General features: G+C 60.1%; 54 protein-coding genes and 2 tRNA genes (1 of these 56 running past the window's edge). 33 read left to right on the top strand and 23 right to left on the bottom strand.

Features of this window, described 5'->3' with window-relative positions:
* The 6 genes in view from BP38_RS0117075 to BP38_RS0117050 are tightly spaced (at most 52 nt apart) and all read left to right on the top strand, a layout consistent with a single transcriptional unit that may run on beyond the window.
* Nucleotides 1-764, top strand: partial view of a nitrilase-related carbon-nitrogen hydrolase gene (locus BP38_RS0117075; RefSeq protein ID WP_035725740.1) — the 3' portion only. Its footprint begins 85 nt before the window's first position; only the last 764 of its 849 coding nucleotides appear in the window; the start codon falls outside the window, past its left edge; its stop codon occupies nt 762-764.
* Nucleotides 765-816: 52 nt separating this feature from the next.
* Nucleotides 817-1,854: a phosphotriesterase family protein gene (locus tag BP38_RS0117070; RefSeq protein WP_026988725.1), complete on the top strand. Its 1,038-nt coding sequence runs from the start codon at nt 817-819 to the stop codon at nt 1,852-1,854.
* 30 nt (nt 1,855-1,884) lie between these two features.
* Nucleotides 1,885-2,826, top strand: coding sequence for an ABC transporter permease (locus tag BP38_RS0117065; protein ID WP_026988724.1), 942 nt, complete (start codon nt 1,885-1,887; stop codon nt 2,824-2,826).
* Nucleotide 2,827: 1 nt separating this feature from the next.
* The gene (locus tag BP38_RS0117060) at nt 2,828-3,709 is read left to right on the top strand and encodes an ABC transporter permease (protein WP_026988723.1); all 882 of its coding nucleotides are present in this window, start codon (nt 2,828-2,830) and stop codon (nt 3,707-3,709) included.
* 7 nt (nt 3,710-3,716) lie between these two features.
* Nucleotides 3,717-4,775, top strand: coding sequence for an ABC transporter ATP-binding protein (locus tag BP38_RS0117055; RefSeq protein ID WP_081816756.1), 1,059 nt, complete (start codon nt 3,717-3,719; stop codon nt 4,773-4,775).
* A gap of 2 nt (nt 4,776-4,777) precedes the next feature.
* Complete coding sequence (locus tag BP38_RS0117050) at nt 4,778-5,809, top strand: ABC transporter ATP-binding protein (protein WP_051609498.1); 1,032 nt, start codon at nt 4,778-4,780, stop codon at nt 5,807-5,809.
* Between the two features lie 59 nt (nt 5,810-5,868).
* Here BP38_RS0117050 and BP38_RS22390 read toward each other — a convergent pair.
* From BP38_RS22390 to BP38_RS0117020, 5 genes are all read right to left on the bottom strand, one after another.
* A protein-coding gene (locus BP38_RS22390; RefSeq protein ID WP_155992489.1) for an IS630 family transposase occupies nt 5,869-6,938 on the bottom strand; the annotation gives its coding sequence in 2 pieces (ribosomal slippage) (nt 5,869-6,452 and nt 6,452-6,938; 1,071 coding nt in all).
* A gap of 61 nt (nt 6,939-6,999) precedes the next feature.
* Entirely contained in the window at nt 7,000-7,221 is a 222-nt protein-coding gene (locus BP38_RS22755) for a hypothetical protein (protein ID WP_155992488.1), read from the bottom strand.
* 431 nt (nt 7,222-7,652) lie between these two features.
* Entirely contained in the window at nt 7,653-8,996 is a 1,344-nt protein-coding gene (locus BP38_RS0117030; RefSeq protein ID WP_026988717.1) for an NAD(P)/FAD-dependent oxidoreductase, read from the bottom strand.
* Nucleotides 8,997-8,998: 2 nt separating this feature from the next.
* Nucleotides 8,999-10,492, bottom strand: a complete 1,494-nt coding sequence (locus BP38_RS21280) for an aldehyde dehydrogenase family protein (RefSeq protein ID WP_051609497.1) — start codon at nt 10,490-10,492, stop codon at nt 8,999-9,001.
* The gene (locus BP38_RS0117020; protein WP_026988716.1) at nt 10,489-11,643 is read right to left on the bottom strand and encodes an aromatic ring-hydroxylating oxygenase subunit alpha; all 1,155 of its coding nucleotides are present in this window, start codon (nt 11,641-11,643) and stop codon (nt 10,489-10,491) included. The genes BP38_RS21280 and BP38_RS0117020 overlap by 4 nt, the downstream gene beginning before the upstream one ends.
* Nucleotides 11,644-12,016: 373 nt before the next feature.
* Here BP38_RS0117020 and BP38_RS0117015 point away from each other — a divergent pair, with 373 nt between their 5' ends.
* The 9 genes from BP38_RS0117015 (at nt 12,017) to BP38_RS0116975 (ending at nt 21,717) form a co-directional block, all read left to right on the top strand.
* Nucleotides 12,017-12,961, top strand: coding sequence for a PDR/VanB family oxidoreductase (locus tag BP38_RS0117015; protein WP_026988715.1), 945 nt, complete (start codon nt 12,017-12,019; stop codon nt 12,959-12,961).
* 234 nt (nt 12,962-13,195) lie between these two features.
* On the top strand, nt 13,196-14,635 hold the full coding sequence (locus tag BP38_RS0117010) for an aldehyde dehydrogenase family protein (protein WP_035725735.1): 1,440 nt from the start codon (nt 13,196-13,198) through the stop codon (nt 14,633-14,635).
* A 47-nt stretch (nt 14,636-14,682) separates the two neighbouring features.
* A complete protein-coding gene (locus BP38_RS0117005) occupies nt 14,683-15,693 on the top strand; it encodes a TRAP transporter substrate-binding protein (protein WP_026988713.1) in 1,011 nt (336 codons plus the stop codon).
* Nucleotides 15,686-16,240: a TRAP transporter small permease gene (locus tag BP38_RS21275; RefSeq protein ID WP_051609496.1), complete on the top strand. Its 555-nt coding sequence runs from the start codon at nt 15,686-15,688 to the stop codon at nt 16,238-16,240. The genes BP38_RS0117005 and BP38_RS21275 overlap by 8 nt, the downstream gene beginning before the upstream one ends.
* Entirely contained in the window at nt 16,237-17,514 is a 1,278-nt protein-coding gene (locus BP38_RS0116995) for a TRAP transporter large permease (protein WP_026988712.1), read from the top strand. Before BP38_RS21275 ends, BP38_RS0116995 begins: the two co-directional genes overlap by 4 nt.
* A 14-nt stretch (nt 17,515-17,528) precedes the next feature.
* On the top strand, nt 17,529-18,641 hold the full coding sequence (locus BP38_RS0116990) for a zinc-binding dehydrogenase (RefSeq protein ID WP_026988711.1): 1,113 nt from the start codon (nt 17,529-17,531) through the stop codon (nt 18,639-18,641).
* 17 nt (nt 18,642-18,658) lie between these two features.
* Entirely contained in the window at nt 18,659-19,852 is a 1,194-nt protein-coding gene (locus tag BP38_RS21270) for a CaiB/BaiF CoA transferase family protein (RefSeq protein ID WP_155992487.1), read from the top strand.
* 2 nt (nt 19,853-19,854) lie between these two features.
* On the top strand, nt 19,855-20,748 hold the full coding sequence (locus tag BP38_RS0116980; RefSeq protein ID WP_026988710.1) for an HpcH/HpaI aldolase/citrate lyase family protein: 894 nt from the start codon (nt 19,855-19,857) through the stop codon (nt 20,746-20,748).
* Between the two features lie 24 nt (nt 20,749-20,772).
* Nucleotides 20,773-21,717: a LysR family transcriptional regulator gene (locus tag BP38_RS0116975; protein ID WP_026988709.1), complete on the top strand. Its 945-nt coding sequence runs from the start codon at nt 20,773-20,775 to the stop codon at nt 21,715-21,717.
* Nucleotides 21,718-21,965: 248 nt separating this feature from the next.
* On the opposite strand, the gene BP38_RS0116970 is transcribed toward BP38_RS0116975, so the two are convergent.
* Entirely contained in the window at nt 21,966-22,880 is a 915-nt protein-coding gene (locus BP38_RS0116970; RefSeq protein WP_026988708.1) for a LysR substrate-binding domain-containing protein, read from the bottom strand.
* 335 nt (nt 22,881-23,215) lie between these two features.
* Here BP38_RS0116970 and BP38_RS0116965 point away from each other — a divergent pair, with 335 nt between their 5' ends.
* Nucleotides 23,216-24,553 (top strand): glycine cleavage T C-terminal barrel domain-containing protein, encoded by a 1,338-nt coding sequence (locus BP38_RS0116965; protein ID WP_051609494.1) that lies wholly within the window; start codon nt 23,216-23,218, stop codon nt 24,551-24,553.
* Nucleotides 24,554-24,571: 18 nt separating this feature from the next.
* Here BP38_RS0116965 and BP38_RS0116960 read toward each other — a convergent pair whose 3' ends face one another.
* Complete coding sequence (locus tag BP38_RS0116960) at nt 24,572-25,090, bottom strand: GNAT family N-acetyltransferase (RefSeq protein ID WP_051609493.1); 519 nt, start codon at nt 25,088-25,090, stop codon at nt 24,572-24,574.
* Nucleotides 25,091-25,137: 47 nt separating this feature from the next.
* Here BP38_RS0116960 and arfB point away from each other — a divergent pair, with 47 nt between their 5' ends.
* On the top strand, nt 25,138-25,563 hold the full coding sequence (gene arfB / locus BP38_RS0116955; RefSeq protein ID WP_035725732.1) for an alternative ribosome rescue aminoacyl-tRNA hydrolase ArfB: 426 nt from the start codon (nt 25,138-25,140) through the stop codon (nt 25,561-25,563).
* A gap of 101 nt (nt 25,564-25,664) precedes the next feature.
* Nucleotides 25,665-26,288: a class I SAM-dependent DNA methyltransferase gene (locus tag BP38_RS0116950; protein ID WP_026988704.1), complete on the top strand. Its 624-nt coding sequence runs from the start codon at nt 25,665-25,667 to the stop codon at nt 26,286-26,288.
* A gap of 16 nt (nt 26,289-26,304) precedes the next feature.
* Here BP38_RS0116950 and BP38_RS21265 read toward each other — a convergent pair whose 3' ends face one another.
* Nucleotides 26,305-27,549: a CaiB/BaiF CoA transferase family protein gene (locus BP38_RS21265; RefSeq protein WP_035725729.1), complete on the bottom strand. Its 1,245-nt coding sequence runs from the start codon at nt 27,547-27,549 to the stop codon at nt 26,305-26,307.
* The gene (locus BP38_RS0116940) at nt 27,542-28,522 is read right to left on the bottom strand and encodes a hydroxymethylglutaryl-CoA lyase (protein ID WP_035725754.1); all 981 of its coding nucleotides are present in this window, start codon (nt 28,520-28,522) and stop codon (nt 27,542-27,544) included. The genes BP38_RS21265 and BP38_RS0116940 overlap by 8 nt, the downstream gene beginning before the upstream one ends.
* 62 nt (nt 28,523-28,584) lie before the next feature.
* Here BP38_RS0116940 and BP38_RS0116935 point away from each other — a divergent pair, with 62 nt between their 5' ends.
* From BP38_RS0116935 to BP38_RS0116920, 4 genes are all read left to right on the top strand, one after another.
* Complete coding sequence (locus BP38_RS0116935) at nt 28,585-29,322, top strand: GntR family transcriptional regulator (protein WP_211250384.1); 738 nt, start codon at nt 28,585-28,587, stop codon at nt 29,320-29,322.
* Between the two features lie 101 nt (nt 29,323-29,423).
* A complete protein-coding gene (locus BP38_RS0116930; RefSeq protein WP_211250382.1) occupies nt 29,424-30,395 on the top strand; it encodes a Bug family tripartite tricarboxylate transporter substrate binding protein in 972 nt (323 codons plus the stop codon).
* The gene (locus BP38_RS0116925) at nt 30,392-30,823 is read left to right on the top strand and encodes a tripartite tricarboxylate transporter TctB family protein (RefSeq protein ID WP_026988700.1); all 432 of its coding nucleotides are present in this window, start codon (nt 30,392-30,394) and stop codon (nt 30,821-30,823) included. Before BP38_RS0116930 ends, BP38_RS0116925 begins: the two co-directional genes overlap by 4 nt.
* 3 nt (nt 30,824-30,826) lie before the next feature.
* The gene (locus tag BP38_RS0116920) at nt 30,827-32,332 is read left to right on the top strand and encodes a tripartite tricarboxylate transporter permease (protein ID WP_026988699.1); all 1,506 of its coding nucleotides are present in this window, start codon (nt 30,827-30,829) and stop codon (nt 32,330-32,332) included.
* On the opposite strand, the gene BP38_RS0116915 is transcribed toward BP38_RS0116920, so the two are convergent.
* The 3 genes from BP38_RS0116915 to BP38_RS0116905 all read right to left on the bottom strand — a co-directional run bounded on the left by BP38_RS0116915 (nt 32,329) and on the right by BP38_RS0116905 (nt 36,150).
* The gene (locus BP38_RS0116915) at nt 32,329-34,155 is read right to left on the bottom strand and encodes a TRAP transporter permease (RefSeq protein ID WP_081816754.1); all 1,827 of its coding nucleotides are present in this window, start codon (nt 34,153-34,155) and stop codon (nt 32,329-32,331) included. The two genes, BP38_RS0116920 and BP38_RS0116915, sit on opposite strands and share 4 nt — an antisense overlap.
* Nucleotides 34,156-34,281: 126 nt before the next feature.
* Nucleotides 34,282-35,265, bottom strand: coding sequence for a TAXI family TRAP transporter solute-binding subunit (locus tag BP38_RS0116910; RefSeq protein WP_026988697.1), 984 nt, complete (start codon nt 35,263-35,265; stop codon nt 34,282-34,284).
* Between the two features lie 153 nt (nt 35,266-35,418).
* Nucleotides 35,419-36,150: a GNAT family N-acetyltransferase gene (locus BP38_RS0116905; protein ID WP_026988696.1), complete on the bottom strand. Its 732-nt coding sequence runs from the start codon at nt 36,148-36,150 to the stop codon at nt 35,419-35,421.
* Between the two features lie 354 nt (nt 36,151-36,504).
* Here BP38_RS0116905 and BP38_RS21260 point away from each other — a divergent pair, with 354 nt between their 5' ends.
* Nucleotides 36,505-36,831, top strand: coding sequence for an ACT-like domain-containing protein (locus BP38_RS21260; RefSeq protein WP_035725726.1), 327 nt, complete (start codon nt 36,505-36,507; stop codon nt 36,829-36,831).
* A gap of 18 nt (nt 36,832-36,849) precedes the next feature.
* Here BP38_RS21260 and BP38_RS0116895 read toward each other — a convergent pair whose 3' ends face one another.
* Both BP38_RS0116895 and gluQRS read right to left on the bottom strand, forming a co-directional pair.
* Complete coding sequence (locus BP38_RS0116895; RefSeq protein WP_026988695.1) at nt 36,850-37,506, bottom strand: PAS domain-containing protein; 657 nt, start codon at nt 37,504-37,506, stop codon at nt 36,850-36,852.
* Nucleotides 37,507-37,668: 162 nt separating this feature from the next.
* On the bottom strand, nt 37,669-38,511 hold the full coding sequence (gene gluQRS, locus BP38_RS0116890) for a tRNA glutamyl-Q(34) synthetase GluQRS (protein WP_026988694.1): 843 nt from the start codon (nt 38,509-38,511) through the stop codon (nt 37,669-37,671).
* Between the two features lie 42 nt (nt 38,512-38,553).
* On the opposite strand from gluQRS, the gene BP38_RS0116885 reads away from it, so the two are divergent.
* The 3 genes from BP38_RS0116885 to BP38_RS0116875 all read left to right on the top strand — a co-directional run bounded on the left by BP38_RS0116885 (nt 38,554) and on the right by BP38_RS0116875 (nt 40,690).
* Nucleotides 38,554-39,210 (top strand): DNA-3-methyladenine glycosylase family protein, encoded by a 657-nt coding sequence (locus BP38_RS0116885; protein WP_211250380.1) that lies wholly within the window; start codon nt 38,554-38,556, stop codon nt 39,208-39,210.
* A 59-nt stretch (nt 39,211-39,269) separates the two neighbouring features.
* Nucleotides 39,270-39,968 carry an alpha/beta hydrolase gene (locus BP38_RS21255; protein ID WP_051609491.1) on the top strand — a complete coding sequence of 233 codons (699 nt, stop codon included), beginning with the start codon at nt 39,270-39,272 and terminating at the stop codon, nt 39,966-39,968.
* Nucleotides 39,969-40,132: 164 nt separating this feature from the next.
* The gene (locus tag BP38_RS0116875) at nt 40,133-40,690 is read left to right on the top strand and encodes an HNH endonuclease (protein ID WP_026988692.1); all 558 of its coding nucleotides are present in this window, start codon (nt 40,133-40,135) and stop codon (nt 40,688-40,690) included.
* 12 nt (nt 40,691-40,702) lie between these two features.
* On the opposite strand, the gene BP38_RS0116870 is transcribed toward BP38_RS0116875, so the two are convergent.
* The 3 genes from BP38_RS0116870 to BP38_RS0116860 are packed head-to-tail and all read right to left on the bottom strand — an operon-like array spanning nt 40,703 to nt 42,395.
* Nucleotides 40,703-41,275, bottom strand: coding sequence for a demethoxyubiquinone hydroxylase family protein (locus BP38_RS0116870; protein ID WP_026988691.1), 573 nt, complete (start codon nt 41,273-41,275; stop codon nt 40,703-40,705).
* Entirely contained in the window at nt 41,276-41,779 is a 504-nt protein-coding gene (locus tag BP38_RS0116865; RefSeq protein ID WP_026988690.1) for a disulfide bond formation protein B, read from the bottom strand.
* A gap of 28 nt (nt 41,780-41,807) precedes the next feature.
* Nucleotides 41,808-42,395 carry a YqaA family protein gene (locus BP38_RS0116860; protein ID WP_035725723.1) on the bottom strand — a complete coding sequence of 196 codons (588 nt, stop codon included), beginning with the start codon at nt 42,393-42,395 and terminating at the stop codon, nt 41,808-41,810.
* Nucleotides 42,396-42,548: 153 nt separating this feature from the next.
* On the opposite strand from BP38_RS0116860, the gene BP38_RS0116855 reads away from it, so the two are divergent.
* Nucleotides 42,549-42,977, top strand: coding sequence for a nuclear transport factor 2 family protein (locus tag BP38_RS0116855; RefSeq protein WP_211250378.1), 429 nt, complete (start codon nt 42,549-42,551; stop codon nt 42,975-42,977).
* 25 nt (nt 42,978-43,002) lie between these two features.
* Here the strand turns inward: BP38_RS0116855 and BP38_RS0116850 are convergent, their stop codons facing one another.
* Together BP38_RS0116850 and BP38_RS0116845 are read right to left on the bottom strand one after the other, a co-directional pair.
* Nucleotides 43,003-44,388 (bottom strand): aspartate aminotransferase family protein, encoded by a 1,386-nt coding sequence (locus tag BP38_RS0116850; protein WP_026988687.1) that lies wholly within the window; start codon nt 44,386-44,388, stop codon nt 43,003-43,005.
* A 222-nt stretch (nt 44,389-44,610) separates the two neighbouring features.
* A complete protein-coding gene (locus BP38_RS0116845; protein ID WP_026988686.1) occupies nt 44,611-45,585 on the bottom strand; it encodes a threonine dehydratase in 975 nt (324 codons plus the stop codon).
* 88 nt (nt 45,586-45,673) lie between these two features.
* Between BP38_RS0116845 and BP38_RS0116840 the strand changes: the two genes are divergently transcribed.
* The gene (locus BP38_RS0116840) at nt 45,674-47,032 is read left to right on the top strand and encodes an aminotransferase-like domain-containing protein (protein ID WP_026988685.1); all 1,359 of its coding nucleotides are present in this window, start codon (nt 45,674-45,676) and stop codon (nt 47,030-47,032) included.
* On the opposite strand, the gene BP38_RS0116835 is transcribed toward BP38_RS0116840, so the two are convergent.
* Nucleotides 47,020-48,363 carry a glutamine synthetase family protein gene (locus tag BP38_RS0116835; protein ID WP_026988684.1) on the bottom strand — a complete coding sequence of 448 codons (1,344 nt, stop codon included), beginning with the start codon at nt 48,361-48,363 and terminating at the stop codon, nt 47,020-47,022. The two genes, BP38_RS0116840 and BP38_RS0116835, sit on opposite strands and share 13 nt — an antisense overlap.
* A gap of 118 nt (nt 48,364-48,481) precedes the next feature.
* Between BP38_RS0116835 and BP38_RS0116830 the strand changes: the two genes are divergently transcribed.
* On the top strand, nt 48,482-49,768 hold the full coding sequence (locus tag BP38_RS0116830) for an NAD(P)/FAD-dependent oxidoreductase (protein WP_026988683.1): 1,287 nt from the start codon (nt 48,482-48,484) through the stop codon (nt 49,766-49,768).
* Nucleotides 49,769-49,855: 87 nt separating this feature from the next.
* Here the strand turns inward: BP38_RS0116830 and ald are convergent, their stop codons facing one another.
* A complete protein-coding gene (gene ald, locus BP38_RS0116825; RefSeq protein WP_026988682.1) occupies nt 49,856-50,974 on the bottom strand; it encodes an alanine dehydrogenase in 1,119 nt (372 codons plus the stop codon).
* A gap of 90 nt (nt 50,975-51,064) precedes the next feature.
* Nucleotides 51,065-52,417, bottom strand: a complete 1,353-nt coding sequence (gene aptA / locus BP38_RS0116820; RefSeq protein WP_051609489.1) for an omega-aminotransferase AptA — start codon at nt 52,415-52,417, stop codon at nt 51,065-51,067.
* A gap of 146 nt (nt 52,418-52,563) precedes the next feature.
* On the opposite strand from aptA, the gene BP38_RS0116815 reads away from it, so the two are divergent.
* Nucleotides 52,564-53,130 carry a cupin domain-containing protein gene (locus BP38_RS0116815; RefSeq protein ID WP_026988680.1) on the top strand — a complete coding sequence of 189 codons (567 nt, stop codon included), beginning with the start codon at nt 52,564-52,566 and terminating at the stop codon, nt 53,128-53,130.
* 31 nt (nt 53,131-53,161) lie between these two features.
* Here BP38_RS0116815 and BP38_RS0116810 read toward each other — a convergent pair whose 3' ends face one another.
* The gene (locus BP38_RS0116810) at nt 53,162-54,028 is read right to left on the bottom strand and encodes a TrmH family RNA methyltransferase (protein WP_026988679.1); all 867 of its coding nucleotides are present in this window, start codon (nt 54,026-54,028) and stop codon (nt 53,162-53,164) included.
* A 159-nt stretch (nt 54,029-54,187) separates the two neighbouring features.
* Here BP38_RS0116810 and BP38_RS0116805 point away from each other — a divergent pair.
* The 3 genes from BP38_RS0116805 (at nt 54,188) to tuf (ending at nt 55,698) form a co-directional block, all read left to right on the top strand.
* Nucleotides 54,188-54,272: transfer RNA gene (locus BP38_RS0116805), tRNA-Tyr, on the top strand.
* 50 nt (nt 54,273-54,322) lie between these two features.
* Nucleotides 54,323-54,396: transfer RNA gene (locus tag BP38_RS0116800), tRNA-Gly, on the top strand.
* A 111-nt stretch (nt 54,397-54,507) separates the two neighbouring features.
* A complete protein-coding gene (gene tuf, locus BP38_RS0116795; RefSeq protein ID WP_026988103.1) occupies nt 54,508-55,698 on the top strand; it encodes an elongation factor Tu in 1,191 nt (396 codons plus the stop codon).
* The last annotated feature ends 2 nt before the right edge of the window (nt 55,699-55,700 follow it).

Genomic DNA, 55,700 nt, shown 5'->3' with positions numbered 1-55,700 from the left:
ATGAGAAGCTGATCGATCAGGCTGGTGCCCAAGGCGTCCAAGTTCTGTGTATGCAGGAGATTTTCAATCAGCCCTACTTCTGTGCTGTAACTGATGACAAGTGGTTTGCTGCGGCCGAAGAGGTTCCAGATGGCCCCACGGTTCAGCGAATATCCTCCCTGGCCCGAAAGCACAGTATGGTTATCGTCGCGCCTATCTATGAAATAGACGACGGAAAATACTACAATACTGCAGCGGTTATAGATGCCGACGGCAAGTACCTGGGAAAATATAGAAAAAACCATATTCCCAATCTTCCCGTGGGGAAGGAAACCTACTATTTCGAGCCGAGTAATATGGGATATCCGGTGTTTGATACCCGGTATTGCAAGCTTGGCGTCTATATCTGCTATGACCGTCATTTCCCGGAAGGGTGGCGCGCACTGGCACTGAATGGCGCGGAGTATGTGGTCAACCCAAGTGCGACGCCAGCAGATCTGAGCCGATACCTTTGGCAAATTGAGCAGCCTGCAGCTGCTGTCGCCAACGGCTTCTTCATTGGGGCGATCAATAGAGTTGGCAGGGAAGCGCCCTGGAATATCGGTGACTTCTACGGATCCAGCTACTTTGTGAGTCCAAAGGGACAAATCTTAGCTCAAGCGAGTGACGATCAGGATGAACTCGTTGTCGCTGATCTGGATTTGGATGAAGTCAAGGAAGTGCGTTCGAAGTGGAAATTCTTCGAGGCACGGCAACCAGGAACTTACGCTGAGCTAACGAAATAAGAACCAGTATTCAAGCTCGCACAACGAATAGAATGTACAGTGGAGGCTAGAGATGAACCGGGAAGACCTAAAGGGTAAAATTCAAACAGTTACCGGCTTGATTGAGCCGGAAGCTCTTGGCCAAACGCTCATGCATGAACACGTTTTGTGCGACATCCGCTCCCCAGAGAAGCGGAAGATCAAAGCCAACGATCCCGAGATCACTCTCCAGAACTATCACGACATCGCTTACGGTAGAGTCGAGCACATAACCAAATACCGGTTGGATATGATTGAGGTGGCCAAAGAGGAAATGCGCCAGCTCAACAAGGTTGGTGGCCAAGCCGTTGTAGAGCTGACCTGCGGTGGGTTGCGCCCCGATCCAGAAGGTCTGGTTGAAGTCGCCAAGGATAGTAACGTCGATATAATAATGGGCTGCGGCCATTATGTTGAAGAGTACCAGGACCCTGAGAACTTCAATCGAAGCGTGGACGATTTTGCTCAAGAGATGGTTGGTCAGGTTTTTGAGGGTGCCTGGGGAACCGAAATACGGGCAGGCTTAATTGGTGAGATAGGTTGTCAGTCCCCTTGGACGGACCTGGAGAAAACAGTGATGCGGGGGGCTATCATCGCGCAGGAAGAAACCGGCGCGGCATTGAACGTCCATCCTGGACGCGACCAAGATCAGCCCCAGGAAGTGGCAGATTTTGTCAAAGAGCATGATGGTGATGTTTCGCGACTGGTTATCAGCCATATCGATCGCACTATCTTCGACGAGGAACGCCTACTTCGTTTGGCGGATACCGGTTGCATCATTGAGTTCGACCTTTTCGGTCTCGAGCACACCTACTATCCGTTGGCAGATATCGATATGCCAAATGATGGTGCCAGGCTGAAGTTCATCCGGACTTTGATCGAACACGGTCATCTGGATCAAATCGTGATCTCACAGGATATTTGCTATCGCACAAGGCTCTCTCAGTTCGGTGGCCACGGTTACGCCCACATTTTCAAAAATGTTCTTCCGCTGATGCGAGAGCGCAATTTTACCGAAAACGAGATCGAGGCCATTCTTGTTCGGACTCCTCGCAGAATTCTGACGATACAATAAGACTCTGAAATCTGCAGAGAGGAGCGACTCGTGTTCTCCTACATAGTTCAGCGACTGCTAGCCACCATTCCTGTTATGGGCGTCGTCGCCCTGGTGGTCTTCTCCCTTCTATACTTTAGTCCTGGGGACCCAGCGACAATCATTGCCGGAGATATGGCCAGCGAAGAGGACGTGCGCGAGATCCGTGAACAGATGGGCTTGGATCAGCCATATTTTGTTCGCTTCGGCACTTGGATTGGCGGGGTTTTGCAGGGTGATTTGGGAACGTCCATTTTCACCAATCGCCCGGTTGCAGACCTTATAATGCAGAGATTGGAGCCGACCGTTGCACTGACTGTGTCTACGATGATTGTGGCTGTTGCCCTTGCGGTGCCTTTAGGGATCATCGCCGCTTGGAAGGCTGGCACGGCTATTGACCGGATTGTGATGGGGTTTGCTGTCCTGGGATTCTCAGTTCCGGTCTTTGTAATCGCATATACCCTTATTCTGATCTTCTCAGTATGGCTAGAAGTCCTGCCGGTTCAAGGATACGTCAGTATTACCGAAGGTTTCTTGCCCTTCGTCCAGCATCTAATCCTACCCAGTCTTGCCCTTGGGGCCGTGTTTGCTGCTTTGATAGCGAGAATAACAAGAGCGAGCATGCTCGAGGTCCTGAGCCAGGATTATGTCAGGACAGCAAAATCCAAGGGGCTTAACCAAAAAGAGGTCTTGCTGCGCCATGCGCTGAAGAATGCAGCTGTTCCCATTGTTACAATAATTGGGATCGGTGTGGCGCTGCTAATTGGTGGTGTGGTCATCACAGAAACGGTGTTTGCTATTCCCGGATTGGGGCGACTAACGGTGGATGCGATCCTGCGTAGAGACTATCCAATCATACAGGGAGTTATCCTGCTGTTTTCATTTGTATATGTATTCATCAATCTCCTTGTGGATGTAAGCTACTGCTTCTTCGATCCGAGGATTCGGTACTAACATGGCAATCACAACTCTTAACCCTCCTCGGATTGCAAAGAGTCGGCTCACTGGTCGACTGGTTGCTCAGATAAAGCGTCATCCCACTGTAGCTTTGGGCTCATCACTGCTGCTTTTGATGGTAGCTATGGCTCTTCTGGCCCCGCTGCTACAGACCCATGGCCCACAAGATATTTCTCCAGCTGATCGACTTCAGAACCCCTCAAGCGAGTTTGTGTTTGGTACCGATATGCTGGGCAGGGATCTGTACAGCCGCGTTGTGCATGGCTCAAAGATATCGCTGCTCGTTGGTGTTGGGGTTGCTGCTATTAGCATCAGTGTCGGTTTGGCCATAGGCCTGTTGACAGGTTTTCTTCGATGGTTTGACGCCATTGTAATGCGGATCATGGACGGACTGATGTCCATTCCACCTGTGTTGCTCGCCATCGCCTTAATGGCACTGGCTGGAGCTAGTATTCAGAACGTGATCATGGCGATTGCCATTGCTGAAATACCAAGAGTGGTCCGTCTGGTTCGAAGCCTGGTCCTCAGTTTACGAGAAGAACCATATGTCGAAGCAGCCGTGTCCAGTGGCACGCCCCTTTTACGTATTCTGATACGACATATACTTCCGAACACACTTGCTCCGTTGCTCGTGCAAGGAACCTACATCTTTGCATCTGCCATGATCCTGGAAGCTATCCTCTCCTTTATCGGTGCAGGCACACCTCCGGAAATCCCGAGTTGGGGAAATATTATGGCTGAGGGGCGGACCTATTTTCAGTCCGCACCCTTCATAATTCTCTTTCCCGGCTTCTTTCTATCGCTCGCTGTTCTGGCCGTGAATCTCCTGGGAGATGGCCTGCGCGACGCTCTTGATCCGCGATTAGCACGGCGACTGTGAGGAGAGTATGGTGGCAACAATCGAAAGCGCCGAAGAAGATGCGGTTGGACAGCAGGGGCACGATGAGTCCGCTCTGCTGGAAGTGGAAGGCCTCTCTACGTACTTTTTTACCCGTGATGGTGTGGTGCGTGCCGTAGATGATGTTTCGTTCTCCGTTGCGGCCGGGGAAACTGTCGCAGTTGTTGGCGAAAGCGGCTGTGGGAAGAGCGTCACCTCCCTTTCGATAATGGGACTTCTACAAACGCCTCCGGCAAGGATCGTCTCCGGACATATCAAGCTTCAAGGACGTGATCTCCTGACGTTGCCTGAATCGGAGATGCGCAAAGTCCGCGGCAATGAGATCTCCATGATCTTCCAGGAACCAATGACCTCGTTGAATCCGGTACTGACGATCGGTCGCCAGATAGGTGAGACATTGGTTCTGCATGAAGGATTGAGTGAGAAAGAGGCAGAGAGCCGAGCTGTTGAACTGCTGCGCCTCGTGAACATTCCGGAAGCCGAGCGCCGGGTGCGTGAATACCCACATCAGCTTTCAGGCGGCATGCGTCAGCGTGTGATGATCGCTATGGCGTTGGCATGCCAACCCAAGCTGCTTGTGGCCGATGAACCGACAACTGCCTTGGATGTGACAATCCAGGCGCAGATTCTCGAACTCATGAGTGACCTCAAGCAGAAAACTGGAAGCGCGATCATATTTATTACGCACGACCTGGGTGTGGTGGCGGAAATGGCCGAAAGAGTCGTCGTCATGTACGCCGGAAAAAAAGTGGAGGAAGCGCCTGTAGTAGACCTATTTGAACGCCCTCGACATCCCTATACAGCTGGCTTGCTTGATTCGGTACTCAAGCTTGGCAGCTCCTCCGGAGAGAGAGGGAAAAGACGGCTGAATGAGATACCTGGAACAGTTCCCTCCTTGAAAGATGAGATTGTCGGGTGCCCCTTTGCCCCGCGTTGTTCCTACGCTACGGACTACTGCCGAACCGATGCTCCTGTCTTGGAGGAAAAGGCCCCTGAGCATTTTGCCGCTTGCTTCCATTCCGATCAGCTAGCTGAGCAGGAAAACTGAGAATGACTATCGGAAGAATAGCTCCAGAGACGGAAACCCCTCTGCTGGAAGTGGAAAACCTGAAGAAGCACTTTCCTATCCGGAAGGGCTTGTTTTCTCGAGTGGTTGGCCAGGTCTATGCCGTAGATGGCATTTCCTTCTCCGTCGCTCCCAATGAAACACTAGGTATTGTCGGCGAAAGTGGTTGTGGTAAGTCGACAGCGGGCAAGGCGATCCTGAACCTCATCAAGCCCACTGATGGAGAGGTGAAGCTTGAAGGCAAACGAATAGATAATTTAAGCGGCGCTAAGATGCGGTCCGTTCGAAAGCAGCTTCAAGTCGTATTCCAGGATCCATACTCTTCGCTGAACCCACGTCTGCGGGTCGGAGAGATTGTGGGTGAGCCGATACTCAATTTTGATAGCCGCAATCGACATGCGCGAGAAGAGCGCGTTATCGAATTGCTGGAAAGAGTTGGGCTGCCCGCTGATGCCGCCAAGAAGTATCCCTATGAATTTTCGGGCGGGCAGCGCCAGCGAATTGGTATTGCGAGGGCACTCGCGTTGGACCCCAAGATGATTGTGTGTGATGAGCCAGTTTCTGCCTTAGATGTCTCGGTCCAGGCACAGGTCGTAAACCTTCTAATGGATCTTCAACAAGATTTGAAACTCTCGTACTTGTTCGTAGCCCACGATCTGGCAGTGGTTGAGCACATCAGTCATCGTGTTGCCGTGATGTACCTGGGCAAGATTGTCGAGCTTTCTGACAAGCACTCACTGTTCAGTGACCCGCTCCATCCATATACAGAAGCGCTTCTTTCCGCGGTTCCTCAACCGTCACCACGACGAAAGCCAGACAGGATTGTGCTTAAAGGCGATGTGCCCAGTCCTATAAATCCGCCCAAGGGGTGTCGGTTTCACACCCGCTGTCCATATGCTTTCGATCGCTGTTATGTTGAGGAACCTCCGCTTCGCGAGGTTGAGCCGGGACGTCAAGTTGCCTGTCATCTCCATGATGATGCAGAAGGAACCAAGGGCCCTTCATTGCCTTCATAGGCTCTATTTATTCTTGTTTTCGTTTTGCCCTGCATTCCATCGGTAAGTTATACCAAAGGCTATGAAGTTTGACTTGCATGGGCCCAATTGCGGAAGCCGATAGAGGTTATGATTTCCGGCCTGGCGATAAGCTTCTGCCAGGCTTCGCAGATGACATCGAGGATATGGCTGTAACTCTCAAAGACGGTGTTGGATAGCCAGTTGTCGCGCATGTACTGCCAGAGGTTTTCCACAGGGTTCAGCTCGGGCGAGCGCGATAGCAGGAAGATCGGCGTTATATTCTTTGGAACCTTGAGCTTTTCTGTCGTGTGCCAGCCAGCACGGTCCATGATGAGGATGGCTTGAGTGTTGGGTGCGACCTGCCGGCTGATCTCGTTCAGATGCAGCTCCATGGCATGGCTGTTGGCCCTGGGCAGGGCCAAGCCGGCTGCCTTGCCCAGAGTGGGGCAGATGGCACCGAAGAGATAGGCGTTCTGGTAACGCTGATCGGCGGGTTGGCGTGGCCGCGTGCCCCGTTGGGCCCACTGGCGGACAATTCCGTTCTTCTGACCGATCCGGGCCTCATCCTGAAACCAAATCTCCACCAGCTTGCGCCTTGAGAGGTGGCTGATGTGGGCTTTCAGGGTGTGGGAGAAGTTTTTTTGAACGCTTCCAATACCTTGGTGTCCTGCTTGGGGTGCTGGGGCCGGGCGCTGATGTGGCCATATCCCAGCTGGTGCAGGAGCCGTGAGACGTGGCGTTCGTGATAGCGTACGCCGAAGCGCTCCTCGATCACCCGCTGCAGATCCCGACGGCGCCAGCGTACCACACCGTCTTTCGTGCGATCCGGCCCCGCCTCGACGAGCTCAACCAATTCCGCTTTCTGCGCCGCCGACAGCCGTTCCGGAGGTCCGGAACACCAATTGTCGTAGAGACCATCCGGACCCGACGCATTGAAACGGTGAACCCAATCGCGCAGCGTTTGCCGATCCATTCCACCGATCTGCGCCGCATTCGTCCTGCTCATCCCATCACGAACTGCCGCCAGGGATAAAAGCCGACGGCTCTGGTTGGCATCCTTGCTGCGCGCCGCAAGCTGGCGCAGTTCTCCAGCTGAATAGTCCTCACGAAGCTTGACTGCTGTTCCAATGGCACGACCTCCTCGTGCCGGAGCGAATCATAAAACGCTCCGCATGGGAATCCCTGGAGAGTCAGAAATCAGAGCCTTTGGTATCAGACATGGTTTCCTTGGATGTATAATTGCGATTCCACGATCCAAGAGCCTTCTCTTTAGCGGTTTCCTGTTCGCACCATTCGTAGTGCAGTAGCTCGATCAGCATGTTGCCATCACGTGAGACCCTCTCCCGGATTTCATCAGGATCCAAATCTCTGCCGATGTTAAAGAAGTCGGCTTCCTCGAGCTCTGTGCCCAAGCATGACCACCCCAGGGCTTGGCTGAGAAGTAGGGACATACGGTAACTGACTCGTCTGTCCATAGCGGCGAGATAAGCGATGTTCGCGGCAATCCGACGGGTCGATTCCAAGCAACCTAGATGAGCGGCGTAGAAATCGAAACGTAGTGCTTCGTACCCCCGATACAGCATCCTCCGTTCTGTCGTGATGCCACGAAAGGCTTGGGCTGCTTGTCTGAACGCTTCCACATCCGGAGTTTTCAAGGGGTCAAGTCAAAGGCAATTGATTTTCGCCGAAACAGGCAAGCTGTTTTGATGTTCACCTTTGAGCGTCACAAAGTTTTGTCTATTAAGATGTGCGAAATTAGGTGAACGAATTTCTTGCCCTGTCCAAAGCAACTGGGGTGGCTCAGATCATGAAAGTTTTGAACCAAAGACAAGGCCGGTAGCCCTCAACTCCATGGAAACGGGCTGTTGGACGTGGGGTGCAGTTCTCCCTTCTTGAAACGCTCAAAGCGGAAGGGCTTCAGCAGGTCCTGTTCCTCGCCCATGACCTCGTCGGCGACCAGCCGGCCGACGCCCAGCATCTTGTAGCCGTGATTGCTGTCCGCGATGACCGAGACGTTCTCGTTGAAGCGATCGAAAACGGGGAAGGAATCCGGCGTGAAGCAGCCGATCCCGCCCGACGGCTCGCGGTGGTACCTGGGCATGGTACCTTCGAACCGTTTGTGGCAGTGCGCCAGGGCGGAGACCCACATATGAGCGAATTCCGCGCTTGAGACAAATTCAGGACTGTCAGGGCCATAGGGATCGACCGCCACTTCGCCGGCCATCTTGTCGATCCTGTAGGGCGCAGCACCGCCCTGCACGCCGCCGAAGTGCCAATCCGGCTTGTAATAGATGCCCCACATATCCTCGGTGATGACAGAGCCGTCGACGTCTGAGATCAAAGGTGCGTCCGTGTCCACATGGATCACCGGCGGTACCTTGCCGTCGCTGGTCAGCAGCATGTCCGGGTCGACCTGCAGGACGCCTTCCTCGAGCTGCCAGAAGCGCCACATCTCGACGCCTTCGCGCACCTCGCCGTCAGTGCCCTTGACGGTGATCTGCGCCGGCAGGCCGAGCATGTCCCAGAAATCGCGCACCCAGGGACCGGCGCCGATGATGAGTTGCTCGCAGCGGAGGGTGCCGCGGTTGGTTTCGACGGCCCGGACCGCCGGTGCGCCGTTATCACTGACCAGGGCCTTGACCTCGGTGCCGGTGATGATTCGCACACCGAGCGCCTCGGCCTTGCGGGCGAGGCCGTAGATCGACTTGGTGTTGTTGGCGTAGCCGCCGCGCTTTTCGTGCAGGACCGAGGTGATTCCCTGGGCCCGCCAGTCGTCGAAGAAGGCCCGCATGTAACGGGTACTGGCATCGGCGCCCTCGATGAAGTCGCTCTCGTAGCCGATTGCCTGCTGCTGCTGGTGGATCTGTGCCACGTCATCGTGCATGCGTTCGCAGGAGATCTGCATGTAGCCGACGGGGTGGTAGCTGAACGCCTCCGGGTCGCTTTCCCAGACGCTGACCGAGTGTGCCATGAGATTGCGCATCGCAGGCTGGAAATAGTTGTTGCGGACCACCCCGCAGGCGATGCCCGAAGCACCGCTGGCGATGCCCGCCTTGTCGAGCACGACGATCCGTCCCGCGACCTCTTCGCCCTTCTCCTGCAGGCGTTCGGCAATGCGCCAGGCCGTGGACAACCCGTGAATGCCCGCGCCTATGATCACGAACTCGGAATACTCGGGGAATGCCATACTCAATCTCCGTTCCTTGCTGCGCGGTCCAGGCTTGCTCCGTTGCCGCGGTTCAATGCAATTGCGATGTTCTTGGTGCGTACGTAGTTGTAGAGGGCTTCAAGTCCCTTCTCGCGCCCGTATCCCGACCGGCCGGCACCGCCGAAGGGCGTGGCGATGCCACCGGCGAACCATTCGTTCACGAACACCTGTCCGGCGCGCAGCCTCGCCGCGACACGGTGGGCGCGGCTCAGGTCCTGGGTGAAGACCCCGGCCACCAGGCCGTAGGCGGTGCCGTTCGCCAGGGCGATGGCTTCGGCCTCGCTGTCGAAGGGGATTATGCAGAGGACTGGCCCGAAGACCTCCTCCTGTGCAATACGGCTGGCCGGATCGACCTCGGCGAGGACTGTCGGCGCCATGAAGTAGCCCGGACCGTCCAGCCGCTTGCCGCCGCACGCCACACGGATCCCGTCCCGGGCCGCAGCCTGGACCCTCTCCTCCACGCGCGCGAGCTGCTGGCCGGAGATGAGTGGTGTCAGGTCGGGATTGTCGAGGCCGTGGCCTACGCTCAGCCCTTGCGAAAGGGCCACGGCGCGTTCCACGACCTGGTCATAGATCGCGCGGTGCACGAGCAGTCGGGACATGGCCGAGCAGACCTGACCCGCATTGAAGTAGATGCCGGTCTTCACACTGGCCATCAGCCCATCGAGATCGGCATCCTCGAAGGCGATGGCGGCCGATTTTCCGCCAAGCTCCATCACGCTGGGCGTCACCGTCTCGGCGGCGGCGCGCAGGATCGACTGGCCCGTGGGCACGGAGCCCGTGAAGACAATCTGGTCGACTTCGGAGGAGGCGACCAGGCGGGCGCCAAGATCCGCGCCGATGCCGCAGAGAATGGAGGCGGCACCCTCAGGCACCCCGGCCCGCTCCAGAGCACTGCCCAGCAGGGCGAGCCCGAGCGGATCGAGCTCCGGCGACTTGACGACAATGGAATTTCCCGCGGTCAGGGCCGGGGCCATGGAGCGCGCGGCGATGGCGACCGGGAAGTTCCATGGCACGATCTGGGCCGAGACGCCGTAGGGCTCGTAGACGGTGTAGTCGACGTAGTCGGGGCCGAGCGGGATAGATTTTCCCTCGATTTTGTCCGCGAGTCCGCCGTAGTACTTGAAGTACTGAGCCGCTTCCTCGAACTCGCCCTGCGCGGCCTCCAGCGTCTTGCCGCTTTCGCGGCAGAGCAGTTCCCCGGCGTCACGGGCGATAGCGCGGATTTCGGTTGCGATCCTTAGCATGAGTGCGGCGCGCTGGGCCGGAGGCATCTCCGCCAGGAAACCCCGTTCAAAGCTGGTGCGCGCACCTTCCAGCGCACGGGCCAGCGACGCCTCTCCGGCGCAGGCGCAATTGGTGAGGTGTTCCTGCGTGCCTGGATCCTCGACGGCGATGACTGCGCCACCGTCGCCTTCTACCCAGCGTCCGGCCACGAAGTTTCGGGCCAGCCCAGCCTTCGGGAAGATGGTCATGGTGTGCGGCCTTTCTCGACCTGGAGTGTTACCCAGCGGTGGAAGTTGTATGTCGGTCCGTCCATGGCCGGAGAGAAACAGCCGCCGTCGAAGAACGCGCCGTGGCGGCCCTTCTGCATGCCTTCGACCACGAAGATGTCCTCCTCGAAGACGGTCTTCCACAACTCGGCGTTCCTGCTGCGCAGAAGGTCGAACTCCGGCGTTCTTGCGGACTCGACCGCATAGTAAAGCTCGACCTGTTCGATCGTGCGCTCGCAGTCCACCGGGTTGAGCAGGATGGCGAAGGCGTGATCGCGCTGCACGCCGAAGAGGACGTTCGGATAGACGGCGATGTATTCGCCGCTCTCATCCCATGTCCCGCTCAGTCCCGGAAAGTCGGGCATGGCCGTGCCATTGTCATCCGTCAGTTGGCGATAGACGAGGGTTCCCTGCCCTGAGCAGTGCCCGAAGCCGTCGATATTGTAATGGTCCTCGAGCCGGGAGTAGCTGTTCAGGCCGGGATGTATCAAGGGCAGGTGGTAGCTTTCACAATAGTTCTCCACTGCCAGCTTCCAGTTGGCCTTCACGTCGAGCTGTAGGGAGGAGTCTGCGCCGCCGTGGTGGAGTTCCTGATCGAACTCGCTCCAGCGCTCGATAAGATCGGCATGAACCTCCTCGAACGGCGGCGCATGGCCATCGACATTGACGAAGATGACGTCGCGCCAGACATGCGAGCGGATTTCGATCAGGCCCAGGTCAGCCGTGTTCAGGTCCGGGTGGGTGTTCTGCCCGGGCCCGCCGACATTCGGGGTCGTCCGGAGCGCCCCGTTCAGGCCATAGCACCAACTGTGATAGGGGCAGCGGATGACGCCCCGGACCCTGGTGGGTTCCGAGATCAGGGTCATGCCACGGTGACGACAGGTGTTCTGGAAGACCCTGATGCTGCTGTCCCGGTCGCGGACAATCAGCAGCGGCATGCCGAGGAATTCGACCGGTTTGGCATCGCCGGCTTCGGGAACGTCCTTGCCGAACCCGACGCCCGACCAGTTGGCGAACAGGACCGACCACTTCTCTTCGGCAAAGATGCGGGGATCGACGTAATGTTCGTTCGGCAGGCCACGCGCGGCGTCGAGCGTGGTCTGCACGGCTCCAAGCCGGGCATGTACGTTCATGGGCTCTCTCCCTTGACGCAATCTTTCCCGATATTGGGGAGAGCCACCCACTTTGCTCAATATCAGAAGGACTCAACGACACATTAGTTCAGATAATGTGATATGCTTTCCCGATGTGCCCTCAAGTCTGCTTCGCTGTGGCGATAATTTGTGTCGTTAATAGGAGGAATAGGCGGAAAGGCAAAGGTTGGGTGTGGTATAGTGAACGAAAGAAGTGAAGTGAATTCACTCCTGTTTGAGATTTTTCCATCTTGAAGGTGGCCTTGGATTGGGCCGATGTATGGGATGGCCCAACGGCCGACCGGATGCGCAAACGAAACGGCAGGACGCGTGCCTGGAAACGGAGAGCTGGAGAGGCCGAGAGGAGGTGCAGATGAGTTCGCACCGCGCAAGATTGCTGAACAAGGTCAATCTCACCGATGAGATTGCGGAGTTCCGCTTCCAGGTTCTCGACGGTCCTCTCGAGGGTCTCGAGCCCGGAGCCCATGTGGATATCGGGCTGGCGCCCGGCATGGTGCGCCAATATTCCCTGTGCACCTGGGATTCCGAGGGCCGGTGGTTCAATATTGCCGTCAAGCAAGAGCCCGATGGGCGGGGCGGCTCAACGGCCATGCATGGCCTGGCGATCGGGGACGAGGTCGAGTTGGGCGGTCCGCGAAACCATTTCGCTCTGGCGGAAACCAGCAAGCATATTACCCTGATTACGGGGGGAATCGGCGTGACTCCGATTCTGCCAATGGTCCGCGAGCTGCAATGCAGGGGGGCGGATTTTCGCGTCTTCTATGTCGTGCGCTCGCGGGAGCTGGCAGCCATGGACTCGCAGTTTCGCGAGATGAGCTTGGGTGACCACTATCATCTTCATTGCAGCGACAGCGACGGACGCTTCGATATCGCGGCCGTGATACAGACGGTACCGGTCGGCGGGGACGTTTATGTTTGCGGGCCCGAGCCGATGCTGGAAGAGGTGCTGAACGCCGGCAGCGACCTACGCGGAGGCGCCATCCATTTCGAGCGTTTCGCGGCGGCGGCCACTTTCGCCACGGAAGAGAACGATAGCTTCGAGATAGAATTGCAATCGAGCGGAAAGGTTCTGGAGGTCGGTCCGCAAGAGAGCATCCTGGATGTACTGCGGGCCCATGATGTCCCAGTGGAGTTCGGTTGCTACGAGGGGCTCTGTGGCAGCTGTATGGTGGATGTCGTTGCTGGTGAGGTCGATCATCGCGACGGGGTCCTCTCGCCCGCAGAGCAGGAGGCCAACGAATTCCTGTGTGTCTGTGTCTCGCGGGCCAGATCCAGACGACTGGTCCTACAGCTCTAGAACCACGAAACCTCGAAGTGTTCAGGGCTCACGATATGGGCGATTGATCTCGAGGATCCAATCGCGACTTACGTGCAGCGATTGCTCCACAGTCCAACTGCGTGATTCTTAAACTTCAGAAAGCATATCTTAGAGAACCTATAGATATACCCTATAGGATAGGAACAAATTTAAAATTTGCCTACTGATGAAGCCGCTGCAAGGCTTTCCTCCGAACTTCATTTGGGAGGAAACATGAAGGCAGAGTCGGTTTTCATCGATGGTACCTGGAGGAAATCCTCCAACGGTCAGACCCTGGACATGGTCGCACCCTCAACGGGTGAGAAGATTGGTGTCATAGCGTGCGGCACGGCCGAGGACATCAATGCTGCGGTTGCCGCTGCGAGAAAGGCCTTCGAGGGTGTCTGGGGGCAGATGCCCGCCGTGGAGCGCGGACGCCTGCTTTCGAAACTCGGACAAGCCATCCTCGATCATGAGGATGAACTGACGGATCTGGAAGCGCTCGATACCGGTAAACCGCTCAAGCTGGCGCGCGGCGACATAAAGGCGGCCGCACGATACTTCGAATACTATGGCGGAGCCGCCGATAAGCTTCACGGCGAGACCATTCCTTTCCTCTCTGGCTATCAGGTCATGATCCTGCGCGAGCCACGCGGCGTGACGGGTCATATCATTCCCTGGAATTATCCGGCACAGATGTTCGGCAGAGCCCTCGGGGCGGCCTTGGCCGGGGGCAATGCGACGGTCATGAAGCCCGCCGAGGAAGCCTGCCTCAGCGTTATCAGGCTTGCCGAACTTGCGACGGATGTCGGTTTCCCGGAAGGCGCCATCAACATCGTACCAGGCGTTGGAGAGGAGGCTGGTGCAGCGCTCAGTGCGCATCCGGACCTGGACCTCATTTCCTTTACGGGTTCTCCCGAGGTTGGAACGATCATCCAGAAGACAGCAGCGGACAATCACGTACCCTGTGTTCTCGAGCTGGGCGGCAAGTCACCACAGATCGTTTTCCCGGACGCAGATCAGGAGAAAGCCATCGAATCGATCGTTGGCGCACTCGTCCAGAATACGGGGCAGACCTGCTCGGCTGGAACAAGGGTCCTGATCGAACGCTCAATCTACGACGACTTCATGAACGCCCTGACCAAGCGCTTCAAGCAACTTCAGGCTGGTCCTCATGATCTCGATCTCAACTGTGGTCCGGTTATCTCCAAGGCGCAACAAGAGCGTGTTCTGGGCTTCCTGGAGCGGGCAGAGAAGGACGGCATTGAAATCGCGGCTCAGGGCAAGATTCATAAATCAGCCCCGGAAGGCGGATACTACGTGCCACCAACCTTGTACCGGGTCGTTCCACGCGATCATGAACTCGCCAAGGAAGAGGTTTTCGGCCCTGTCCTGTCTGCCATTCCGTTTGATGATGAAGACGATGCCATTCGCCTGGCAAACGGCACGGATTATGGCTTGATAGCAGGCATCTGGACCAATTCTGGCGCCCGGCAAATGCGTCTCGCAAAGGGGGTGCGTGTCGGACAGGTCTACATCAACGGCTATGGTGCCGGGGGTGGTATCGAGCTTCCGTTCGGTGGTTTCAAGAAAAGCGGCCACGGACGCGAGAAGGGCTTTGAAGCCCTGAAGGAATTCACCGTCACCAAGACAGTGGTGATTAACCACGGGTGAATCCGGATCTACAATTCTCAGTAAAAACACTAGGGAGGAAATAACTCATGAAACGAACAGCTATTGTTGTGTCTCTGTCCGCGATGTTGGCGGCTAGCGTTGCACCTGGAGTAATGGCTCAAGGGCAGGATGTCCGCCTGGGCCATGTCTTCGCCACGGACAGCCCGGTGGATAACGCAAGCAAGGCCTTTGCACAGTGCGTGACCGATGACACCGGAGGTGACATTTCCGTTACCGTATTCCCGGACAGCCAACTGGGTGGTGACGAAACCCTCGGACGGGATCTCTCTCGAGGTGGGCTGGAGCTTGCTTTCCTGAACCCGGGTTCCTTGACCGGTTTGGATCCGCTCCTCGACATTCACTATCTGCCCTATATCGTGAGCTCCTTCGAGGAAGCCGACGAAGTCTTCTACAATCCGGATGGCGTGCTGCAGACAACGATCCGGGAGACACTTGCCAACCATGGCATGAAGTCGCTTGATTTCTTCGAACTGGAATTCCGGGCCGTAACGAATTCGGAGCAACCGGTGGAATCAGTGTCAGACCTGGAAGGGCTCAAGCTGCGCGTTCCGGGATCGATCTCCATTCGCTCCTTCTTTGATGCCGCAGGCGTCCAAACTGTAACCCTGCCATTCCCTGAACTCTTCGTTGCCCTGCAGCAGGGGACCGTGGATGGTCAGGACAATGGTGCGAGCATCACCTACAACTCCCGGCTTTTCGAGGCGCAGGAGTACATGACGCTGACCAATCACGTCTATGCGATGGGTACGATCACAGCCAGCGACCACTTCTGGCAGCAGCTCTCAGATGAGAACAAGGACATCATCAGCGCTTGCGCAAGCGAATCAGCAAGTGATCAGATCGAAAACAATCGCGCGAAGAATGCCGAATATCTGGAAGGTATCCGGGAAGCAGGTGTGGAAGTGCATGAGCTGTCCGATGAGGAAATGGCCAAGTTCGTTGAGCTTGGACGTTCACTCTGGACGGAACTGGAAGACACCTATGGTGCAGACCGCATCCAGGCACTGAAAGAGGACGTCGGCGCCAGCAATGAATAACGCCGTGAATGGCACCAAGGAGGCCGTCCCAACTGCGGGGCGGCCTCTGATGGTCATTATGGATAGAATTGAAGGCGGCGTTGCGGCAGTGGAGAAACGGGTCGCGGCAGTATCCCTTGTGGTGATGATATTTGCGATACTGGTAACAATCGTTGCGAGACTCCTGAATCTCCCCATACCGAGCCTTGGCGAATATGCACTCGTTGCAATGTCACCCATGACCTTCTTGGGGGCTGCTTTCTGCAGTTATATGCACCAACACATCACCATTGAGGTTGTTGACCTGCTGAAGAACAGGTTTCTGAGAATCCTCCTTCGCATCACAGCCACACTGGCAATGGCGGTTTTCACTGGCATTTTCACATGGCTGGCTTGGAACTTGCTGACCTATGCCCTCTCTTCGGGGGAAAGTCTCATCGACCTGGGCACACCTCTGTGGATCCCTATGGGCTTCATGGTTCTGGGATCAGCGCTCATGTTTATACACGCCGCTTTCGACATCATACGACTCTGTACAGGGATGCCGCGCACGGGAGGTGAGGCATGAGCCTCGTCATCATCGGATTGTTCGGCCTGCTCCTGATCGGCACGCCTATTGCAGCGGCATTCGCTCTCGTCGTTTTTTTGAACGATGAACGGCTGAATGTCTGGCTGGATTCCCTGAGCAGCATTCCCTACGACAGTGTCTCCAGCTTCGCTCTGGTTGCCATCCCACTCTTTATCCTTCTCGGCGAGATCATAAACAAAGGCGGTATTGCCGCAGCGCTCTCCGCTGTTGCCGACAAGTCCCTGCGCCGTATCAGAGCCTCTTTTGGATACGTAATGATCGTGGCCAGTGCATTTCTTGGTGCCATTACAGGCTCGTCCGTAGCAACTGTAGCGGCCATCGGCTCAACGCTCGGCCCGGAGATGGCTGCCCGGGGCTATCCGAAGGGCTATATTGCGTCTCTCAATGCTGCCTCCGGCCTCCTGGGCGTTCTGATCCCTCCTTCCATTCCGTTGATCATCTATGGCGCAACGGTCGGTGTATCCATCACGGAACTCTTCATAGCCACGATCGTTCCTGGCGCACTGCTGGTCCTGACATTTTCCTTCGTTCACTGGTTCCGCTCGAAAGCCGTGCTATCCGGCTCGCAGGAAACAGAAGCTGACGCCGGTGTTCTTGCAAGCTTGAGCAAGAGCAAAGCACGTTCACGCGCGCTGGCGGCTTTATTCTTGCCGATCATTGTCCTTGGCGGCATCTACGGTGGTATTTTCACCCCCACAGAGGCTGCGGCCGTAGCTTGTATCTACGCCATTGCCGTTGTGCTCCTCCAACGTGCATTGAACCTGGAAGGCCTGGTCCAGACCTTCTACGCCGCCGTGCTGCCTGCAGGCGCAATCCTCTTGATCATCGCCATGACAGGGATCCTGAACAGGGCGCTCATTTTGAACCAGGTGCCGCAAGATCTGGCTATCTTCATGACCGGTCTCTTTGCGGATCCAATCCTGTTTCTCATCGCAGTGAATCTTCTGCTTTTTGCCGTTGGCATGTTCATGGAAACCAATGCCGCAGTTCTTCTAATGGGCCCACTGCTTGCACCCTCGGCAGCCCAGTTCGGCATCGACCCGATCCACTTTGCGATCATCGTCGTGACGAACATCGAGATCGGCCTGCTGACCCCACCGCTTGCCGCAAATCTCTATGTCGCTGCCAGGACCAACAATGTGCACATCGTACAGATGTTGAGGCATTTCGGTTGGTTCATTGGTGCGGCCGTTTTTGCCCTCGCACTTCTTACGTTTATCCCGAGCCTGTCGCTCTGGTACCGCTTGTTCTAAGAGGCCTATCAATCATGACCACTATTCCTACAACTTCCCGTGCCGCAGTTCTGAGAGCTTTTGGAGACCCTCTGGTCATAGAAGACGTACCGATCCCGGAGAAACTCGAACCGTCCTCGCTTCTGGTAAAAACGTCAGCCTGTTCGATCTGCGGAACGGATGTGCACCTTGCAAGTGGATCCCTGGCGCTTCCAGTTAATCTGCCCGTGATTATCGGTCATGAGATGACCGGACGCATTGTCGCGATGGGAGATAACGCCGAGCGCGACAGCGTCGGGCGGGATTTGAAGGTTGGTGACCGGATCCTCTGGACGCATACCTCCTGTGGCTCCTGTTACTACTGCACTGTCGCGAAGCAACCCACGCTCTGTGAAAACCGGCGCGCCTACATGTATGAGACGATGGCCGAGTATCCCTACCTGCTCGGCGGCTTTTCCGAGTACGGCTATGTCATGCCGCAATCCGGACGTATCAAGGTCCCAGAAGCTGTGAGCGATGACCTCGCAAGCCTCTGCTCCTGCGCGTTTCGTTCTGTGATGAACGCGATGAACAATCTGGGGGAAATCGAGGCACATGAGCACGTTGTGATCCAGGGCGTTGGGCCTCTGGGATTGCTTGCAACAGCGGTGGCCCGTGCTCGAGGTGCGCGCAGCGTCATTGCCATCGGGGCGCCTAAAGCCCGGCTCGATCTGGCTGGTGAGCTGGGAGCCGAACATACGCTCTCGATCGAAGACACCACACACGAAGAGCGCTTGGAGAAGATCCACAGCCTCACCGAAGGGCGTGGCGCAGATATCGTGATGGAATTCACCGGACATCCACCAGCATTCAATGAGGGACTTGATATCGCCCGCAAGGGGGGACGCTACTGCATCGTGGGGCAGCTCGGTGACAAGGACACGACGGTCAAACCGTCCACGATCGTGAAGAAGAATATCAACGTCATTGGAGCGTTCTCCGGGGACTCGCGCAGCTACTGGCAAGCTCTGGAGTTTACCGCTCAATACGCGTCTCAGATTCCCCTGTCGAAAATCCTGAGCAATCGATACGCACTGGATGACGTGAATACGGCGCTTCAGCGCATGAAAGCCTTCCAGGAAGTAAAGCCCGTCATCGAGTTCGCATAACAATGAGAGAGCAGTCGATGCATTCTTACGATGCTGACGCAAAGGGTCCGCTCGAAGGAGTTCGTGTCCTCGACATGTCCCGGCTGGTCGCCGGTAACATGACCACACATGTCCTGGCGGATTACGGGGCCGATGTTATCAAGATCGAACGCCCCGGAAATGGGGACGATCTGCGAAACTGGCGATGCGAAGACACTGACATCTATTGGAAGGTCTATGCACGCAACAAGCGAAGCTTTGCTGTCGACATAAAGTCGGAGGAGGGCAAACGTGACCTTCTTGACCTGATCGACACAGCCCAGGTGCTGGTTGAGAATTTCCTGCCCGGTACATTGGAAAAATGGGGTATGGGCCCGGAGGAGCTCCATTGCAGAAATCCAAACCTAATCATTCTCAGGGTTTCAGGTTGGGGGCAAACAGGGCCCTATAAGAATCGTCCCGGTTTCGGAACTCTCGTGGAGGCTATGTCAGGCTGGGCCTATCTCAATGGTCATCCTGACAAGCCACCAACCCTTCCTCCCCTGGCAATGGCGGACATGGTTGCCGGTCTCTATGGTGTAAGCGCAATCTTGACGGCATTGCGCGCCGTTGAAGTTGGTCACAAGGGTGGCCAGGTCATAGACCTGTCGCTCTTCGAGCCTATTCTCTCGATTATCTCTTCGGAAGCTCTGAAGTATCAGCTTACGGGTGTCCCAACAGAAAGAGCAGGTAATCAGTCCTCACATACTGCACCGCGCAACGTTTATATCTGTGACGATGGCGGCTATGTCGCGATGTCAGGCTCGATGCAGTCAATGGCGATGAAGATCCTGGAGACGATCGGACGACCCGAACTGAAGGATGACCCGCGATTTGCAACAAATGACGCACGTGTAGAAAACCGGGATGAGCTCGACGAGATCATTGGCGCGTTTATCAAACAACGCTCCCAGGCCGAGAATCTGGAACTGTTTGAAGCGGCCGGGGTGACCGTTGGGCCCGTGTGCTCCATAGCCGATCTCATGACCCACCCTTACGTGCTGGAACGGGAGGTCCTGGTCGATCTTCCCGACGAGGACGTAGGCAAAGTGCCGATGCACAACATTGTCCCACGCATGAGCGGTACACCCGGTGTCTTCAAACGCCCTGCTCCTCGACTGGGTGAGCACAACGAAGAGATCGCAGATGAACTTGATAAGCGCCGCAGCAAAAGCTCTGGGTCGAAAGGCTAACCATGACAGAAACTTCCCTTCCTTTCTGGCGCTCTATTCTGTTCGTACCCGTATTGAATGAAAAGTTTATCCGCGGTGCACCAAACCGAGGAGCGGACTGCATTCAACTCGATCTTGAGGACGCAATACCACCCGACCAAAAACAAGAGGCTCGAAAGGCTCTCCCTGAGGTCGCTGATCGATTGGCAGAACAGGGCTGCGAGGTAATTGTCAGAATAAACCGCCCTTTGCGAATGGCGGTGGCCGATATTGAAGCATCTGTCCGTCAGTCAGTCATGGCGTTGACTTTACCGAAAGTTCCTTTTCCGGAGCATGTCCTCAGTCTGATAGAAGTGATTGAGGAGATGGAGCGCGAGCAAGGGCTGGAGGAAGGCCATACAAAACTGATTGTCATGATCGAGACGGCGGAGGGCTTGCTACGCATTAATCAGATTGCTGCAGCGCATTCTCGTATTATCGGGATCATCGTTGGCCCAGAAGATCTTGCCGTTTCAATGGGCATGAAAACAACGCACGCATCATTGATGACACCGAATGTCCAAGCCGTGGCAGCTGCCAAGGCTGCCGGGTGCATGCCCCTTGGTTTTGTGGGTTCAATCGCAGGCTTCTCTGATCTTGAGAGTTACAGATCAACTATCCAGGAAGCACGTGAGCTCGGTTTCATGGGCGCCTTTGCAATCCATCCCAATCAGGTAGGTATTCTGAATGAGGAGTTTGCGCCTTCCCCTTCAGAGGTTGAGCAGGCTCGTGCGTTGGTCGAGACTTTCGAGAAGGCGATGGCTGAAGGTCGAGGCACGGCTCAATTTGAAGGCAAGATGATTGACCTACCCGTTGTAGACCAAGCTAGGGCTATATTGGAGGCTGACAGGAAGGTGCGTAAAAAAGCGAGGGCTTGAGGGCGCGCTAGAACTGGTGGATAGATGGATCTGAAAGATCTTAAGTGCGTCGTTGCAATTGCGGAAACCGGCTCGTTCATCCGTGCGTCCGAAAAGCTCAACATGTCTCAGCCTTCGGTGAGTGCACGTGTTCGTACTCTCGAAGAAAATCTTGGTCTTCGACTATTCGAGCGTGAGACCAGAGGAGTCAAAATCACCCAGGAAGGGCAGGAACTCCTTCAACACGCCAAGGTGATCCTTCGGCAAGTCTCCGAGGCAGAGGCCGACATGGTCTCCTATCGGAGTACGCCTGTTGGACTGGTGCGCGTGGGCCTTCCGACTTCCCTCACGGCGATGCTTGCAGTCCCACTCCTGGAGAGGTGCATGCACGATATGCCGAACGTCAAGTTGCGCCTTGTCGAGAGCATGTCCGGATATCTGACTCAATGGCTGCGAGATGGAACATTGGATCTCTCGGTTACCTTCGGGTCAAATCCGCCCCCTGATATCGAAGTAGAGCCCTTGGCCAGGGAAGACCTCCTTTTGGTTGGAAGAAGCAATGAAGATATTGAACCCTACCTAGATAGCGATGGGTCAATCCCCATGGCCCGTTTATCCGAGATCAGGCTAATCCTTCCCGGCCCTGAACACGGCTTGCGTAGCCTCATAGATACTCAGACACGACAACAAGCTGTGCCTATCAACGTCGCCATTGAGATAGACGCTTTTAATGAGATCAAACGGCTCGTCACCAAAGGACTTGGATACACCATCATGTCATCTGCGGCCTATAATGACGGTACGCAATGGTCGCTTGGCGCCGCAACAATACGGCGGCCAACGGTTTCCCGTGTCGTAAACCTTGCCACCCTTTCCTCACGATCTCTCCCTCGTGCCTCCAAGGAAGTTGCGCTCCGTATCAAAGAAACCGTGCGACAAAAATCTCAAGGAGAGGATTGGTTTGCCAGCGCAATAATCAGTTCCCCGTGAACAACGGCCCCTATCCTTGCTGATGTGCGGATCCCAAGGCCTGTCTATCTATCCGTATTTGCAGGATAGCAGAGCTTTAAGGCTCGAAGCTTTGAGATTCTTACTCGGTTAGGGCGTTCCCGGGTGGAACGTGTCTCATAGCGCCTCCTTTTTCCATTCCTCTACCGATAATGCTCCGTCAAATGCCGGGCCCAAATATCTAATTTTGGACAGACATAGAGAGCCCGACCGGAAGGGCCGAAGGAAGGTCAACCTTCCTGCACGTCCGGCTCTCCCAGCGCCTCGATCAGCCAGTCACGAAGACTGCAGGCGGCTTCAGAGAGTTCGCCCTCTGGCCGGGTCACAAGATAGAACCAATGCGGGGCCGGGACAGAGTAGTCGCTGACCACAACCAGTTCGCCGCGCCGGATCATCGGATCCACGAGACGTCGCCAGCCGAGGATCAGCCCCAACCCGTCCATCGCGGCATAAAGGCCGATCATGTAGTTGTTGACGCGAAGTCCGTGCTTCTGGGGCAATGCGCAGTTCAATGCCCCGAACCAGTCACTCCATCGGGTCCAGCTCTGGTCGTGGGAATCCAGGTAGATATGACGTTGGGCGGCGAGGGTTTCCAGGGAGGGCGCCTGCAATGACCTGGCCAGCTCCGGGCTTGCCAAGGGCATCAGCACGTCCCGATAGAGCGCATGTTGATCCCAGGAGGTGTTCGGGTCACGGCCGTAGCGGATGTACATGTCGAGTTCCGGCGCGATACCGAAGCTCGTGTCCGAGACAAGCTGGTCCACGGTTATGTCGGGATGTTCATGCCAGAAACCGGCCAGAAGTTTCGCCGTCCAGAGGCTGGCCACGGCCGAACTCGCGCCGATTGTAACCCGTGTTTCCTCATTGCGTTGCCGGATCTCCCGTAACCTTTGGGAAATCCGCACAAAACTCTCAGCCAGGGTGGAGAACAGGCGATCTCCTTCCTCCGTCAGGTCGACACCGCGATGACGGCGCACGAACAGGGGGGCCCCCAGCTCGTCCTCGAGGGCCCGAATCTGGTGGCTGACCGCGCCCGGCGTCACGTTCAGTTCCACGGCCGCATTCTTGAAGCTGAGATGGCGTGCCGCTGTTTCAAAGGCGGCCAGTGCCGTCAACGGCGGGAGATCATAGACCTTGCGCGACATCGGATCTTCGTTCCGTTTAGACGATGAAAGGTGAACTCAGTTCACGACAAATTGCGACTTGCGTCCAGTCCATGGCATTTCTGTATGGGTAAAGGCAGAGTTTCATTCATGCGAGGAGCTTGCTGCAGGGGGGAAGGCCGTCATGTTATCGGAAACTCTGCTGACCTGGCCCAGTCCTGCGTCCTTTCCTGACTTTCCGTCGCCCCTGAGCATTCGGGCGGCGTTCCACAGGCACCTTTTCGGTTGTGGAGGTGGTAGTCCTTTCATCAGGGCCTTGAAGTGAGGGTCCTCTTGCGCCGAACGGCGTCATTGCGGACATGAAAGGAGCCCTGCCCATGTCTCCGACCACACCCGCCACCCACAAGGATCGCACCCACCCGAACGTGCCGGCCGTCGACCAGTCCGACCGGATGGTGCCCTGCAACCTGCGCCAGTCGGGACCGACCCCGGTGCAGATGCTGATCTCGACACGGGTCCGCAAGTCGCCCTTCTGGCACCTGTCCATCGAGGCCGGCGCCTGGCGGGCGACGGTCTATAACCGCATGTATCATCCGCGCGGCTATGTGCGCCCGGAGGACGGCGGTGCCATGGCGGAGTACGACTCCCTGGTCAATCGGGTGACTCTGTGGAACGTGGCCGTGGAGCGCCAGATCCAGGTGAAGGGGCCCGACGCTGAGGCCTTCGTCAACTTCGTCATCACCCGGGATGCCACCAAGATCCAGCCCATGCACGGCAAGTACTGCATCCTGTGCAACGAGAAGGGCGGCATCCTGAACGATCCGGTGCTGTTGCGCCTGGCCAAGGACGAGTTCTGGTTCTCCATCTCGGATTCCGACCTGCTGCTCTGGCTGCAGGGGGTGAATATCGGCCGGCGCTGGGATGTGGACATTGCCGAGATCGACGTGGCGCCGCTGCAGGTGCAGGGCCCCCTGTCCGAGGAACTGATGACCGAGCTGTTCGGCAGCTCTGTCGGGCAATTGCCCTACTACGGCTTGATGGAAGCGGACCTGGCCGGCTGCCCCGTGGTGGTCAGCCAGACGGGTTTCACGGGCGAGAAGGGCTATGAGATCTATGTCCGCAACGCCACGGAATCGGCCGAATCCATCTGGTACGCCATTCGCGGCGCCGGCGCCAGCTATGGCCTGCGGGTGATCGCACCGGCCCACCATCGGCGGGTTGCTGCCGGCATTCTGTCGTGGGGCCAGGACATGGACGTGGAGACCTCGCCCTTCCAGGTGAACCTGACCTATCAGGTGCCGCGCAAGAAGACCGCCGACTATATCGGCAAGGCCGAACTGGAGCGCCAGCGTGCCGAGATTGATGCGGGGCGCTATCCCTTTGCGTTGAAGCTGGTGGGCATGAAACTGGGCGGGCAGGCGATCATCGACTATGCTCCGGACTTTTGGTTGATCCAGAACAGCAACGGCGAACGCGTGGGCTATGTCACCTCGCCCTGGTGGTCGCCGGAGCTGGAGACCAACATCGCGCTGGGCTACGTCCCCTGGGCGCTGTCCGAACTGGGCACCAAGCTGAAGGTCGAGTTACCTGAGGCCTATACGGAGATTTCCGGCCAGCCGGTCGAGGCGGCCGTGACCGAAGTGCCCTTCCGGCCCTCGAAGAATCCCAGTGCACGTGAGCGGGCGACGGCCGAAGGCCGGGACTGGGCTTACTAGCCCGGCCCGCTCGACTGGTCAGCTCTCGAAAACCAGCAGCCGCACCTTTCCCTCGGAAGTCACGGTCTCGCCTGTGTCCCGGAAGGCGGCGCTGACGCAGGCGCGGTGGGCGTGCAGGTTGCGCACGTCGGGGTCGATGGCGACCGTCGGGGCGCCGGCGGCCCTGAGCTGGAGTGCGCGCCGGCGCAGGAAGGCGGCACCGTGGCCCTGGCCGTACATCTCCGCACGTCCGATGAAGCAATCCAGGCCGCGGCTGCCCCGCGGCAGGTGGGTCAGGTGCGGCTGTGGCCAGCGGTGGATCGGGTAATCCTGGATATAGGCAAAGGGCGTTGCCTGGAAGGTCACCAGCTTCATGACCATGTCGGGCTCGTCGAGATCGGAGGTCAGCAGGGCCAGCTGTTCGGCCGGGTCGCCCCACCAACGGCTGACCTGCGGCAGCTGCAGCCAGGCCTCGAGCAGGGCAAGATCCGACCGCCGGACGGGCCGGAAGCTGTACTCGTCACGCTCATCCCGGTTGCGAATTCGGCCGTTGCGCATGATGCTTCCAGAATAGCAGGTTCGCAGAAAGGTTGAAGGCACAAGGGATGACCCACCTGAAGGTGACAGGGCGCATAGCCATTTCGGAATCGGAACTGGAGGAGACGTTCATCCAGGCCTCCGGTCCCGGCGGGCAGAATGTGAACAAGGTGGCCACGGCCGTGCAGCTGCGCTTCAATGCCGTCAACTCTCCCGCCTTGCCGGAAGACGTGCGCCAGCGCCTGTTGCCGCTCGCCGGGCGGCGCCTGAACCAGGACGGAGAGATCGTGATAGAGGCGCGGCGTTTCCGGACGCGTGAGCGCAATCGCGAGGATGCACGCGCGCGCCTGGTCGCCCTGGTGCACAAGGCGGCGCAGCCCCCCAAACCGCGGCGGAAGACCCGGCCGCCACTGGCCAGCAAGCGCCGGCGCCTGGACGCGAAGAAGGCGCGTGGAACCATCAAGCGCGCCCGGTCAAAGCCGGTGGAAGAGTAGCAACGGCGAGGCACGCAGCCTGGGGGGCGATTTGCCATGACCGGGCCTTTTGCCTATGGTCGCGCGCTCATCAGCCATAACAGAGAGGACAGAAGAAGCTCATGAGTGAGAACAACCCGCTGCTGCGCCGCGTGTACGCCCTGGATGGCGACAAGGAAGAAACCCGCCGCGTCTATGCCGAATGGGCCGAACAGTATGACCGCGACACCCTGGACGGCATGGGCTATGTGGCCCCCGGCCTGGTGGCGAAGGAACTGTCCGGCCTGGTCGCCAAGGATGCGAAGGTTCTGGACGCAGGCTGCGGCACCGGACTGGCTGGCGTGGAGCTGAAGAAACTGGGCTTCACCAATATCGATGGCATCGACCTGTCGGGGGAGATGCTGGAGGTGGCCCGCGAGAAGGAAGCCTATGACAAGCTGGCCGAAGCGGACATGACCGTTCCGCTGGAGATTGCCGACGACAGCTATGATGCCGTCATCTCGGTCGGCGTCTTCACCAGCGGCCACGTCAAACCAAAGGCCCTGGACGAGTTGGCCCGCGTCACCCGGAAAGGTGGGCAGATCGTCGTGACGGTCCATGAGAAAGTCTGGGAGGCCGATGGCTACCCGGACTACCTGGAGGACATGGAAAAACGCGGCCTGGTCAGTATCCGGGCGGTAAAGGAAGCGCCCTATCACCGCAAGGAAGGCTACAGCTGCCAGATCTGCGTTCTGGAAGTTCTCTGAAGCACAGGCCTGTCGTTCAGCCGCCGGTTTCCTTGCGTTTCTGAAGCAGGCCGGCGGCGACCACGCCCTCCTTTTCCAGGGCGTCAATTTCCTCTGCCGTGAAGCCGCTCTGCTGAAGTACGCTTTCGGTGTCGGCGCCCAGGTCCGGTGCAGGCCGGCGCACCTCGCAGGGGGTGCGGTTCAGCTTGACGGGGAAACCCAGCATACGGATCGGTCCATAGCCCGGCTGTTCCACGTCGATGACCATCTTCTGGGCCTGGACCTGCGGGTCGGAGAAAGCCTCCGCCAGATTCAGGACCCGCCCGCAGGGCACGCCCGCCTTGTTCAGGCGGTCGATCCAGACGTCCTGGGACTCCTTCGAGATCTCCGCGTCCAGCAGGGCCTGCAGCTCGTTGCGCCGGGCGAAGCGCTTCTCGTTGGTGTCATAGCGCGGATCTTCCATCAGGTGGCCGACGCCGACCGTATCCAGGAAGCGCGTCAGGATGGTGTCGTTGGAGGGAGCCACCGCGATCTCGCCATCCGAAGTCTTGAACAGGCCATAGGGCGCGACCAGCGGGTGACTGTTGCCTGTACGCTCCGGCAGGTTGCCTGTGGCCAGGAATTCCGAGGCCAGATAGGCCATCATGCTGATGGCGCCATTCACCATGGCGGACTCCACATGCTGGCCTTCGCCGTTCAGGTCGCGGGCGCGCAGGGCGCTGACGATGCCGAAGGCGCAGTAGAGACCGGCCACGAGATCCGTGATCGGCTGCGCCGAGCGCATGGGATCCTCACCCTCCGCACCGTTGACGCTCATCAGGCCGCTCATGGCCTGGGCAATGAAGTCGAAGGCCGGACGGTCCACATAGGGGCCACTGCCGCCGAAGCCGTTGATGTTAGCGGTCACCAGGCGCGGGTTGAGTTCCTTCAGCCGCGCCTCGTCGAAGCCCATGCGGGCCAGGACGCCGGGCCGGAAGTTGTCGACCATGACGTCAGCGTCGCGGATCAGGCGGGCCAGCACCTCCTTGCCCGCATCGCTGTAGAGGTCCAGGACCATGGACTTCTTGTTGCGATTGAAGGCGGCGAAATACCAGGAAAAGCCGTTGGGCATCGCGCCCTGTTCGCGCACAGGATCGCCCTTGGGGGGCTCGACCTTGATGACCTCGGCGCCCATGTCGCCAAGCATCATGCTGCAGAAGGGGCCGGAGAGAACGCGCGTCAGGTCGAGGACACGAATGCCCTCGAGTGGCGCCCTGGTCGGGGACGTTGCGTCTTCACCCATTGGCCCGTGCGTCGGCTGTCGCGACGCTGCCCAGGTCGTGGATTTCCAGCCGCGGGCCGGCCTTCATGACCTGGCCCGGCAGGCTGCGGCCGATCATCTCCTCGGTCCGGCGGGAGACGGCGATCAGGCGATCCAGGTCAATGCCGGTCGCAACGCCGCTTTCGTGCAGCATGTAGACCAGGTCCTCCGTGCAGATATTCCCCGTGGCCTTGGGTGCGAAGGGGCATCCGCCAAGCCCGCCGATGCTGGCTTCATAGCGGGTGATCCCTTCCAGCAGGCCGGTGTAGACACAGGCCAGTCCCACACCGCGCGTGTTGTGGAAGTGCAGGGCGATATCCGCCTCCGGGACGTGGGTCTTGAGGGCCTGGCAGCGCTCGCGCACGATCGGCGGCGTCGCCATGCCGGTGGTATCCCCAAGTGAGATTTTCGTGATGCCCATGTCACGGTAGGCCCTGGCGACATCCACCACTTCCTCCGCAGCCACGTTGCCCTCGAAGGGACAGCCGAAGGCGGTGGCGATGGCGCCGAAAACCTGGATGCCCGCCGGCTCGGCAATGCGGCAGATATTGCGGAAACCGTCCAGGGAGGCTTCGCGCGTGCGATTGACGTTCTTCAGGTTGTGGCTTTCCGAGGCGGACATGAAGACCACCATGGCATCGACCCCGGCCTCGACGGCGCGCTCGGCCCCCTTGGCGTTGGGCACCAGCGCGGTCAGCACGGCCCCTTTGCTGCGATCGATGCCCGCCAGGACCTCGGCCGCGTCCTTCATCTGCGGCACGGCACGTGGCGAGACGAAGGAGGTGACTTCGAGATGGCGAAGTCCGGCGTCGATCAGGCCGTTGACCAGTTCGATCTTCTGCTCGGTGCTGATCCAGGCGCCTTCCGACTGCAGACCGTCACGCGGACCCACGTCCACGATATCGACATGAGCGGGAAAACCGGGGATCGCAGTGTTTCCAGATGATACCACCATGAGCTTTTCACAGCTGTTGCCTTGGTCCACCAATGCGGTATACCATTTATGTTGGAGGGTCAATGAGGGAAGCCATGGAGCAGCTTGCGCAACAGTCCGGGGAGGATGAAGTGACAGCGTCCCCACAGAACCTGGGCCGCTTGGCGCATTCCCGCATCCGCGCGGATATCCTGTCGCTGGGCCTGGCCCCGGGCGAGGTGGTGTCCGAACGCGGCCTGCAGGGGGTCTACGGCATCTCCCGCACGCCGATCCGTGAAGCGCTGGCCGCCTTGATCCGCGAGGGGTTGGTGGTGCGCACCGCGCGCGGCTATGCCGTGGCGCCTTTCGACCTGCGCGAACTGCGCGAGATATTCGAATATCGGGAAATCGTCGAGGACGCAGCCGTCAGGCTGGCTTGCCACCATGCCATGGCCCAGGAACTTGATGCGTTGCAGCGAACGGTCGACGCCGGGCTTGAGCCATTTACCCCCGACGGCTGGTTCGAGGCCGGACTGGATGTTCATGTCCGAATTGCCGAGTTGTCATGCAACCGTTTCCTGCGCGATGCCGTCCGCGACACGGTGAACCGGACCTTACGGCCGCGCTGGCTGCTGGCCTCATCCGAGGAGGCGCGCGCGGTTTCCCATCGCGAGCACAGCGAGATTGTCGAGTTGATTCGGGCCCAGGACGAAGAGGGGGCTGCAAGAGCCATTCGTCTGCACGGGCGGGATGTGCGCGACCGCATACTCGCGGCCATCAGCGACTCTCGCCGGATATTCGGGGCCCGGGCCTTCACGGAGCCGGGGCAGGCAGGAATCTGACCCCAGGGAAAGGGGCAGGGGGCAAGAACCGGAAAACCGGATAAAGCCCGATCAAGGGCCGGCCTTCCGGCCGGATGAATAACAGGAAGCTAGGGAGGAAAATGATGACAGTTATTTCAAGAACCCTTGGCGCCGCGGTGGTCTTTGCATCGCTGGGCGCCTTCCAGGCGCAGGCAGCGGAATGCATTGCGCCGGCCGACCCCGGTGGAGGTTGGGACTTTACCTGTCGCACGGTCGGCAAGCTGCTGCACGATCTGGATCTCGTGGACGAACCGGTCCAGGTCACGAATATGCCGGGCGGGGTCGGTGCAACGGCCTACGCCAACGTCATGTCGAAACGCGCGGACGATGACTCCCTGCTGGTGGCAACCTCCACAGTGGGCGTTACACAGATTGCCCAGGACAAGTATCCGGCGGGCACCGACGTGATGCGCTGGATTGCCATGCTGGGCACCGACGTGGGTGTCCTGGTCGTGCCGGCCGACTCCGAGATGGAGGATCTGGACGACCTGGTCGAGGCCTTGAAGGAAGATCCGGGCTCGGTCCCGACAGCGGGGTCCTCGGGGGCCGGTGGTTGGGATCATATCCGCCTGTTGATGCTTGCCGACGCCGCAGGCATCTCTGCCGAGGACTACAAGCAGATCCGCTGGGTCCAGTTCGACGGCGGCAGCCCGGCCGTGACCCAGATGTTGGGTGGACAGGTGGATCTGGTTTCCACGGACCTGGGGGAGATTGCCGGTTTCGTGGAATCCGGCGACATCCGCATCCTGGCCGCCTTGTCCGACGATCCCATCCCGGCTTTCCCCGATGCCCCCACGGCCATCGAACAGGGCTATGAAGTCACGGGCTACAACTGGCGCGGTTTCTATACTGGCGGTGAGGTCTCCGACGAGGTCTACGAAAGCTGGGTGGAACGCCTGTCGGACCTCTACGAGAGTGACGAATGGAAGGAAGCCGCGCGGAGCAGCGGGCTGGTGCCCGTCTGGCGCGGCGGTGAGGAATTCGAGGCCTATGTGAACGAACAGGCCGAGCAGATGAACCAGATCTCGCGGGAGATCGGGGTTATCGAATGACAGATCGCATTGTCGGCCTGGTTCTCCTGGCCGCTGCGATCTGGTATGGACTGACTGCGGGCACCTACGAGGCAAGTTTCGGCGACCCTCTGGGGCCCGCAGCGTTTCCCGTGATGCTGTCCGTGCCCGTGGCGGTGCTGAGCCTTTTCCTGCTGTTGCGGCCCGACGCCAACCCGGATTGGCCGCGCGGTGCGGCATTGCTGCGGCAGCTGGCGGCCATCTGCATCCTGGTGAGTTACGCCCTGCTGCTGGAAAGGCTGGGCTTTCTACTGATCACCTTCGTGGCGGTGGCCTTGCTTGGGCGACTGCTTGGCAGCCAGTGGCACAAATCCGCTGTTTCTGGTGCGGTGGTCAGCCTGGTTCTGTTCCTGACCTTCGACCGTGTGCTCGGACTGCCATTGCCCGCCCTGCCCGAATTCATGAGCTGACGCATGGAAACCCTGAACCTGCTTGCCGACGGCTTTGCCGTGGCGTTGACGCCCACCAATCTGATGCTGGCGCTGCTCGGCTGTTTTCTCGGCACCCTGATTGGCTCTCTTCCGGGTTTGGGACCGGTCAATGGCGTGGCCATCCTGATCCCGGTTGCCTTTTCCCTGGAGCTCGATCCCACCTCGGCCCTGATCCTGCTGTCCTGCATCTACTACGGCTGCATGTATGGCGGGCGCATTTCCAGTATCCTGCTGAACATCCCCGGGGACGAGCCGGCCATCATGACCACGCTGGACGGCTATCCCATGGCTAAAGCGGGAAAGGCATCGGAAGCCCTGGCGATATCGGCCGTCGCCTCCTTTATCGGAGCCACCTTCGCGACCATCGGCCTGACGCTTTTTGCGCCCATGCTGGCCAGTGTGGCCATCCATTTCGGCCCCAGCGACTATTTTGCGCTCTATGTCATGGCCTTCGCCACCATTGGCGGAATTACCGGCGCCAATCCCTTCAAGACCTTGATTGCTGCCTTCCTGGGCCTGATGATCGCTTCGGTGGGCCTGGACCCCGGCACAGGTGTGGCGCGCTTCACCTTTGATTCCTTCCACCTCTATGACGGCTTCGATCCCATCGTGGCCATCGTCGGCCTGTTCGCCATCAGCGAAGTCCTTATGTACCTGGAGAAGATGGACCAGTTGCCGGACAAGATGGTGCCGTTGGGCCGTGCCATTCCGAAAATGAAGGACATCCTTTCCGGCGGCTGGGCGTATATGCGCGGCTCGGTGATCGGCTTCGTCTCGGGAGTCCTGCCGGGGGCAGGGGCTTCGCTGGGCGCCTTCCTGTCCTATATCGGCGAGCAGCGCTGGAGCGACAAGGACGGCTCGTTCGGCAAGGGCAATCCCAAGGGCGTGGCCGCTCCCGAGGCTGGGAACAACTCAGCCTCCGGCGGGGCCCTTATTCCCATGCTGACCCTGGGTGTGCCTGGCAGCGGAACGACGGCGGTCATGCTGGCGCTGCTGATCTCGCTCAATATCCAGCCGGGGCCGCTGCTGTTCGAGCGCCAGCCGGATATCGTCTGGGGCCTGATTGCCGCACTCTACATTGCCAATGTCGTGCTGTTGCTGCTGAACATCCCGCTGATCAGTCTCTTCACGCGCATGCTGAGCATGCCGCAGTGGATCCTGATGCCCTTCGTGGTGATGGTTTCCTTCATGGGCATCTATTCCATCAGCCATTCGACCTTCGACCTGCTGGTCATGGTGGGCTTCGGCGTGCTCGGCTATATCCTGCGCAAGATCGGGGTTTCGCTGGTGCCGATCATTCTGGGCTTGCTTCTGGGTGCGGACATGGAGAACAACCTGAGACGTTCGCTCTCCATTTCCGACGGCAATTTCGCCATCCTCTTCCAGAGTCCCATCGCCCTGACACTCTATGCCATCACGGCGATCATGCTTTGCTTGTCGTTCTACTTGGCCTTCCGTAAGCGCCGAGGTGCGGAATCTGCCCCCTAGATTCCCCAGAGGAACAGCAGGCCCACCCCGATTGCCAGTGCAAAGGGACGCAGCCACAACCGGCCGGGTTGGCCGATGGCCCCGTAGCTGCAGAAGACCAGCGCGACGCCCACCTTCAGCGTTGCAGCGAAAGCCGTCAGCGGGTCGGTTCCCAACTCCAGCAGGCCGGGATTGAAGATGAAGCCGAGCGGCACGAGGAAGAGTCCGAGGCCCAGCAGCATGGCCTTGCCGGCAACAGGCAGCCAGGGTGTTTCGGCGATGCCGGCGGCAATGAAGACATTGCCGCAGACCGGAGGCGTGATGGTGCAGAGTAGGGCGTACCAGAAGACGAAGAGGTGGGCATAGAGCTCCGGCACGCCCGCCTCGACCAGGGCTGGACCGGCCACCGCCACACAGATGATGTAGGCCGCCGTGGTCGGCAGTTCCATGCCCAGGATCAGGCTGGCCAGTGCTGTCAGCAGCAGGACCGCCCAGAGCTTGCCGTCCGAGACGGACAGGATCATCGAGGTCAGCTTGACGCCCAAGCCGGTCATGTTGAAGACGCCGACAATGATGCCGGCACAGATGATGATGGCGGCGATGACGGCGATCTGCTTGGCTGCATTGACCAGCGCGATTTCCGTGCGCTTCAGCCAGCCCGTGATGGACAGGCTGCCGTCCTCGTTGAAGAACAGCAGCAACCAGGCGGCACAGGCGGCGAAGACGGCTGCGAACGAGATGGTGTAGTCGGTGAAGGCCAGCGCCCCGATCAGAATGCCGAAAGGCACCAGGAAGAAGGGCACGGTCTGGGCCACGCGCAGCCAGCCCGGCATCATTTCGCGGGGCAAGGCCTGCAGGTCATAGCGCAGGGCGAAGACATGGACGCCGGCCCAGGCCGCGACGAAGAAGAGGAAGGCCGGCAGGGTGGCGGCCACCATGATGTCGGTGTAGGGCATGCGCAGCAGTTCGGCCATCACGAAGATACCCGCTCCCATTACCGGCGGCATGATCTGGCCGCCGGTGGAGGCCACGGCCTCGACGGCGCCGGCCAGCGGGGGCGGATAGCCGCGCTTCTTCATGGCGGGGATCGTGACCATGCCGGTGGAGGCGGTGTTGGCGGCGGCGACGCCGGAGATCGTGCCGTAGAGCGCGGAGGAGACGACCGCCACCTTGGCGGCGCCGGCGCGCAATCGCCCGGCAACCTGGGTCGAGAAGGCCATGAAGCCGACGCCGGCCTGGCCGGCCGAGATGAAGGCACCGACGATGATGAACAGGGAGATGGTGGTTACCGAGATCCCGGTCAGGGAGCCCCAGAGTCCGCCTTCCGTAATGGTGAGCGTGCCGAGGAAGTAGTCGGGCGGCATGCCGGCGTGGCCGAACTTGCCGGGGATGTATTCGCCGAAATAGCCGTAGAGCAGGACAATCGTGGCCACGGCCGGCAGGACCGCCTTGATGGCGCGGCGCGCCATTTCCAGTACCGTGATCAGCAGGGCCAGGGCCAGGGCCATCTGCCAAGCGCCTTCCAGAGCGCCGTACTGCCGCACAAGTGTTTCGCGGTCCAGCATGATCCAGATGCAGGCGCCCAGGCCGATTGCACCGATGGCAAACCCGCTCCAGCGGGCGAAGGGGGTTTTGGCAACGCCGGCACCGAGGAAAAAGATCCAGGTTGCCGCAAGAGCCATGTGCAGGGGGCGCGAAATCAGGTTGGGGACCAGCCCGGAAAAGGCGATGTAGAGATGAAATCCAACGGTCAGGAAGGCAAAGCCCAAAAGGGTCCAGCGCCATTTGCCACTGGCAACTTGGCCAGCTGAAGATTCCTCTGCGTGTGACTCTTGATCCGGCACGGGCAAATCTCTGCTGAAGGGAGAAAAGGGACGGGAAAATTGGAACGACGGTGCGCCGAACGCAACCCGGCCCCGCAGCGTGGAGAACGCTGCAGGGCCGGGCGGTTCAACAGGTCCGAAAGTGGCTTAGCGCATGGACTCGGGAATGTCGATCCCGGCCTCTTCGTAATAGCGCAGGGCCCCCGGATGGATGGGTGTGCCCATCTGGGCCACCAGGTCAGGCGTCACGCCGTCCCACCAGGGATTTTCGTCGACCAGCGCGTCCCGCTGTTCCCAGAAGGACTTCACCACCTGATAAGCGGTGTCATCGTCCATGTCGGTGGTGCCGAAGGCGCCCACGGGCACGGCAACGGTATTCACCGCCTCGTCCTGGCCGTCATAGGTGCCGGCGGCAATGGTGATCGGCCCGGACAGCGGGTCCTCGGCAAAGATCTGTTCACGCTGTTCGTCGGTGAAGCTGAGGATATTCACGTCGGTTGTCGTGGCCAGCTCCACCAGGCCCGGTACGGGATGCGAGGAACAGGTGGCATAGCCGTCGACACGGCCGTTGCGCAGGGCGTCCGGCGCATTGTTAAGCTCGACGTTGGAATACTCGACGTCCTCGCCCAGGCCCAGCAGTCCGAGCACGGCCTTGGTCCGGCCTTCGCAGAAGGTGCCGGTGCCGCCGGGAATGAAGTTCTTGCCGGCAAGATCCTCGACATTCTCGATGCCGCTGTCGTCGCTGACCACGAAGTGAATCGTGATGAAGGGCACGGCGAAGAGCGTGCGGATACGGTCATAGCCTTCCTCGCCCTCGAAGTCGCCTTCTCCGGCGCGGGCCTTGTCCAGCAGGCTGGGCGGAGTGGTGAAGAGGAAGGCGCCGGGCCGCCGGGCGGCTTCCTTGACGTTCTGTACGGAGCCCTGGCTTTCCTCGACGGTCGGCTGGATCTGGCCGTCCGTGGCATCCTCGAGCATCTCGGCCAGCTGCACCATCATCACGTAATAGGACGAGGTCGAAGATGCCGATTTCAGGGTCAATCGTGTCTGGGCTTCTGCACTGGCGGAAGTAAGGCCGACGGAAGCCCCGAGTGCCAAGGCAAAGGCCGTGGTCTTGAGCGCGGAAAGTCTCATTGGAATCGTTTCCTTGTTCTCTTTGCAGTGTGGCTGCACTGTGAAAGCCGTGCAGCCTCTTGATATTGGCCCTTCTCCTTGCGGAAAAGTGCCTGGAGATTAACCCAGGCAGGCTATGGCAAAAAAGCCGTTTTTGCCGGCCGCTCAAGTTGTTCAGGAACGCTTGGGCATGAAAGCGGAAAGCGGCTGCTTCTGGCCCCCTTCGCCATCGAAATTGCCTGCGTCCAGCCAGCTTACCAGGGCCTGCCGTATGGCGGGCCACTCCCGGTCGGTGATGGCGTACCAGGCTGTATCCCGGTTGCGGCCCTTGTAGACCACCGCCTGGCGGAAGATCCCCTCGAAAGTGAAACCCAGGCGCTCGGCGGCCTTGCGCGAAGGGGCATTCAGGCTGTCGCACTTCCATTCATAGCGGCGATAGCCCAGTTCATCGAAAACACGGCGCATCATGAGATACATCGCCTCTGTGGCCGCGGCCGTTTTCTGGAGCCGTGGGGCAAGGCTGATATTGCCCACCTCGATGACGCCCATTTCGGGCGCCATGCGCATGAAACTGGCAACGCCCGATGCATGGCCGGATTTCAGGTCGACAATGGCATGGAAGAATGGATCCTCGGAGTCTTGGCAGATCGACAGCCAGCGGTCGAACGCCTGCCGGTCGGCAAAGGGCCCCGAAGCCATGTAGGTCCAGATGCGTCCGTCGTCGTCGTCCGCAAAAGCCGTGAAGAGGTCGTCGCCGTGTCGGGTGGCATCAAGCGGCTCCACACGGCTGAAGCGGCCTTCCATCGCGCTGAGGGGCGGGCGCGGACGTGTGGTCCAGTTGTCCAGCGGCGCGCCCACGGGCTGGCCAAACTCATTGTATCTTGTGGCATCGCCTTGATCGTTCATCTGTCTTCCTGCTGCTGCGTGTGATGCAGGGAATCTGCGATGACCGGCCCCTACAGGAAAGGGCCATTTTCAGGGAAGGGCCTGGGCAACTGTGCCAACAGATTTTGATGCGCCCTACCGAATGAAGCAGGGCGTCATCCAGGGCCGTATCACTTGAATGGTACGCTTGCCTGGCGGCTGCTCCGGAAAAGCAAGGAAGCTTCGAGCTTGACCGTTTGCATCGGCTCCGCTTATGATCCCCTGTATGACTCATACGGTTTTCACAGGGATTCAGCGAATTATTCGCCCGGCGCCGATACGGTAGCCGGGACATACTCTTATCGCTGAAATTTCTGTAGACCGGAGTATCCTCCAATGACATCCGCCGTTGCCGCTTCCCGTGGTATGGAAGCTACTGCCCCTGAAGGCCATGAGGCTCATTCAGAGGCGCAGCCCGTATTCTGTTTTTCCGTGCTGGCCGAAGCCGATCCTGGACTTATGCCGCGTGTGCTTGAGCTTTTTGCCAAACGCAGCCTTGTCCCCTTGCGTTGGCACAGCGACAGGATCGGATCGGACCAGACCGAACTTGCGATGGATTTCCAGGTGGGGGGGCTGACGCCGCATCTGGCCGACTATATCGCGCGATGCCTGCGTCAGGTACCTGGGGTGCGTACGGTCCTGACTTCGGAAAAGAACATCTGATTCTTTCCGCTCGGCGGTTCAGGACAGTACGGGCGTTTCCTTTCGAGCAACCAGATCTTGCGCATTTGCATCGATCCGATATGCAATACCAGCTGGTGGCGTTGCGTCCATGCCATCATTGGTAAGCAGGTCCACCATCGAGAAAGTCAGCGCACAATCCGCTTTCGCGCCGCTGTTTCTGAGTGGCAGCACAAGCCGGTGGAACGGCAGGAACTCGCGGCCGGGCATGGCCAGGCGTCCGGAATAGAAACTGGGAAGCCCACGCTTGAGGCAGCGATCCAGGATGGCTGTCCTGCTTTTCAGGTGCTGCGGGGGCAGCACTTCGTCCAGGTGCTGTCCCGTCGTTTCCATGGCCAGGGCCTCGACAATGGCCGTGCCAGACAGGCGACAGAGATAGCGCCCGTCCGCCTGGCGTGCATGAATCTGGATGAAGGGCAACAGGGCCGGAATATCCAGCGGATCGATCTCCGCCTTGCGTGGAATGGACTCCCCACGCTTGCCACACCAGTAATCCAGCAATTGGGTGAAATGCGGATGGGGCAGATGGGCCCGGAAGCCACTGCTCTTGTCTTTGGAAAGTGTGTCTCCGGTCTCCCCCGTAATGGCGCCGTAGCAGATAGCCCGGCTCCTGGCGACGTGCCAGTGGAGGTTCCGGAAAGGCCACATCAGTGTCATTTGATCGCCCCCTGAAAACTCAAATGCGAGATAAATACTAATATACCCTATCGAGGATATCCAGTATTTAATTATATCAGTTAGCTATGACACTTTCTTGTTACGTCATATGCAAGAAACTCCGTAGAGAGGTGCATGTCGGAGCCCCGATCTTTCAGGGGCTTATGAGGCTCCGAAGCCCAGGCGGTGACGTATTTCCTGCGGGCTTTCGCCAGCCTGACGCAGGCTGTCCAGGGAAAGGCTGTCGTGTCGTTTGGCCAGGCGCTGGCCCTGGGAATCGGTCACGAGCCTGTGGTGCAGCCATTCCGGCACGGGCAGATCAAGCAGGGCCTGCAGCAATCTGTGCAGGTGGCTTGCCATGAAGAGGTCTTCGCCTCGGGTAACCAGAGTGATTCCCTGGCGCGCATCATCCACCACCACGGAGAGATGATAGCTGGTGGAGATGTCCTTGCGCGCCAGCACAACGTCGCCCAGCAGTTCGGGGCGTGCGTCCTGTCGTCCGGCCTGGCGGTCCGTCCAGGACAGATCGGGCGTGCGCTTCAGTGCTTCGGCCATGTCCAGGCGCCAGGCATAGGTGGCACCGTCCTTCATGCGCGCCTGTCGTTCCTGGACAGTGAGCTGGCGACAGGTTCCGGGGTACAGGGGCCCTTCCGGTCCGTGCGGCGCGCGTTCGCTGCGCGCTATCTCGTCGGTGATATCCCGCCGTGTGCAGAAACAGGGATAGAGCAGGCCTGCTTCATTCAGGCGGTCCAGAGCCTGGCGGTAAGCGTCAAGCTGTGCGCTTTGCCGATCCACGGGCTCGCTCCAGGTCAAGCCGAGCCAGGCCAGGTCTTCGAATATCGCCGTTTCATACTCCGGTCGGCAGCGGCTGCGGTCTATATCCTCCATGCGGATCAGGAAGCGGCCTTCGGGGCCGGCCTGTTCGGCGGCAAAGAGGGCCGCATAGGCGTGACCCAGATGCAAGCGGCCGGTGGGAGAGGGAGCGAAACGTGTGACTTCCGACATGAGGGCGGACATAGCCTCCGCAGGGGTATAGAGTCCAGCCGCATGACGGAGATGAAGATCGAGGACGAATCCTCGCTGGCTCTGGCCCTGCAGCGCCTGGCCGAGACGGATACGGACGTGGCCCGTGGGCTGGAACAGGCCGGCTTGCCGCCCCTGCGTTATCGCCCGCCCGGGTTTGCGACCCTGTTGCGCATCATCGTGGCTCAGCAGGTTTCCCTGGCCGCGGCTGCATCGATTTGGGGGCGCCTGGAAGCAACCTGCCAGCCGCTTGAGCCTGAACGGCTGCTGGCGCTCAGCGACGACGACTTGCGCACCGCCGGATTGTCCCGCCAGAAACAGGACTATGCCCGTTCCCTCGCCCGGTTGATGGACCAGGGGGAACTTGACCTGCCCGCTCTCGAGGCGCTTGAGGACGAGGCGGCGGTGGCGCACATAACCCGGGTCAAGGGGCTTGGGCGCTGGTCGGCCGAGGTCTACCTGTTGTTTTCCCATGGGCGGCCTGACGTCTGGCCCGCCGATGATGTAGGCCTGATGATCGGAATGGAACGCTTGAAACAGCTGCCTGAAAGACCGACGGTGCGGCAGATGCGGGCGCTGGCCGAGGACTGGCGTCCCTATCGTGCCGCAGGGGCTCGGCTGCTCTGGCATTACCGTCAGTTTGACGGCCAGGCAGCGGGCCGTTCGGACGGCCTGCCCTGATGGGCCCGTGTGGCAGCACAGCTGCCGCGACAGCTTACACAAACCCCGGAGTATTCCCGATGTCTTCAGTTACCCCCCTTGATGGTCCGCGCAGCGAACCCGCCAATGGCGGCGCGGCCGAAAAACTCGTTATCCTGCTGCACGGGCTGGGGGCCGATGGAAACGACCTGATCGCGCTGGCCCCCCTGTTCGGCCAGATCCTGCCTGAGGCGGCCTTCGTGGCGCCGAATGCATCCGAGGCCTGTGACATGGCCCCGAACGGGTATCAGTGGTTCAGCCTGCAGGAACGCGAACCCCAGTCCCTGCATCAGGGTGCGGAGGCTGCACGCGCTTCGCTCGATGCCTTCATCGACCAGGAACTGGAACGCCACGGCCTGGAAGAGAAGGACCTGGTGGTGGTCGGTTTCAGCCAGGGGACGATGATGGCGCTCTATACCTGCCTGCGCCGTCCCAATGCCTGTGCCGGGATCATAGGTTTCTCGGGCCTGCTGATCGACAATGGGCGCATGGAGGAAGAGATCAAGAGCCATCCACCCGTGATGCTGATTCACGGCGAGGAGGATCCCGTGGTGCCCTTCGAGTGCATGGCCGCCGCGGAAAAGACCCTGAGTGCCTGTGGTGTGCCGGTGCAGACCCATGCGCGTCCCGAGCTGGAGCATGGCATCGACCAGGACGGCCTGGTCATGGCGGCCGGCTTCCTTCAGGTCGTCTATGACAAGAATCCTGAGGATATAGCCGGGGATCCTGAGGAGGGCTGAAACGACCCTATCACAGGGCCGTATTCTAGATGTGACAGATCGATGAAGTTTTGCATGAGAAAAGCCACAATATCTTGTGGCTTTTCTCAAATCCCGCTATGTAGGAACATGACATTCGGGACAAGGTCCCGATTGACTGTGTCTGAACAGGCGGGAGTGGGAGCGTGGCTTCGGCCCAAGGTTACCCATCGTTGGTTTTGAACGCGGACTTCCGTCCGCTGAGTTACTTTCCGCTGTCCATCTGGTCCTGGCAGGACAGCATCAAGGCGGTTTTCCTTGATCGCGTGAATGTCCTCTCCGAGTATGAGCATCAGGTTTCCTCGCCGTCCTGCAGCATGCGCCTGCCCAGTGTCATTGCACTGAAGGAATATGTGCACCTGGACCGGCGGCCGGCCTTCACGCGCTTCAACGTGTTCCTGCGCGATCGATTCGAATGCCAGTATTGTGGCGATCGATTGCCGGCCGAGGACCTGACCTTCGATCACGTCACCCCGCGCTCGCGCGGCGGCCGTACGACTTGGCACAACGTGGTGACGGCGTGCCAGAGCTGTAACCTGATCAAGGGCAATCGCATGCCGCGGGATTGCGGTATGCTGCCGCTCAACGAGCCCGAGCCGCCGACCACACGTACCCTGCAGCAGCATGGCCGCGCCTTCCCGCCGAACTTTTTGCACGAAAGCTGGAACGACTTCCTTTACTGGGACAGCGAACTGGAAGCCTGAAGTCCGGTTCGATCAGAACCGCTTGCTGAGCCAGATCGCCAGGCGCGAGCCTGTCTTGATCGCAGCGCTCAGGGCCTCATAGCCCGTCGCTTGCTCGGCCTCGTGTTCCAGCCCGATGTCCCGGTGCTCCAGTTCCTCGGCGCGGAACTTCTCTATGGTCTTGCGCAGATCCTTTTCCTGCGGTTCATCGGCCAGATCCTCGGATTGCTCGGCGTAGTGCTGGTCGATGACCTCTTCGACAGCCACGGTGCAGGCCATTGCGGCCTTCTCGCCCATCATGGCGGTTGCGGCCCCCAGGGCGTAGCCGGCCATGTGCCAGACCGGTTGCAGCAGGGTGGGACGCACGCGGCGCTCCGGAAGCATCTGTTCGAAGGTCTGCAGGTGCTCGGCCTCCTGCTCCCACATGTGGCGGATCACCGGCGCACTGGACGACTTCGAAAGCACGGCCAGTTGGCCCTCGTAAATGCGCCGTGCGCCGTATTCTCCGGCGTGATTGACGCGCAGCATGCTTTCCAGCCGTTGCCGACGGGTCGGATCGCCTGGCAGGGGGGCGCGTCGGCGTGGTTTGGATTCGGCTTCGCTCATTTACGCGTTCCTCTTCGCAAGGCGCGGCCCGATCAGGGCAACAGCCGCCAGTCCCAGCGACAGCAGGAAATTATATCCCGCCATCGAGAGACCGAACAGGGACCAGGCCACTTCGTCACAGCGCACGACCGGCGTGGCCAGCAGGGCGTCCCGGATCTCCTCGGTGCTCCTGGCCGAATCCAGGGCCGCCGTCGTGCAACCGCTGGGGCCCTGCCACCAGTCCTGCTCGATACCCACATGATAGCCGGCCAGGCCCGCCCCCGCCAACAGGGCGAGGCCGGACAGGAACAGCATGGGCCGCCCGACCCGCTTTGGCACGGCCAATGCTGTCACGGCCAGGACAAGAGCGGCCAGGTGGGCATAGCGCTGGTCGTGGCAGAGTGAACAGGGCAGGTAACCGAAGCCGTACTGGAACGTCAGGGCGGCGGCCAGGGCAAGAGCGCTGCCCAGCGCCACGATCAGGGCCGGCAGGCGTGCGTTGCTAAGGAGCGGAGAACTGGACATGGGACAGAGACGGGTCCTCGATGAAAATTCAGAAGAGGTAGCGTACAGCCACGAAACCGCCGAACAACAGTATGAAGAAGAGAGCCGCTAACTGGGGCAGGTATTTTTCCACGAAGGTGCGGATCGGCGCACCAAAGTACCAGAGCAGGGCGGCCAGCAGGAAGAAGCGTGCGCCGCGCGAAACTGTGGAGGCCGTCATGAAGACTGCGGGATCGAGACCGGTAACGCCGCTGGCTATGGTGATGACCTTGTAGGGAAAGGGCGTGAAGCCGGCGCCGGCGACGATCCAGGCGCCCCATTCGTTGTAGGCGGCAGCAAAATCCCCGAAGTCTTCCAGATAGCCATAGAAGGCCAGAATCGGTTCGCCCAGACTTTCGAACAGCAGAGCGCCTATTGCATAGCCTGCAATCCCGCCCAGGACCGAGCCAATGGTCGCCACGGCTGCCACAGCCCAGGCGCGACTGCGGCAGGCCAGGATCATGGGCAGGATCAGGACATCGGGGGGAATGGGAAAGACCGAAGCCTCGACGAAGGCCACAAGGAACAGCACGACCATTGCGTCCCGACGCGCGGATAGGCGCAAGGTCCAGTCGTAAAGCTGTCGTAGCGGCTTCAAGGCAGGTTTCCGGATATGAGAAGGAGGTCGCGCAGTACACTTCCTCTAGCAGCCGCTGGCACGGCCTGCAACAACACAGCCAGGCGCGCAGGGCTTCCCGGTTGAGTGTCGCGCCTACTTGCGTGATAGTGCAGGACTTTCTCAGGAGAAGGGATGTACTGCCTGATGCCGCATCGTCGTGAAGCCGTGCTTTTTGCCAACGAGGCCTTCTACCTGGCCTTCAACAATCGCGACCTGATGGCGATGGCGGATCTCTGGTCCAGTCAAAATCCGGTGACCTGCATACACCCTGGATGGGACCAGCTGCGGGGACGTCACGATGTTCTGGCCAGTTGGGAGGCGATCCTGGAAGGCGGAAAGTCGCCGGATGTGACCTGCTGCAAGGCGGATGTCCAGTTCTACGGAAACCTGGCTGTCGTGACCTGTTACGAGGTCATCGAGAACATGGTGCTGGTGGCAGCCAATATCTTTGCCGAGGAAGACGAGGGCTGGAAGATTGTCCAGCACCAGGCCAGTCCCTGCCAGAATCCCCCGGAGGATCTTCAGGAGTCGCACTCCGAAGAGGAACCCACCCTGCAGTAGCCGGAGTTCACAAACCGGCTTCTATCTATCCGCGGGCCATGTCCTCTGCGGTGCGATCCAGGCTGACGCGCAAGCCGTCCACCAGTGTGTCGATCTGGGCCGTCTCGATGGTCAGGGGCGGGCTTAGGACCATGGAATCGCGTACGGCCCTGAGGACAATGTTGTTGGCAATGCAATGGTCGCGGCAGGTCTGGCCAGCCGTAAACTTGTCGTCCCAGCGGCTTCGCGCCTGCTTGTCTCGAACAAGTTCCACCGCCGCTATCAAGCCTTCGCTGCGCACTTCGCCGACCAGCGGATGATCCACAAGCTCGTTCAGGCGCGCCCTGAGGTGCGGTCCGGTCACCTCACGGGTGCGACGGACCAGGTCCTCGTCTTCAAGCAGGGCAATGTTGGCCAGGGCGACGGCACAGGGGACCGGATGGCCGGAGTAGGTGTAACCGTGGGTGAACTCTCCACCCTCCTCTCTCAGCTTTGCGGCAATGCGTTCGTTGACCATCACGGCTGACAGCGGCAGGTAACCCGAGGTTATGCCCTTGGCCAATGTAATCATGTCGGGTTCTATGCCGTAGAGCTGGCTGCCGAACATTTCGCCTGTCCGCCCGAAGCCGCAGATCACCTCGTCGGCAACCAGCAGGACGTCATACTTGCGGCAGATGCGCTGGACTTCCGGCCAATAGCTTTTGGGCGGGATGAGGACGCCGCCGGCCCCCATGATCGGCTCGCCGATGAAGGCACCCACGGTTTCGGGGCCCAGTTCCAGTATCTTCTCCTCAATGGCGCGGGCAGCCTGCAGTCCGAACTCCTCAGGGGACAGATCACCCCCGAAGTCGTACCAGTAGGGGGGCATGACATGGTGGAAGCCTTCAAGCGGCAGGCCATAGACTTCCTGCATGGGTTTCATGCCGCCCAGCGAGGCCGAGGCCATGGTGCTGCCGTGATAGGCATGGGTGCGGCTGATGAAGTTGCGTTTCTCCGGCTTGCCGGCCTTGTGCCAGTAGAAACGCGTCATGCGCACCACCGTGTCGTTGGATTCCGAGCCAGAGGAGCCATAGAAGACGTAATTGAGATCGCCGGGCGCCAGCTCGGCCAGCTTTTCGGCCAGTTCCACCGTGGGCGGCGTCGTCGTCTTGAAGAAGCTGTTGTAGTAGGGCAGTTCCAGCATCTGCTCATAGGCACTGCGCGCCAGTTCCTCGCGGCCGTAGCCGACATTCACGCACCAGAGTCCGGCCATCCCGTCCAGGATCTGCTGCCCGTCGGAATCGTACAGGTAGACACCTTCACCGCGCACGATGATGCGGCTGCCCCCGTCGCGGGCCTTCAGTGTCTTGTAGTCGGAAAAGGGATTCAGGTGGTGCCGGACGTCCAGGTCACGCCAGCGAGCGGTCGAGTTGCGATTGAGATTTTCGTTCATGAGTCCGGTCCTTCGGTAAATGGGCAGGGAAGGAACACGGGGACTCAAGGGTTGTAATCGATCCGAGCGCAGAGAATCAGCAGTTCCGAAAGGCGTGTGCGCGGGCTGTTGCAGGCAATCATCCGGATCATCCTGACAAGAAAGACCCGGAGAGTATGCCTCTGTCAGGGGTGGGACGCAAAGGATCCCGGTCCCGGCATTACGCTGCGCGGGCCAAGGTCCTTACGCTGCGCGGGCCTGGGGTTCTTCGGACAGCAGGCGCAGCATCAGGTCCCGCGAGATGTTGCCGCCCGAGAGCACGACCCCGACTTTTTTGCCCGCAAGCTGGTCGCGTTCCTGCAGGGCGGCTGCCAACGCGGCTGCGCCGGCACCTTCCGCCAGGTTGTGCGTGTCGGTGTAGTAGGCGCGGATGGCATCGGCGATCTCGTCTTCCTCAAGGCTGACCATGTGATCCGCCCCGGCGCGGACGATATCCAGCGCCTCCTGCATCGGCTGGCGACAGGCCATGCCATCGGCAATGGTTTCGGCCTTGTCCGTGGAGATGATCTTTCCGGCCTCATAGGACAGGGCATAGGCCGGTGCCCCCTTGGTGACGACGCCGACAACCTTTGTCGACAGGCCCAGCAGGTCGCGTGTGCGGATCATGCCGCAAAGCCCGGAACCCATGCCGATGGGGGCATAGACGACGTCCAGGTCCGGGTGGGCCGTGAAGAATTCCTTTGCATAGCTGGCAACACCCGCAACCAGATCCGGATGGAAGGCCGGCACGCTTTCCAGGCCTTCCTTCTGGGACAGCTCGGCAGCGGCGGCGCGCGCTTCATCGAAGTCCTTGCCGCCCTCCACCAGCCGCGCGCCCAGGGCACGCATGGCGGCATTCTTTTCCGGGCAATTGCCTTCCGGCACCACGATGGTGACGGGCACGCCGTGCTGCTTGCCTGCAAAGGCCAGGCTCTGGCCGTGATTTCCGCGCGTGGCGCTCACGATGCCCTTCAGTGGCTCGCCGGACTCGCAGCGGTTCTTCATGTAGACGAGGCCACCTCGAATCTTGAAGGCTCCGACGGGGGTGTGGTTCTCGTGCTTGACCCAGAGTTCCGTGCCCAGGCGCGCGGAAAGCTGCGGCCAGGTGATCTGCGGGGTGGGCTGCATGGCGTCCTGGACGATTGCATGGGCTTTGTCGAGGTCGGCCGCGGAAAACATCTGGGGTTCCTTTATTTGTTGGCTGATCTTGACCGACAGGGTGCGAGGGTTAATTGTATGGGTCAACATTTATATTGTATGGGTTACAATGTGGACGCCATCACTTGAGGGACGCAACAGCGTCAAGTACCTGGCCATCGTCGAGGCCCTGGCGGATGCCGTGAGCCAGGGCGACCTGCGGCCCGGTGACCGCCTTCCGCCGCAGCGAGGCCTGGCCTGGAAACTGGGCGTCAATCTCAGCACGGTCACCCAGGCCTATCGCGAGGCGGCGCGCCGGCACCTAGTTGGCGGTGAGGTGGGACGCGGAACCTATGTCCTACCGGAAAGCCGCGAGGCGACGCTGTTCAGCCTGAAGGAGCCGGACAGCCAGGACAGCCTGGACCTTTCAACCAATGTCCCGGCTCGCGAACCTGGAAATCGCGACCTGGAGGATACGCTTCAGGCCCTGATCGCCCAGGGCAAACTGGGGGCCGCGCAAGGATATCACGAGCCGCGCTTGCTGGATCGAGCGGGTGTGGCCGGTTCGCAATGGCTTGCGCAGCGCGGGTTTCAGGTTTCGCCAGCCTCTATCGTGCCCTGTGCCGGCGCCCAGCAGGCGCTGGCAGCAGCCCTGCAGTCCATCTGCAGGCCGGGTGATTCCGTTCTGGTCGAGGAATTGACCTTTCCCGGGATGAAAGCGGTGGCCAAGCAGCTTCACCTGCGGCTTGTACCGGTGGCCATGGATGCGGAGGGCTGCCAGCCCGAGGCATTGGCGCGTGCGGCAGAGACTAGTGATGCCCGTGTGGTGGTTCTGGTGCCCCTGCTGCAGAATCCAACCGGGGCTCTGGCCGGTCCCGAACGCTGCCGCGCGCTGGCCGGGGTGATTCGACAGCAGGGCCTGACGCTGGTGGAAGACGATGTCTATGGCGCCCTGACGGACCTGCCGCCGCTGTCTTGCCAGTTGCCGGAGCAGGCGCTGCTGGTCAGCAGCCTGTCCAAGGCGGCTGTCCCGGGCGTGCGCTTCGGCATGATTGCAGGATCCTCGGACCTGATAGCCCCGCTCAGGGAAGAAACACACGCGACCACCTGGCTGCTCTCTCCGCTGGCCCTGGAACTGGCTTGTCAGTGGATCGAGGACGGGACCGTCTATCGGCGCCTGGATTGGCAGAAGGGCGAAATGCTGGCCCGCTGGAAGTTGGCGCGCCGTATCCTGCCAATCCCGCCAAGCGCACCGCCGGCACCGCACCTTTGGCTGCCGGTGAGCGGAGATGCCGAAGCCGTGGCAGAGCTCTGCCACCGCCAGCGCGTCGAGGTGGTGGCCTCGCGCACCTTTGCCGTCCGTCGGGACGTGCCCCAGGGATTGCGGCTCAGCCTGACGACGCCAGCCACGCGGGCCGACCTGCAGCAGGCGCTGGCACGGGTCGCGGATGTTCTCTCGTCTGCGCCCGTGGCCGTTCAGACGTTCTGAAGCAGGTGCTCGCGTTCCCAGGACGAGATCACCTGCTGGTAGGCATCCAGCTCGGCATCCTTGACCGCTGAAACGGCGGCCACGAACTGATCACCCAACACATTCTTCAGCCCACGGTGGGAGGAAAAGCGACTGAGCGCATCGTAGAGGGTGCGGGGCAGGGTGTGTGCCAGGCGGTAGGCGCTGCCCTCGATCGGTGCGCGGGGCAGCAACTTCTCGTCCATGCCCAGGTAGCCACAGGCCAGAGAGCCGGCCAGCGCCAGGTATGGGTTGGCATCGGCACCGGGAACGCGGTTCTCGACGCGGCGGTCCTGGACGCCGGAGTGGGGGACGCGGAGGCCGACCGTGCGGTTGTCATAGCCCCAGTGCGTATTGATGGGCGCGTCCGTGTCCGGCATCAGGCGGCGGTAGGAGTTCACATAGGGCGCGAATATCGGCATCGTGGCCGGAAGATAGCGCTGCAGCCCGGCGATGTACTGCTGGAAGAGGCGGCTGTCCTGACCGTTCTGGTTGGCGAAGGCGTTGCGCCCGGTCTTCTTGCTGACCAGACTTTGATGGACATGCATCGAACTGCCGGGTTCGCCCTGCATCGGCTTGGACATGAAGGTGGCATAGACCTTATGACGCAGGCCGGCCTCGCGGACCGTGCGCTTGAACAGGAAGGCCTGGTCCGCCTGCAGCAGGGCCTCGCCGTGATTGAAGTTCATCTCCATCTGGGCCGCCCCGGCCTCGTGGGTCAGGGTGTCGATGTCGATGCGCTGGGCATCGCAGAAGTCATAGACTTCCTCGAACATGGGATCGAACTCGTTGACGGCATCGACGCCATAGGACTGCCGCGAGGTTTCACGCCGGCCCGAACGCCCGATCGGGGGTTGCAGGGGATAGTCGGGGTCGTCGTTGCGATCGACCAGGTAGAATTCCAGTTCCACGGCCACCTGCGGCAGGTAGTTCTTGGCCTCGAACAGCTTCAGGACACGTTTCAGGACATGCCGGGCGGCAAAGGGGACCGGCGTGTGGTCGAAGTAGTAGGGATCGCAGATGATCTGGGCGGTCGGCTCTTCGTACCAGGGGACCAGACGCATGGTCTCCTCGTCCGGCACCAGGTAGACATCCGATGTGGCGGGGTTGGTAACCCCGTCGTTATTAGGGTAGCTGCCGGTGACCGTCTGGACAAAGATCGACTCCGGCACGCGCAGCCCGTTGCTGCGCATGCCCTTGATGAACTTGCTGGCGGGCAGGATCTTGCCCCGCGCAATGCCGGCCATGTCGGGCACGAGGCACTCGACTTCCTCGATGTTATGTTCCTGCAGGAAGTCTTCTATGAAGGACATGATGGAAACTCTGTCGGTTCGGGTGAGGAAGGCGCACCTGATCCCACGGCTTTGGATGCAGGTTTCGAAAGGATCGCCATGATTGTCTTTTTGTCCGTTTGGGCTCAAAAAGTACCTTATGAAACACGAGGATGCCATCGATTCCTATTATCGCGCCAGCGTAGCCGACAGCCCTGTCCGGCCTCCGCTGGCTGAGTCGCTTCAAGCCGATGTCTGTGTGGTCGGGGCCGGCTACAGCGGCCTCAGCACGGCCCTTGAACTGGCCGAGCGGGGCCTGGATGTCGTGGTGCTGGAGGCACAGACGGTCGCTTGGGGCGCCAGCGGGCGCAACGGGGGACAGGTCTGTTCCGGCTTTTCCTCGGGCACCGGGCCAATCGAGCGTTCGCTCGGGCGCGAGGATGCGCGGCGCCTGTTCGACATGGCGGAGGAATCCAAGGAGATCATTCGCAGCCGCGTCGAGACACACCAGATCGATTGCGACCTGAAATGGGGTTACTATCTGGCGGCGGAACGCCCGCGTGAGCTGCGCGAGGTCGAGGCCTGGCAGGAGGATTGGGCCCGGAATTACGACTACGACAAGCTTCATGTGGTGCGTGGGGCCGAGGCCTCACGCCAGCATGTGGACAGCCCGCGCTATATCGGCGGCCTGCGCGATGATGGCGCCGGACACCTGCACCCCCTGGCCTATTGCCAGGGCCTGGCCCGGGCGGCCGAGCAGGCCGGCGTGCGGATTTTCGAGCAGACACGGGTCAGTGCAATCCAGCGTGGCTCCAGGCCAGTCGTCGAGACCGAGGCCGGGCCACAGGTTCAGGCCCGTTTCCTGGTGGTGGCCTGTAACGCGCACCTTGGCCAATTGGTTCCCGAATTGGCCCGGACCATCATGCCGGTCGGCACCTACATGGCTGCGACCCCGCCGCTGGGTAAACGTGGCGACTCGCTGATCCCGCGGGACGAAGCCATTGCCGACCTGAAATTCGTGCTCAACTATTACCGCCTGTCCTCGGATCGCCGGCTGCTGTTCGGAGGGCGGGTCAGCTATTCCACGCTGATGCCGCCCGATCTTTCCCGCTCGATGCGCCGCTCGATGCTGAAGGTTTTCCCCCAACTGGAAGACGTTTCCTTCGAATATGTCTGGGGCGGTTATGTTGCGATCACCATGGACCGGGCCCCCCATCTTGGGCGCCTGGATGAAAACCTCTACTTCACGCAAGGGTATTCCGGACAGGGTGTGAGCCTGAGTGCCATTGCGGGACGGGTGCTGGCCGAGGCGATTGCCGGACAGGCCGGCCGTTTCGACGTTTTCGCGCGCTTGCCGCACCAAACCTTTCCAGGTGGCAGCTACCTGCGCACACCGGCTCTGGCCCTGGCCATGCTGTGGTATCGCCTGCGCGATCTGATGCCTTAGAAACTTCAGACAAGCAGTCGGCCAGAACTGAAAAGGGCCCAAGCTTCTGAAGCTCGGGCCCTCTTGCGTTACAGCGGGCAGAGCAATTCAGATGCCGATGGCTTCCTGGGGACGGATGGAGTCCAGGCCATGGGCATCGGCTACAGCGGCATAGGTGATCTTGCCGTGGGCGACGTTCAGCCCTTCCATGAGGTGTTCGTTTTCCGCCAGCGCGCGTTTCCAGCCCTTGTTGGCCAGAGCCAGCGTGAAGGGCAGGGTTGCGTTGTTCAGGGCCTGGGTCGAGGTGCGGGCCACCGCCCCCGGCATGTTGGCCACGCAATAGTGCACCACGTCATCCACCATGAAGGTGGGGTTGTCGTGGGTGGTGGCCCTTGATGTCTCGAAGCAGCCCCCCTGGTCAATGGCCACATCGACCAGGACGGTTCCGGCCTCCATCGCAGCGATCATGTCGCGGGTGACCAGTTTCGGCGCGGCCGCACCGGGGATCAGCACACAGCCGATCACCAAGTCGGCGTCCAGGCAGTGTGCCTCGATGGCATCGACCGTCGAATAGACCGTGTTGAGCCTGGAATCGAAAATGGTGTCCAGTTCGTTGAGGCGCTCCAGGGATTTGTCGACCACGGTGACATCGGCGCTCATGCCCATGGCCATGCGGGCCGCGTTCATGCCGGAGACACCGCCTCCCAGGATCACGACCTTGGCCGGATTGACGCCGGGGACTCCACCGAGCAGGACGCCCTTGCCCTGCTGTTCCTTTTCCAGGCAGTGGGCGCCGACCTGGACGGACATGCGCCCGGCCACCTCGCTCATCGGTGCCAGCAGGGGCAGGCGGCCATGGCGGTCGGTCACGGTTTCATAGGCGATGGCGATGCAGCCGGAATCGATCAGGCCCTGGGTCTGGGTCAGGTCAGGGGCCAGGTGCAGGAAGGTGAAGAGGATCTGGTCTTCGCGCAGCATCCTGCATTCCTGCGGCTGCGGCTCCTTCACCTTCACGATCATCTCGGATTTTTCGAAGACTTCGGCCGCCGTGCCGGCAATTCCGGCCCCGGCATCGCTGTAGACCGTGTCGGAAAAGCCGATGCCGTCACCGGCCCCTGTCTCGACCAGGACCTGATGGCCGTTGTGAACCAGTTCGCGGACAGAGGTCGGTGTCAGACCGACGCGGAATTCCTTGGTTTTGATCTCCTTGGGGACACCAACCAGCATTGCCATTACTCCCTTGTTCTTGACTGTCCAGTTGCTTGAAAAAGAATGTCCCGGCCAAAAGGCCGGGACAGAACTACATGAGTATTTGCTTCAGTCCAGGGTTTCCAGGACCTCGTGCAGGATCGTGTACATCTGGTCGATCTGCGGCTTGTCGACGATCAGCGGCGGCGACAGGGCGATGATGTCACCTGTCACACGGATCAGCAGACCCTTGTCGAAGCAGCGCTTGAAGGCCTCGTAGCCGCGGGCCCCTGGCGCGCCGGGGCGCGCTTCAAGCTCGATGCCGGCAATGAGGCCCAGGTTGCGCAGGTCGATAACGTGACGTGTGTCCTTCAGGGAGTGGACGGCCTCCTCCCAATAGGGCGCAAGATCGGCGGCACGGTCGAACAGGCCTTCCTCGTTGTAGACGTCCAGCGTGGCCAGACCGGCCGCGGCGGCAACAGGGTGACCCGAATAGGTGTAGCCATGGAAGAGTTCGATGGTGTTGCCGCTTTCGTCAGCCCAATCCATGAAGGCGTCGTAGATTCCCTTGCGGCAGATCACGCCGCCCATGGGGATCACGCCGTTGGTCAAGCCCTTGGCACAGGTGATGATGTCGGGTTGCACGCCGAAGTATTCCGTGGCGAACGGCTTGCCCAGGCGACCGAAGCCGGTAATCACCTCGTCGAAGATCAACAGGATGCCGTGACGATCGCAAATTTCACGCAGGCGCTTCAGATAGTCCTGCGGCGGGATCAGGACACCGGTCGAACCGGCCACCGGCTCGACGATCACGGCCGCAATCGTGCTGGCATCATGCAGTTGGACCATGCGCTCCAGTTCGTCAGCCAGGTGTGCGCCCCAGGCCGGCTGGCCGCGTGAGAAAGCGTTGTGTTCCAGGTTGTGGGTATGCGGCAGGTGGTCGACGCCATTCATGAGCGGACCGAAGAACATGCGGTTCTTCACGATGCCGCCAACGGAAATGCCGCCGAACCCGGTGCCGTGATAGCCGCGTTCGCGCCCGATCAGACGGGTACGAGCCGCGTCGCCGCGCACACGATGATAGGCCAGCGCGATCTTCAGGGCCGAGTCCACGGCTTCGGATCCGGAGTTACAGAAGAAGACATGCTCGTAGTCACCGGGAAGCATCGCGCGGATGCGCGAGGCCAGCTCGAAAGGCAGTGGATGGCTGACCTGGAAGGAGGGGGCATAGTCCAGATGTGCCACGGTCTGCTGCACCGCCTCGACAATCTTCTCGCGCCCATGCCCGGCGTTGCAGCACCACAGGCCGGCCGTGCCGTCCAGGATCTGGCGGCCGTCCACGCTGGTGTAGTGCATGTCCTTGGCTGAGGTCACCAGCATGGGATCCTTCTTGAACTGCCGGTTCCAGGTGAACGGCATCCAGTAGGATTCCAGGCTGTTCGGTGTGGCGTCCGCATTGACGCTCAGGGCTGTGCCGTCCATGACGATCCTCCATGTTCGCAAAATTGAATTGCCGGAACGTATAGCATGATAAGGAAAATTGACAAAATATCTTTGGTGTTTGCGTTATCTCGTTAATAATCGCGGAAACGTTAAATATATTTGACATAATTAAAGTGAGGACCGCCATGGATGGCCTGGAAGACAATGATCCCGGCGTGGGGCAGCGCCTCAGGAATCTCAGGCAGATGCACGATCTCTCGCAGCGCGAGCTGGCCAAGCGGGCCGGCGTGTCAAATGCGGTCATCTCCCTGATCGAGCAGAACAAGAGCAGCCCTTCGGTCGGTATGCTGAAGAAGGTCCTGGCCGGCATTCCCATCAGCCTGGCTGATTTCTTCAGCCTGGAGCAGACTCCGCGAAGCCGCATCTTCTACAGGGCCGAGGAACTCTTCGAGATTGCCGGGGGAGACATAAGCTATCGCCAGGTGGGGCGCGACCTGCGTGGCCGCGCCATGCAGGTGCTTCACGAACGCTATGCGCCAGGGGCAGATACCGGGGAGGCCCTGTTGCGCCACGATGCCGAGGAGGCGGGAGTCATCATACGCGGCGAGCTCGAGGTGACGGTCGGTGACCAGAGACAGCTGTTGAAGGAGGGGGAGGCCTTCTATTTCGATAGCCGCGTTCCGCACCGTTTCCGCAACCTGGCTGATGAAACCTGTGAGGTGATTACGGCCTGCACGCCGCCCAGCTTCTGACGACGGCGATCACGCCCGGTGCCTGGTCGCCTTAGGTGCGTGCGAGCAGTTCATACAGCGCCACTGCAGCGGCATTGGATACGTTCAGGTCCTGCAGGGGGCCCGGGGCTGGCAGGCGAACCAGCAAATCGCAGCGTTCCCGCGTCAGGCGGCGCAGGCCTGGCCCTTCTGCCCCAAGGCAGAGAACCAGTTTTTCCGGCAGCTCCACCTCGGGCAGTGTGGCGGGTGCTTCCGAGGCCAGGCCGAACACCCAGAAGCCTGCCTCTTTCAAGCGGTCCAGGCTGCGTGCCAAGTTGATCACCTGGATATAGGGCACGCTTTCAAGCCCGCCGCTGGCCGACTTCGCCAGCGTGCCCGTTTCGGCAGGGGCGTGCCGTTCCGTGTTCAGGACCGCCGCTCCGCCGAAGACGGCCGCCGAGCGCAGGATGGCCCCCACATTGTGCGGATCGCTGACCTGGTCCAGGGCGACGATGACCTGACGGCCCGTGGGCAGATCTTCCAGCACGTCCTCCAGATCCTGTAGCGGCAATGGATCGGCACGCAGGGCAATGCCCTGATGCACGGCGCCCGGCGGCAGCCGTTCACTCATCTGCTCTCGGTCGATGGTCTGCGACTCGGGCAGGGACAGATCATGGCGCTTGTAGAGTGCGTCGAGCGCGGCCTGATGATTCGCATCGGCCGTGCCCGCCAGCAGCAATTGCCGGCAGCGCCTCTGCGGATTGCCCAAGGCGGCCAGGCAGGCGTGCCAGCCGTACAGCCACAGACCGCTTTCCCGCGCTGGCTTGCGCTGGTTGCGAGGGGGGGTGTCGCGTGCCGCTGGCGATTGGGCGGTGTTGGCGTTCCGCCTGTTCCCGTCAGCGGCCGGACCCGTCGAGAGTTTCTTGCGTTTGCGGCTCATGGTGCTTACTATCAGCACCAACATATGGCATGACGCAAGGTTCTTGATCCATCCTGCTTTTCGGCGGGGCGGGGAGGAATTTTTCGTCATGTTTACGGTTGACAGGCGGTCTATAAAACAACATAGATCACGGCTCTATCGTGTGCCCGGCGATCCTTTGGAGGAGTGCCCGAGTGGTTAAAGGGGACGGACTGTAAATCCGTTGGCTTTGCCTACGTTGGTTCAAATCCAACCTCCTCCACCATTTCGTGGCCGGAGCACTCGAATAGGAAAAATGTGGCGGTCGTTCAGTGTGCGGGTGTAGCTCAATGGTAGAGCCCCAGCCTTCCAAGCTGGTGGTGTGGGTTCGATTCCCATCACCCGCTCCAGTTCGTTCCGCGTTGTTCCCGGGTCAGGCGCTGCCTGCCGAATCAGTCGTTGGGCCCTTTGCGGCCTGTACAGGAAGCAAGCAAGTCGGATAGCAGAAAGTCTGGATTAAGATGGCGAAGGCGAAATACGAGCGGACGAAGCCGCACTGCAACATTGGGACGGTTGGTCACGTTGACCATGGTAAGACGACGTTGACGGCGGCGATCACGAAGGTGATGGCGGAGTCTGGATCTGGCGAGGTGATGGCGTATGACGCCATTGACAAGGCGCCTGAGGAGAAGGCGCGCGGGATCACGATTTCGACGGCGCACGTTGAGTACGAGACGGCGAACCGTCACTATGCGCACGTGGACTGCCCGGGACACGCGGACTATGTGAAGAACATGATCACGGGTGCGGCGCAGATGGACGGGGCCATTCTGGTTGTGTCCGCAGCGGACGGGCCGATGCCGCAGACGCGCGAGCACATTCTGCTGGCGCGCCAGGTTGGCGTTCCGGCGCTTGTTGTCTACCTGAACAAGTGTGATCAGGTTGACGACGAGGAGCTTCTTGAGCTGGTTGAGCTTGAGGTGCGCGAGCTTCTGTCGAGCTATGACTTTCCGGGCGACGACATTCCGATCATCAAGGGGTCTGCCCTGGCGGCGATCGAGGACACGGACCAGAAGCTGGGCCATGATTCGATTATCGAGCTGATGCAGGCGATTGACGACTACATTCCGACGCCGGAGCGTCCGAAGGACCAGCCGTTCCTGATGCCGATCGAGGACGTGTTCTCGATTTCGGGTCGCGGGACTGTTGTGACGGGGCGTGTTGAGCGCGGTGTGGTGAAGGTTGGCGAGGAAGTCGAGATCGTTGGCCTGCATGACACGCGGAAGACGACGGTGACCGGCGTGGAGATGTTCCGCAAGCTTCTGGACCAGGGCGAGGCCGGTGACAACATCGGTGCGCTTCTGCGCGGTGTTGGCCGTGACGACGTTGAGCGTGGCCAGGTTCTGGCGAAGCCGGGGACGATCACGCCGCACACGAAGTTCAAGGCCGAGGCCTACATTCTGAACAAGGACGAGGGCGGTCGTCATACGCCGTTCTTCACGAACTACCGTCCGCAGTTCTATTTCCGTACGACGGACGTGACGGGTGTTGTCACGCTTCCTGAGGGCACGGAGATGGTGATGCCGGGCGACAACGTCTCGATGGACGTGGAGTTGATTGCGCCGATTGCCATGGACGAGGGCCTGCGCTTCGCCATCCGCGAAGGTGGACGGACCGTCGGCGCTGGCGTCGTCGCCTCCATCGTCGAGTGAGT

Source organism: Fodinicurvata fenggangensis DSM 21160 (assembly GCF_000686045.1).
GTDB classification, from domain to species: Bacteria; Pseudomonadota; Alphaproteobacteria; order Kiloniellales; family DSM-21159; genus Fodinicurvata; species Fodinicurvata fenggangensis.
This window is presented reverse-complemented; position numbering and strand designations above follow the sequence as displayed.

Excerpts from the sequence above, each read along its gene's own strand:
- BP38_RS0117070 (WP_026988725.1), top strand. The coding sequence starts at position 817 with ATGAACCGGGAAGACCTAAAGGGTAAAATTCAAACAGTTACCGGCTTG.
- BP38_RS0117060 (WP_026988723.1), top strand. The coding sequence starts at position 2,828 with ATGGCAATCACAACTCTTAACCCTCCTCGGATTGCAAAGAGTCGGCTC.
- BP38_RS0117055 (WP_081816756.1), top strand. The coding sequence starts at position 3,717 with ATGGTGGCAACAATCGAAAGCGCCGAAGAAGATGCGGTTGGACAGCAG.
- BP38_RS0117050 (WP_051609498.1), top strand. The coding sequence starts at position 4,778 with ATGACTATCGGAAGAATAGCTCCAGAGACGGAAACCCCTCTGCTGGAA.
- BP38_RS0117030 (WP_026988717.1), bottom strand. The coding sequence starts at position 8,996 with ATGGCATTCCCCGAGTATTCCGAGTTCGTGATCATAGGCGCGGGCATT.
- BP38_RS21280 (WP_051609497.1), bottom strand. The coding sequence starts at position 10,492 with ATGACCATCTTCCCGAAGGCTGGGCTGGCCCGAAACTTCGTGGCCGGA.
- BP38_RS0117020 (WP_026988716.1), bottom strand. The coding sequence starts at position 11,643 with ATGAACGTACATGCCCGGCTTGGAGCCGTGCAGACCACGCTCGACGCC.
- BP38_RS0117015 (WP_026988715.1), top strand. The coding sequence starts at position 12,017 with ATGAGTTCGCACCGCGCAAGATTGCTGAACAAGGTCAATCTCACCGAT.
- BP38_RS0117010 (WP_035725735.1), top strand. The coding sequence starts at position 13,196 with ATGAAGGCAGAGTCGGTTTTCATCGATGGTACCTGGAGGAAATCCTCC.
- BP38_RS0117005 (WP_026988713.1), top strand. The coding sequence starts at position 14,683 with ATGAAACGAACAGCTATTGTTGTGTCTCTGTCCGCGATGTTGGCGGCT.
- BP38_RS21275 (WP_051609496.1), top strand. The coding sequence starts at position 15,686 with ATGAATAACGCCGTGAATGGCACCAAGGAGGCCGTCCCAACTGCGGGG.
- BP38_RS0116995 (WP_026988712.1), top strand. The coding sequence starts at position 16,237 with ATGAGCCTCGTCATCATCGGATTGTTCGGCCTGCTCCTGATCGGCACG.
- BP38_RS0116990 (WP_026988711.1), top strand. The coding sequence starts at position 17,529 with ATGACCACTATTCCTACAACTTCCCGTGCCGCAGTTCTGAGAGCTTTT.
- BP38_RS21270 (WP_155992487.1), top strand. The coding sequence starts at position 18,659 with ATGCATTCTTACGATGCTGACGCAAAGGGTCCGCTCGAAGGAGTTCGT.
- BP38_RS0116980 (WP_026988710.1), top strand. The coding sequence starts at position 19,855 with ATGACAGAAACTTCCCTTCCTTTCTGGCGCTCTATTCTGTTCGTACCC.
- BP38_RS0116975 (WP_026988709.1), top strand. The coding sequence starts at position 20,773 with ATGGATCTGAAAGATCTTAAGTGCGTCGTTGCAATTGCGGAAACCGGC.
- BP38_RS0116970 (WP_026988708.1), bottom strand. The coding sequence starts at position 22,880 with ATGTCGCGCAAGGTCTATGATCTCCCGCCGTTGACGGCACTGGCCGCC.
- BP38_RS0116965 (WP_051609494.1), top strand. The coding sequence starts at position 23,216 with ATGTCTCCGACCACACCCGCCACCCACAAGGATCGCACCCACCCGAAC.
- BP38_RS0116960 (WP_051609493.1), bottom strand. The coding sequence starts at position 25,090 with ATGCGCAACGGCCGAATTCGCAACCGGGATGAGCGTGACGAGTACAGC.
- arfB (WP_035725732.1), top strand. The coding sequence starts at position 25,138 with ATGACCCACCTGAAGGTGACAGGGCGCATAGCCATTTCGGAATCGGAA.
- BP38_RS0116950 (WP_026988704.1), top strand. The coding sequence starts at position 25,665 with ATGAGTGAGAACAACCCGCTGCTGCGCCGCGTGTACGCCCTGGATGGC.
- BP38_RS21265 (WP_035725729.1), bottom strand. The coding sequence starts at position 27,549 with ATGGGTGAAGACGCAACGTCCCCGACCAGGGCGCCACTCGAGGGCATT.
- BP38_RS0116940 (WP_035725754.1), bottom strand. The coding sequence starts at position 28,522 with ATGGTGGTATCATCTGGAAACACTGCGATCCCCGGTTTTCCCGCTCAT.
- BP38_RS0116935 (WP_211250384.1), top strand. The coding sequence starts at position 28,585 with ATGAGGGAAGCCATGGAGCAGCTTGCGCAACAGTCCGGGGAGGATGAA.
- BP38_RS0116930 (WP_211250382.1), top strand. The coding sequence starts at position 29,424 with ATGATGACAGTTATTTCAAGAACCCTTGGCGCCGCGGTGGTCTTTGCA.
- BP38_RS0116925 (WP_026988700.1), top strand. The coding sequence starts at position 30,392 with ATGACAGATCGCATTGTCGGCCTGGTTCTCCTGGCCGCTGCGATCTGG.
- BP38_RS0116920 (WP_026988699.1), top strand. The coding sequence starts at position 30,827 with ATGGAAACCCTGAACCTGCTTGCCGACGGCTTTGCCGTGGCGTTGACG.
- BP38_RS0116910 (WP_026988697.1), bottom strand. The coding sequence starts at position 35,265 with ATGAGACTTTCCGCGCTCAAGACCACGGCCTTTGCCTTGGCACTCGGG.
- BP38_RS0116905 (WP_026988696.1), bottom strand. The coding sequence starts at position 36,150 with ATGAACGATCAAGGCGATGCCACAAGATACAATGAGTTTGGCCAGCCC.
- BP38_RS21260 (WP_035725726.1), top strand. The coding sequence starts at position 36,505 with ATGACATCCGCCGTTGCCGCTTCCCGTGGTATGGAAGCTACTGCCCCT.
- BP38_RS0116895 (WP_026988695.1), bottom strand. The coding sequence starts at position 37,506 with ATGACACTGATGTGGCCTTTCCGGAACCTCCACTGGCACGTCGCCAGG.
- gluQRS (WP_026988694.1), bottom strand. The coding sequence starts at position 38,511 with ATGTCGGAAGTCACACGTTTCGCTCCCTCTCCCACCGGCCGCTTGCAT.
- BP38_RS0116885 (WP_211250380.1), top strand. The coding sequence starts at position 38,554 with ATGACGGAGATGAAGATCGAGGACGAATCCTCGCTGGCTCTGGCCCTG.
- BP38_RS21255 (WP_051609491.1), top strand. The coding sequence starts at position 39,270 with ATGTCTTCAGTTACCCCCCTTGATGGTCCGCGCAGCGAACCCGCCAAT.
- BP38_RS0116870 (WP_026988691.1), bottom strand. The coding sequence starts at position 41,275 with ATGAGCGAAGCCGAATCCAAACCACGCCGACGCGCCCCCCTGCCAGGC.
- BP38_RS0116865 (WP_026988690.1), bottom strand. The coding sequence starts at position 41,779 with ATGTCCAGTTCTCCGCTCCTTAGCAACGCACGCCTGCCGGCCCTGATC.
- BP38_RS0116855 (WP_211250378.1), top strand. The coding sequence starts at position 42,549 with ATGTACTGCCTGATGCCGCATCGTCGTGAAGCCGTGCTTTTTGCCAAC.
- BP38_RS0116850 (WP_026988687.1), bottom strand. The coding sequence starts at position 44,388 with ATGAACGAAAATCTCAATCGCAACTCGACCGCTCGCTGGCGTGACCTG.
- BP38_RS0116845 (WP_026988686.1), bottom strand. The coding sequence starts at position 45,585 with ATGTTTTCCGCGGCCGACCTCGACAAAGCCCATGCAATCGTCCAGGAC.
- BP38_RS0116840 (WP_026988685.1), top strand. The coding sequence starts at position 45,674 with ATGTGGACGCCATCACTTGAGGGACGCAACAGCGTCAAGTACCTGGCC.
- BP38_RS0116835 (WP_026988684.1), bottom strand. The coding sequence starts at position 48,363 with ATGTCCTTCATAGAAGACTTCCTGCAGGAACATAACATCGAGGAAGTC.
- BP38_RS0116830 (WP_026988683.1), top strand. The coding sequence starts at position 48,482 with ATGAAACACGAGGATGCCATCGATTCCTATTATCGCGCCAGCGTAGCC.
- ald (WP_026988682.1), bottom strand. The coding sequence starts at position 50,974 with ATGCTGGTTGGTGTCCCCAAGGAGATCAAAACCAAGGAATTCCGCGTC.
- aptA (WP_051609489.1), bottom strand. The coding sequence starts at position 52,417 with ATGGACGGCACAGCCCTGAGCGTCAATGCGGACGCCACACCGAACAGC.
- BP38_RS0116815 (WP_026988680.1), top strand. The coding sequence starts at position 52,564 with ATGGATGGCCTGGAAGACAATGATCCCGGCGTGGGGCAGCGCCTCAGG.
- BP38_RS0116810 (WP_026988679.1), bottom strand. The coding sequence starts at position 54,028 with ATGAGCCGCAAACGCAAGAAACTCTCGACGGGTCCGGCCGCTGACGGG.
- tuf (WP_026988103.1), top strand. The coding sequence starts at position 54,508 with ATGGCGAAGGCGAAATACGAGCGGACGAAGCCGCACTGCAACATTGGG.